General features: G+C 69.3%; 51 protein-coding genes and 1 riboswitch (1 of these 52 cut by a window edge). Of the genes, 13 read left to right on the top strand and 38 right to left on the bottom strand.

Annotation, left to right across the window (positions count from 1 at the left end):
- The 5 genes from AB0E69_RS17395 to AB0E69_RS17375 form a co-directional block, all read right to left on the bottom strand.
- Positions 1–481, bottom strand: the 5' portion of a protein-coding gene (locus tag AB0E69_RS17395) for a RodZ domain-containing protein (RefSeq protein WP_360146126.1). It extends 293 nt beyond the left edge of the window; only the first 481 of its 774 coding nucleotides appear in the window; the start codon lies at positions 479–481; its stop codon lies off the left edge, out of view.
- Positions 482–611: 130 nt separating this feature from the next.
- On the bottom strand, positions 612–1,178 hold the full coding sequence (locus AB0E69_RS17390; RefSeq protein ID WP_360146123.1) for a hypothetical protein: 567 nt from the start codon (positions 1,176–1,178) through the stop codon (positions 612–614).
- Between the two features lie 2 nt (positions 1,179–1,180).
- On the bottom strand, positions 1,181–3,811 hold the full coding sequence (locus AB0E69_RS17385; RefSeq protein ID WP_360146120.1) for a DNA translocase FtsK 4TM domain-containing protein: 2,631 nt from the start codon (positions 3,809–3,811) through the stop codon (positions 1,181–1,183).
- A 73-nt stretch (positions 3,812–3,884) separates the two neighbouring features.
- On the bottom strand, positions 3,885–4,820 hold the full coding sequence (locus AB0E69_RS17380; RefSeq protein ID WP_360146117.1) for a DUF4184 family protein: 936 nt from the start codon (positions 4,818–4,820) through the stop codon (positions 3,885–3,887).
- 10 nt (positions 4,821–4,830) lie between these two features.
- Entirely contained in the window at positions 4,831–5,346 is a 516-nt protein-coding gene (locus AB0E69_RS17375) for a DinB family protein (RefSeq protein ID WP_360146114.1), read from the bottom strand.
- A gap of 94 nt (positions 5,347–5,440) precedes the next feature.
- Positions 5,441–5,554: riboswitch (SAM riboswitch) on the top strand.
- Between the two features lie 16 nt (positions 5,555–5,570).
- Between AB0E69_RS17375 and AB0E69_RS17370 the strand changes: the two genes are divergently transcribed.
- The gene (locus AB0E69_RS17370) at positions 5,571–6,935 is read left to right on the top strand and encodes an aminotransferase class V-fold PLP-dependent enzyme (protein WP_360146111.1); all 1,365 of its coding nucleotides are present in this window, start codon (positions 5,571–5,573) and stop codon (positions 6,933–6,935) included.
- A 289-nt stretch (positions 6,936–7,224) separates the two neighbouring features.
- Here AB0E69_RS17370 and AB0E69_RS17365 read toward each other — a convergent pair whose 3' ends face one another.
- Positions 7,225–9,267, bottom strand: coding sequence for a prolyl oligopeptidase family serine peptidase (locus AB0E69_RS17365; RefSeq protein WP_360146108.1), 2,043 nt, complete (start codon positions 9,265–9,267; stop codon positions 7,225–7,227).
- Between the two features lie 10 nt (positions 9,268–9,277).
- Positions 9,278–9,823, bottom strand: a complete 546-nt coding sequence (locus AB0E69_RS17360) for a TetR family transcriptional regulator (protein WP_360146105.1) — start codon at positions 9,821–9,823, stop codon at positions 9,278–9,280.
- A gap of 52 nt (positions 9,824–9,875) precedes the next feature.
- Here AB0E69_RS17360 and AB0E69_RS17355 point away from each other — a divergent pair, with 52 nt between their 5' ends.
- Positions 9,876–10,670 carry an alpha/beta hydrolase gene (locus AB0E69_RS17355; RefSeq protein ID WP_360146102.1) on the top strand — a complete coding sequence of 265 codons (795 nt, stop codon included), beginning with the start codon at positions 9,876–9,878 and terminating at the stop codon, positions 10,668–10,670.
- 76 nt (positions 10,671–10,746) lie between these two features.
- On the opposite strand, the gene AB0E69_RS17350 is transcribed toward AB0E69_RS17355, so the two are convergent.
- Positions 10,747–12,273, bottom strand: a complete 1,527-nt coding sequence (locus tag AB0E69_RS17350; RefSeq protein ID WP_360146099.1) for an alkaline phosphatase D family protein — start codon at positions 12,271–12,273, stop codon at positions 10,747–10,749.
- A 112-nt stretch (positions 12,274–12,385) separates the two neighbouring features.
- Here AB0E69_RS17350 and AB0E69_RS17345 point away from each other — a divergent pair, with 112 nt between their 5' ends.
- Both AB0E69_RS17345 and AB0E69_RS17340 read left to right on the top strand, forming a co-directional pair.
- Complete coding sequence (locus AB0E69_RS17345; protein WP_360146096.1) at positions 12,386–13,432, top strand: acyl-CoA desaturase; 1,047 nt, start codon at positions 12,386–12,388, stop codon at positions 13,430–13,432.
- Positions 13,433–13,459: 27 nt separating this feature from the next.
- Complete coding sequence (locus tag AB0E69_RS17340; RefSeq protein WP_360146093.1) at positions 13,460–14,317, top strand: hypothetical protein; 858 nt, start codon at positions 13,460–13,462, stop codon at positions 14,315–14,317.
- Here AB0E69_RS17340 and AB0E69_RS17335 read toward each other — a convergent pair.
- The 4 genes from AB0E69_RS17335 to AB0E69_RS17320 form a co-directional block, all read right to left on the bottom strand.
- Positions 14,271–15,302 carry a LacI family DNA-binding transcriptional regulator gene (locus tag AB0E69_RS17335; RefSeq protein ID WP_360146090.1) on the bottom strand — a complete coding sequence of 344 codons (1,032 nt, stop codon included), beginning with the start codon at positions 15,300–15,302 and terminating at the stop codon, positions 14,271–14,273. The genes AB0E69_RS17340 and AB0E69_RS17335 overlap by 47 nt on opposite strands.
- A gap of 28 nt (positions 15,303–15,330) precedes the next feature.
- Positions 15,331–17,025 (bottom strand): ribonuclease J, encoded by a 1,695-nt coding sequence (locus AB0E69_RS17330; protein ID WP_360146087.1) that lies wholly within the window; start codon positions 17,023–17,025, stop codon positions 15,331–15,333.
- Positions 17,022–17,936 carry a 4-hydroxy-tetrahydrodipicolinate synthase gene (gene dapA, locus AB0E69_RS17325; RefSeq protein WP_360146084.1) on the bottom strand — a complete coding sequence of 305 codons (915 nt, stop codon included), beginning with the start codon at positions 17,934–17,936 and terminating at the stop codon, positions 17,022–17,024. The genes AB0E69_RS17330 and dapA overlap by 4 nt, the downstream gene beginning before the upstream one ends.
- A 1,015-nt stretch (positions 17,937–18,951) precedes the next feature.
- Positions 18,952–19,758: a metal-dependent hydrolase gene (locus tag AB0E69_RS17320; protein ID WP_360146081.1), complete on the bottom strand. Its 807-nt coding sequence runs from the start codon at positions 19,756–19,758 to the stop codon at positions 18,952–18,954.
- 107 nt (positions 19,759–19,865) lie between these two features.
- Between AB0E69_RS17320 and argG the strand changes: the two genes are divergently transcribed.
- A complete protein-coding gene (gene argG / locus AB0E69_RS17315) occupies positions 19,866–21,299 on the top strand; it encodes an argininosuccinate synthase (protein WP_360146078.1) in 1,434 nt (477 codons plus the stop codon).
- A 520-nt stretch (positions 21,300–21,819) separates the two neighbouring features.
- Here argG and paaE read toward each other — a convergent pair.
- The 5 genes from paaE to paaA are packed head-to-tail and all read right to left on the bottom strand — an operon-like array spanning position 21,820 to position 25,314.
- Entirely contained in the window at positions 21,820–22,905 is a 1,086-nt protein-coding gene (gene paaE / locus AB0E69_RS17310) for a 1,2-phenylacetyl-CoA epoxidase subunit PaaE (protein WP_360146075.1), read from the bottom strand.
- Positions 22,906–23,388 (bottom strand): 1,2-phenylacetyl-CoA epoxidase subunit PaaD, encoded by a 483-nt coding sequence (gene paaD, locus AB0E69_RS17305; protein WP_360146072.1) that lies wholly within the window; start codon positions 23,386–23,388, stop codon positions 22,906–22,908.
- Positions 23,382–24,116, bottom strand: a complete 735-nt coding sequence (gene paaC / locus AB0E69_RS17300; RefSeq protein WP_360146069.1) for a 1,2-phenylacetyl-CoA epoxidase subunit PaaC — start codon at positions 24,114–24,116, stop codon at positions 23,382–23,384. Before paaC ends, paaD begins: the two co-directional genes overlap by 7 nt.
- Complete coding sequence (gene paaB, locus AB0E69_RS17295; RefSeq protein WP_360146066.1) at positions 24,113–24,394, bottom strand: 1,2-phenylacetyl-CoA epoxidase subunit PaaB; 282 nt, start codon at positions 24,392–24,394, stop codon at positions 24,113–24,115. Before paaB ends, paaC begins: the two co-directional genes overlap by 4 nt.
- Positions 24,391–25,314 carry a 1,2-phenylacetyl-CoA epoxidase subunit PaaA gene (paaA, locus tag AB0E69_RS17290; protein ID WP_360146063.1) on the bottom strand — a complete coding sequence of 308 codons (924 nt, stop codon included), beginning with the start codon at positions 25,312–25,314 and terminating at the stop codon, positions 24,391–24,393. Before paaA ends, paaB begins: the two co-directional genes overlap by 4 nt.
- 160 nt (positions 25,315–25,474) lie before the next feature.
- On the opposite strand from paaA, the gene AB0E69_RS17285 reads away from it, so the two are divergent.
- Positions 25,475–26,662 (top strand): DUF418 domain-containing protein, encoded by a 1,188-nt coding sequence (locus tag AB0E69_RS17285; RefSeq protein ID WP_360146060.1) that lies wholly within the window; start codon positions 25,475–25,477, stop codon positions 26,660–26,662.
- Between the two features lie 18 nt (positions 26,663–26,680).
- The gene (locus AB0E69_RS17280; protein ID WP_360146057.1) at positions 26,681–27,295 is read left to right on the top strand and encodes a GNAT family N-acetyltransferase; all 615 of its coding nucleotides are present in this window, start codon (positions 26,681–26,683) and stop codon (positions 27,293–27,295) included.
- Here the strand turns inward: AB0E69_RS17280 and AB0E69_RS17275 are convergent.
- A complete protein-coding gene (locus AB0E69_RS17275) occupies positions 27,269–27,823 on the bottom strand; it encodes a DinB family protein (protein ID WP_360146054.1) in 555 nt (184 codons plus the stop codon). The genes AB0E69_RS17280 and AB0E69_RS17275 overlap by 27 nt on opposite strands.
- Positions 27,824–27,879: 56 nt before the next feature.
- On the opposite strand from AB0E69_RS17275, the gene AB0E69_RS17270 reads away from it, so the two are divergent.
- Both AB0E69_RS17270 and AB0E69_RS17265 read left to right on the top strand, forming a co-directional pair.
- Positions 27,880–28,428 carry a helix-turn-helix domain-containing protein gene (locus tag AB0E69_RS17270; RefSeq protein WP_360146051.1) on the top strand — a complete coding sequence of 183 codons (549 nt, stop codon included), beginning with the start codon at positions 27,880–27,882 and terminating at the stop codon, positions 28,426–28,428.
- A gap of 91 nt (positions 28,429–28,519) precedes the next feature.
- The gene (locus AB0E69_RS17265) at positions 28,520–30,241 is read left to right on the top strand and encodes an alpha/beta hydrolase (protein ID WP_360146048.1); all 1,722 of its coding nucleotides are present in this window, start codon (positions 28,520–28,522) and stop codon (positions 30,239–30,241) included.
- Between the two features lie 442 nt (positions 30,242–30,683).
- Here AB0E69_RS17265 and AB0E69_RS17260 read toward each other — a convergent pair whose 3' ends face one another.
- The 10 genes from AB0E69_RS17260 to AB0E69_RS17215 all read right to left on the bottom strand — a co-directional run bounded on the left by AB0E69_RS17260 (position 30,684) and on the right by AB0E69_RS17215 (position 43,497).
- Positions 30,684–33,182, bottom strand: a complete 2,499-nt coding sequence (locus AB0E69_RS17260) for a tetratricopeptide repeat protein (RefSeq protein WP_360146045.1) — start codon at positions 33,180–33,182, stop codon at positions 30,684–30,686.
- Positions 33,183–33,301: 119 nt separating this feature from the next.
- Entirely contained in the window at positions 33,302–33,745 is a 444-nt protein-coding gene (locus tag AB0E69_RS17255; protein ID WP_360146042.1) for a hypothetical protein, read from the bottom strand.
- A gap of 1 nt (position 33,746) precedes the next feature.
- Positions 33,747–34,493, bottom strand: a complete 747-nt coding sequence (gene dapB, locus AB0E69_RS17250) for a 4-hydroxy-tetrahydrodipicolinate reductase (protein ID WP_360146039.1) — start codon at positions 34,491–34,493, stop codon at positions 33,747–33,749.
- 42 nt (positions 34,494–34,535) lie between these two features.
- On the bottom strand, positions 34,536–36,338 hold the full coding sequence (locus AB0E69_RS17245; RefSeq protein ID WP_360146036.1) for a hypothetical protein: 1,803 nt from the start codon (positions 36,336–36,338) through the stop codon (positions 34,536–34,538).
- A gap of 34 nt (positions 36,339–36,372) precedes the next feature.
- Positions 36,373–37,365 carry a dipeptide ABC transporter ATP-binding protein gene (locus AB0E69_RS17240; protein WP_360146033.1) on the bottom strand — a complete coding sequence of 331 codons (993 nt, stop codon included), beginning with the start codon at positions 37,363–37,365 and terminating at the stop codon, positions 36,373–36,375.
- A complete protein-coding gene (locus AB0E69_RS17235) occupies positions 37,365–38,360 on the bottom strand; it encodes an ABC transporter ATP-binding protein (protein ID WP_360146030.1) in 996 nt (331 codons plus the stop codon). The genes AB0E69_RS17240 and AB0E69_RS17235 overlap by 1 nt, the downstream gene beginning before the upstream one ends.
- Positions 38,361–38,475: 115 nt before the next feature.
- Complete coding sequence (locus AB0E69_RS17230; RefSeq protein WP_360146027.1) at positions 38,476–39,369, bottom strand: ABC transporter permease; 894 nt, start codon at positions 39,367–39,369, stop codon at positions 38,476–38,478.
- Positions 39,362–40,288, bottom strand: coding sequence for an ABC transporter permease (locus AB0E69_RS17225; protein ID WP_360146024.1), 927 nt, complete (start codon positions 40,286–40,288; stop codon positions 39,362–39,364). The genes AB0E69_RS17230 and AB0E69_RS17225 overlap by 8 nt, the downstream gene beginning before the upstream one ends.
- Positions 40,289–40,300: 12 nt before the next feature.
- Positions 40,301–41,914: an ABC transporter substrate-binding protein gene (locus AB0E69_RS17220; RefSeq protein WP_360148486.1), complete on the bottom strand. Its 1,614-nt coding sequence runs from the start codon at positions 41,912–41,914 to the stop codon at positions 40,301–40,303.
- A 239-nt stretch (positions 41,915–42,153) separates the two neighbouring features.
- Positions 42,154–43,497: a PLP-dependent aminotransferase family protein gene (locus tag AB0E69_RS17215; protein WP_360146021.1), complete on the bottom strand. Its 1,344-nt coding sequence runs from the start codon at positions 43,495–43,497 to the stop codon at positions 42,154–42,156.
- A 66-nt stretch (positions 43,498–43,563) separates the two neighbouring features.
- Between AB0E69_RS17215 and AB0E69_RS17210 the strand changes: the two genes are divergently transcribed.
- Positions 43,564–44,757, top strand: coding sequence for an MFS transporter (locus AB0E69_RS17210; RefSeq protein ID WP_360146018.1), 1,194 nt, complete (start codon positions 43,564–43,566; stop codon positions 44,755–44,757).
- On the opposite strand, the gene AB0E69_RS17205 is transcribed toward AB0E69_RS17210, so the two are convergent.
- Positions 44,717–45,547: an LLM class F420-dependent oxidoreductase gene (locus AB0E69_RS17205; RefSeq protein WP_360146015.1), complete on the bottom strand. Its 831-nt coding sequence runs from the start codon at positions 45,545–45,547 to the stop codon at positions 44,717–44,719. The two genes, AB0E69_RS17210 and AB0E69_RS17205, sit on opposite strands and share 41 nt — an antisense overlap.
- A gap of 83 nt (positions 45,548–45,630) precedes the next feature.
- Here AB0E69_RS17205 and AB0E69_RS17200 point away from each other — a divergent pair, with 83 nt between their 5' ends.
- Positions 45,631–46,530: a LysR substrate-binding domain-containing protein gene (locus AB0E69_RS17200; protein ID WP_360146012.1), complete on the top strand. Its 900-nt coding sequence runs from the start codon at positions 45,631–45,633 to the stop codon at positions 46,528–46,530.
- Here AB0E69_RS17200 and AB0E69_RS17195 read toward each other — a convergent pair.
- The 4 genes from AB0E69_RS17195 to AB0E69_RS17180 form a co-directional block, all read right to left on the bottom strand.
- Positions 46,520–47,833: a pitrilysin family protein gene (locus tag AB0E69_RS17195; RefSeq protein WP_360146009.1), complete on the bottom strand. Its 1,314-nt coding sequence runs from the start codon at positions 47,831–47,833 to the stop codon at positions 46,520–46,522. The two genes, AB0E69_RS17200 and AB0E69_RS17195, sit on opposite strands and share 11 nt — an antisense overlap.
- Positions 47,830–50,040, bottom strand: coding sequence for a polyribonucleotide nucleotidyltransferase (locus AB0E69_RS17190; protein WP_360146006.1), 2,211 nt, complete (start codon positions 50,038–50,040; stop codon positions 47,830–47,832). The genes AB0E69_RS17195 and AB0E69_RS17190 overlap by 4 nt, the downstream gene beginning before the upstream one ends.
- A 288-nt stretch (positions 50,041–50,328) precedes the next feature.
- On the bottom strand, positions 50,329–50,601 hold the full coding sequence (gene rpsO, locus AB0E69_RS17185; protein ID WP_360146003.1) for a 30S ribosomal protein S15: 273 nt from the start codon (positions 50,599–50,601) through the stop codon (positions 50,329–50,331).
- Between the two features lie 115 nt (positions 50,602–50,716).
- Positions 50,717–51,679 (bottom strand): bifunctional riboflavin kinase/FAD synthetase, encoded by a 963-nt coding sequence (locus AB0E69_RS17180; protein ID WP_360146000.1) that lies wholly within the window; start codon positions 51,677–51,679, stop codon positions 50,717–50,719.
- A 119-nt stretch (positions 51,680–51,798) separates the two neighbouring features.
- Here AB0E69_RS17180 and AB0E69_RS17175 point away from each other — a divergent pair, with 119 nt between their 5' ends.
- A complete protein-coding gene (locus tag AB0E69_RS17175; RefSeq protein WP_360145997.1) occupies positions 51,799–52,794 on the top strand; it encodes an SGNH/GDSL hydrolase family protein in 996 nt (331 codons plus the stop codon).
- A 40-nt stretch (positions 52,795–52,834) separates the two neighbouring features.
- Here the strand turns inward: AB0E69_RS17175 and AB0E69_RS17170 are convergent, their stop codons facing one another.
- The 3 genes from AB0E69_RS17170 to AB0E69_RS17160 are packed head-to-tail and all read right to left on the bottom strand — an operon-like array spanning position 52,835 to position 54,736.
- Positions 52,835–53,731: an NAD-dependent protein deacetylase gene (locus tag AB0E69_RS17170; protein ID WP_360145994.1), complete on the bottom strand. Its 897-nt coding sequence runs from the start codon at positions 53,729–53,731 to the stop codon at positions 52,835–52,837.
- A gap of 22 nt (positions 53,732–53,753) precedes the next feature.
- Positions 53,754–54,371 (bottom strand): transcriptional regulator, encoded by a 618-nt coding sequence (locus tag AB0E69_RS17165; protein WP_360145991.1) that lies wholly within the window; start codon positions 54,369–54,371, stop codon positions 53,754–53,756.
- Complete coding sequence (locus tag AB0E69_RS17160; protein WP_360145988.1) at positions 54,368–54,736, bottom strand: hypothetical protein; 369 nt, start codon at positions 54,734–54,736, stop codon at positions 54,368–54,370. Before AB0E69_RS17160 ends, AB0E69_RS17165 begins: the two co-directional genes overlap by 4 nt.
- Before the next feature lie 55 nt (positions 54,737–54,791).
- Here AB0E69_RS17160 and AB0E69_RS17155 point away from each other — a divergent pair, with 55 nt between their 5' ends.
- Positions 54,792–55,925 carry a PEP/pyruvate-binding domain-containing protein gene (locus AB0E69_RS17155; protein ID WP_360145985.1) on the top strand — a complete coding sequence of 378 codons (1,134 nt, stop codon included), beginning with the start codon at positions 54,792–54,794 and terminating at the stop codon, positions 55,923–55,925.
- On the opposite strand, the gene AB0E69_RS17150 is transcribed toward AB0E69_RS17155, so the two are convergent.
- Together AB0E69_RS17150 and AB0E69_RS17145 are read right to left on the bottom strand one after the other, a co-directional pair.
- Complete coding sequence (locus AB0E69_RS17150; protein ID WP_360145982.1) at positions 55,918–56,775, bottom strand: LLM class flavin-dependent oxidoreductase; 858 nt, start codon at positions 56,773–56,775, stop codon at positions 55,918–55,920. The two genes, AB0E69_RS17155 and AB0E69_RS17150, sit on opposite strands and share 8 nt — an antisense overlap.
- A gap of 43 nt (positions 56,776–56,818) precedes the next feature.
- A partial coding sequence (locus AB0E69_RS17145; RefSeq protein ID WP_360145980.1) for a hypothetical protein occupies positions 56,819–57,235 on the bottom strand: 417 nt, incomplete at its 5' end.

Here is a 57,235-nt window from a genome sequence, read left to right as displayed (position 1 = left end):
GCTTGCGGGTCGGCTGGGCCGAGGGCTGCGGGGTCGGCTTGGGGGCCTGGGTGGTGACGGTCGCCGTCGTGGCGGCGGTTTTCGACGCGTTCGCCTCGATGTCGCGGGGCAGCGTGAAGAGGCGGATCATCCCCCAGCCCATCAGGCTGACCAGGATCGCGCCGACCACCAAGGCCCAGCGCGGGCGCGCGGGGTGGAGGGTCGGGCCCTTGACCTTGGCGCGTTCCTCGCGGCGGGACTTCTCGTCCTCGACCGCGTGCTCGGCATCGAAGCTGGCGATAAGTGGCGCCGGATCGGCCTTCACCACACGCGCGATCGCCCGGATGTGCCCACGGGCGTAGAAGTTCCCGCCGCAACGGGAGAAATCGTCGGCCTCCATGGCGATCAGCAGCCCGGTTCTGATCCGGGTGGCCGCACTCAGCTGCTCGATCGTCATGTCGGCCCGTTCGCGCGCCGCCGTGAGCTCGCTGCCGATGCTCACGTCCCCACCATCCTCTCCATCGTCCGACGTCCGTTCCCGGACCATCGGCCTCGCCACGTCATCAGCTGGGCCGACAGCCGGACCGCCGACACCAAGTCAACGGCCTTTGTCCGACGGGGTCACGGAAGAGTCAGAGTTGTTCCCTGACCGGACACCTGGCATCCGCGAGCATGTGCAGTGCCTGTACCACTTCCCCGTTCGACGGCCGTGCCGTCAACCCGAACGGTATCGCGAGCGAGGATCCCGTCAGTCGCCGGTTCGCGTCGGTCGTCTTCCGGCTCGAACTCGGCATCGCGCCGAGAATCGGCCCAGGATCGTTCAAATGCACGGCAATCCGGCCGTCGTCGAGCAGGTGGCGGCGCTGCAGCACCGTCACCTCCTCGATGTCTTCCCACCTGGTCCCGATCCATTCGTTGCCGATTCGCAACCGGATGCCGACGTCGTCGGCCACCAGCATGTCGCCGACGGTCAGCGCCCGCGCGCAGATCACCGCGAGTACGGCGAAGGCCGCGGCCGCGAGCCAGCGCAGGATGCCGGTCGGACTGGCCGACGCGGACGCGGCGAACCCGATCGCGACCAGGGCCGCGCCGATCGCCAGCCCGCCGTGCACCCGCTGGGAGGCCCGGACGGTGAACGGGGTGGGTTCGGGGTCGAGATGGAAACGTTCCTGCCTCGGCAGTGCGCTCGCGGCGGTCACAGTCACTCTCCTCGGAGGGTGGTGATGAAGTCCTCTAGGTCGTCGGGCTTGACCAGGACGTCCCTGGCCTTGGAGCCTTCGCTCGGACCGACGACACCGCGGCTCTCCAGGATGTCCATCAGCCGGCCGGCCTTGGCGAACCCGACCCGGAGCTTGCGCTGCAGCATCGACGTCGAGCCGAACTGCGTGGAGACGATGAGCTCCGCGGCCTGGACCACGAGGTCCATGTCGTCGCCGATCTCGTCGTCCAGGTCCTTGCTCGGACCGGCCGCCACCGTGACGTCCTCGCGGTACGTCGGCTCGAGCTGGGTCTTGCAGTGCTCGACCACGCCACGGATCTCGCTCTCCGTGACCCAGGCGCCCTGGATACGCATCGGTTTGCTCGCGCCCATCGGCAGGAACAGACCGTCGCCCTGGCCGACCAGCTTCTCCGCACCCGGCTGGTCGAGGATGACCCGGCTGTCCGCCAGCGACGAGGTCGCGAACGCGAGCCGCGACGGTACGTTGGCCTTGATCAGACCGGTCACGACGTCCACCGACGGCCGCTGCGTGGCCAGCACGAGGTGGATACCGGCCGCTCGCGCCAGCTGGGTGATGCGGACGATCGAGTCCTCGACGTCGCGCGGCGCGACCATCATCAGGTCGGCGAGCTCGTCCACGATGACCAGCAGATAGGGGTACGGCGTGAGCACGCGTTCGGACCCTGGCGGCGGCTTCACCTTGCCGCCGCGGACGGCCTTGTTGAAGTCGTCGACGTGCCGGAAGCCGAACGCCGCGAGGTCGTCGTACCGCATGTCCATCTCGCGGACGACCCACTGCAGCGCCTCGGCCGCCTTCTTGGCGTTGGTGATGATCGGCGTGATCAGGTGCGGGATGCCCTCGTAGTTGTTCAGCTCGACCCGTTTCGGGTCGACCAGGATCATCCGCACCTCGTCGGGGGTGGCCCGCATCAGGATCGACGTGATCAGCGAGTTCACGAACGAGGACTTGCCGGAGCCGGTCGCACCCGCGACCAGCAGGTGCGGCATCTTCGCCATGTTTGCGACCACGAAGCCGCCCTCGACGTCCTTGCCCAGGCCGGCCACCATCGGGTGGTGGTCGTTGCGCGCGGTCGCGGACCGGATCACGTCGCCGAGGCTGACGATCTCCTTGTCGGTGTTCGGGATCTCGATCCCGATCGCGGACTTGCCCGGGATCGGCGACAGGATCCGTACGTCGGCCGATGCCACCGCGTAGGCGATGTTCTTCGACAGCGCGGTGACCTTCTCGACCTTGACCGCGGAGCCGAGCTCGACCTCGTACCGCGTGACGGTCGGGCCGCGGGTGTAGCCGGTGACCTGGGCGTCGATGCCGAACTGCTCGAACACCTCGGTCAGCCGGTCGACGACCTGGTCGGACGCCTTGGTCCGGGCCTTGTGCACCGAACCGGGCTTGAGCATCTGCCCGTCCGGCAGCGTGTACGTGATGTCGCCGGAGAGGCTCAACTGCTCCACCCGCTGCGGCAGCGGGGTGTGCGGCGGCGGCTCGATCGGCGGCGAATCGGCGGCCTTGGAAGGAGACGCGCCAGCACCAGCACCCCCAGCAGCACCCGCGGCGGCCTCGGCGTCGACGTCGTACGCGTCCTCGTCCGGCACCGGCGTGGCCTTCGCCTTGCGGCCGCGCTTGGAGATCTCACGGCCCTCGAGCACCGGCGAGTCGTACGGCTTGACCGTCGGGTCACCGTCGTCATCCAGCTCGGCCGCAGCCTTCGCGCGCCGCTCCTTGCGAGTCAGCCGAACCGTGTCGTCGGTCGGCGCAGCGATCACGGACGGTGCGTCCTCGGGCAGCGCAGTCCGGCCCATCAGTACGTCGAACGCCGCGCGGAACCGCAACGGGATCGCGTAGACCGGCGTGCCGGTGATGACCAGCAAGCCGAAGATCGAGAGCAGCACCAGCAGCGGCGCAGCGACGTACTCCGTCAGCAGGTCGGAGAGCAGCGAGGAGACGACGTACCCGATCGCGCCGCCGGCGCCCCGCAGCGGGCCGTCGGCCGGGTTGCTGGGCCGCGGCAGACCGTTGGCGATGTGCACCAGGCCGAGGACGCCGAGCAGGACGGCGGTCCAGCCGATCACCTGTCGTCCGGCCGGGCCGTTGCGGTCCGGGTGACGCAGCGTGCGGACAGCGGCGACCATGAGGAGCAGCGGCACGGCCCAGCCGATCACGCCGACGCTGCCGCCGACGACGGTTCGTACGCCGTTGCCCACGGCCCCCGGCAGGTCCCACCAGATCGAGGCGGCGACCACCACCGAGAGGCCGATCAGGAACAGGCCGGCGCCGTCGCGGCGGTGCTCGGGATCGAGGTCACGGGCACCGTGGCCGATCCCCCGCACCATGCTGCCGAGCAGGTGCGCGATACCGATCCAGATCTTCACGACGCCGCGACCGAGAGCGATCATGGCGGCCGCAAACGGGCCCGGTCCGCTGTTCTTGGGCGTGCTCGTTCGCGCAGCGGATGCTCCACCGCGCTTCGTGCTCTGCCCACGCTTCTGGGCGCCGGACGGACGGGAGCGTCCACCAGCGGCCGAACGGGCCGTGCTCGGCCGCTTGGCTGCTGACTTCTGCGCCCGCGCCGGGGAAGACGTGCGGGTCGCCATATCGATCAGGCTACCCCGATTACCTCTTGAGTCCCACGTGTCACACGCCGATCACACTGCCCCATCCGTAGCGTCACAGCGTGGCCACTCCCCTCCGTAACCGGGCCAGGTGCCAGATCACGACGTACCAGCCGAGCGCGGCCAGACCGCCGGAGACGAGGCCGGAGAGGGCGAGGCGTACGACGGTTTCGCCGCCGAGATCGCCGTCGGCGCGGGCCAGCTCGATCGCCGCGCCGGCTGCTGCGAGGAGGGCGCCAGCCGCTGCTACGACCCACCGAGCCCAGGAGGGTAGGTGGTCACTGAGGGTGACTGGGGCGGGGGTTGTGCGGCGGTACCAGCGGTAGAGCCAGATGGCGAGGACGAGGCAGCCGGCGATGGTGCTGACGTATTGGAGGACGCGGTTCACGTCCCAGCCGGTGAGGACCTGTGCTCGGAAGAAGGCCGGGAAGTGCTGGACGAAGTAGCCGTCTCCGTGGGTGAACGAATCCCAGAACACATGAGTGAGCGCGCCGATGATCCCTGACACCAGGGTCCACAGCAGAATGCTCGGGGCAGGCCACCGGGGTGAGAGCGGGTGGGCCGGCGGGGCGAACCGGGCCGAAGGGGGTGCGGTTAGCCGGGCCGACGAGGGTGCTGCGGGCAGGCGACCTGGCGAGGGTGCTGCGGGGAGGCGGCCTGGCGAGGGGGCTGCGGGGAGGCGGCCTGGCGAAGGGGCTGCGGGGAGGCGGGCCGCCAGGCGTGCTGGGGCCAGGGCGGTCAGGGGGCGTTTGAGGAGGAGGTTGTAGATCAGGAGGACGACGGCGATCAGTGGGTCGAGCCACAGGGCCGAGGTGAACCTGTGGGTGTAGGTGATGGTGAAGTTGCCGTTGATCGTCTGCGTCGCGAAGCGGTAGATCGGGCCGACGTACAGCAGGTCCGGCGCCACCGCCCCGGCGACCAGTGCCGAGGCGACGAACGGTCGCCGGACCAGCGGGAGCACAGCCGCCGGATGGGCGAGGGTGAACGGCACGACGCGCAGCCTATGCGCCGGTGGTGCCGTCGAGTTGCTCACGTACCAGGTCGGCGTGGCCGCAGTGGCGGGCGTACTCGCCGATCAGGTGGATGTAGATCATCCGGAGCGTCGACTCCGTGCCGCTGAAGGTGAAGCGGTCGTCGAGCGAGTGCCCGGCGGCCGCGCCGTCGGACAGCTTCCACTCCGCGATCAGCGCGTGGTACGCCGTCTCGGCCTCGGCGGCGTCGATCAGCTCGAAGTCGGCGTCCTTGCCCAGCGCCAGCGGAAAGACCGGCTCGGCCGGCTCCGCCGCGAAGTGGATCCGGAACCAGATCCGCTCGACCTTCGTGAGGTGCCGGATCAAGCCGAGCAGCGAGAGGTTCGACGGCGGCGACGGCCGCTCCGCCAGCTGCTCGGCGGTCAACCCCGCGCACTTGACCAGCAACGTCGTGCGGTAGAAATCCAGGTACCCCTGCAGCAGGGAGCGCTCCGGCGCAGTCAGCGAGCCGTCCGGCCGCTCGACGTCGGGTGCTTTCCAGGTCATGCCAACTCCTCAGGTGTCCACGATGCGTCGGGACATCTCATCACATGAGATAGCCACTGGCGTCCTCGTGGCCCGTTCGTTACCTTCTACATCAGGTCATGAGAGCCAGCGACAAGCCCCGGCTAGCTGGACGGCAACCCTCCTCCGCGGTGGGGTGCCCCGGGTGAGGACCAGGCCGTTCGGATACCCCGATCGGCAAGTGCGGACCTTCCTGGAGCGACAGCATGTCGATCTTGTCCATTCTCGAGCCTGCCAGTACGACGACCCCGCGGCCGACCGTGGCGCGGCTGAAGACCGGCAGCATCCCCGCGACCGTCGGAGCGGACCTGCTGGTCCCGCTGGCCGACGGGCGCGTCACGGACTATGCCAACTTCGACCACGGCGCCAGCGCGCCGTGTCTGGAGTCAGTCCGAGCCAGCGTGGAGGCGGCGCTGCCGTCGTACGCGTCGGTGCACCGCGGCAACGGCTACGCGTCGCGCATAACCACCCAGTGGTACGAGCGGGCCCGCGCGGAGGTGCATGCCTTCGTCGGAGCGCGCGCGGACGACCAGGTGGTCTTCACCCGGCAGACGACGGACGCGCTCAACCTGCTCGCCCATGCCGTACCGGCTGACGCCACCGTCATCGTGTTCGAGTCCGAGCACCACGCCGCCCTCCTCCCCTGGCCGGCCGAGCAGACCGTCCGTCTCAAGGCACCGACCAGTCAGACGGAGGCCGTGGCCAACGTCGCCGACGCCCTGCGCGAGGCGCCTGAGGGCCCGCGGCTGGTCGTCATCACCGGCGCCTCCAACGTCACCGGCGAGATCTTCCCGATCGCCGACATCGCCAAGGTCGCGAAGGCCCACGGCGCCCGCGTCTGCCTCGACGCCGCTCAGCTCGCACCGCACCGCCCGGTCGACATCGCCGCTCTGGACGTCGACTGGGTCGCGCTCTCCGGCCACAAGCTCTACGCCCCGTACGGCGCCGGCGCCCTGATCGGCCGCTCCGACTGGCTCGACGCCGCCGACCCGTACCTGTACGGCGGTGGCGCGACCCACGCGGTCACCAGCGACACCGTGGTCTGGGCGACCGGCCCGGCGCGTCACGAGGGTGGCTCTCCCAACGTCATCGGGGCCATTGCCCTGGCGAGCGCCTGCGCCGCGATCGCACAGCACCGCGACGCGATCGAGCAGCACGAGCGCAGCCTGCTCGCCCGCCTCCGGACCGGCCTCGCCCAGCTCGACGGCGTCACGACGTACTCGATCTTCGGCGAGGACGCGGACCGCGTCGGCACCATCTGCTTCACGATCGCCGGTCTGACCTCGACGCTCGTGTCGGCCGCGCTGAGCGCCGAGTACGGCATCGGCGTCCGCGACGGCAAGTTCTGTGCCCACCTCCTGGTCGGCCACCTCCTCACCAGCGCACCCGAGCACGGTACGGCGGTCCGCGCCAGCCTCGGCCTGGGCACGACGCGGGAGCACGTCGACCGGCTCGTCAACGCCGTACGCACGCTGGCCGCCAGCGGCCCGCGCACCGAGTACGCGGAGACCGCGCACGGCTGTCAGCCGTCCGACGACCCCCGGGACCTGCACGCGCCACGCATCTGGTGACGCCAGCCTCCTACTGCTCGGGAGTACGCCTACGAAGGTGAGCAGCCAATGCCTGTAGGCCGTCCTCACTTCCGAGCCGGACATGCAGCGCCGGCGCGGGAATGACGACCGATTCATCGCTGAGCGATCCAGGTCGCGATCTGACTGCGGGTACTGAACCCCAGCTTGTCCAGGATGTGCACGACGTGCGACTCGGTCATCAGACTGCCTCCTGCTCGCGGGGGGGGTGGTGAGACCTCGAGTCCACCAGCGGCCGCCGCGAGCAGGCATCCGGCAAAATACCGATCGGCTACGGCACCTGCAGTCCGGTGTGATGGGCCGCGAACGCCAGGAGGTCCGCCCACTCCGACGCGACCATCGCGGCGGGCTTGCCGAAGCCGTGGCCGGTGTTGACCTCGACCCGGGTCAGGATCGGCGCATCCGCGGACTGGGCGTGCTGCAACGCAGCGATGTACTTGTGGCTGTGCAACGGCACCACGCGGTCGTCGTGGTCACCAGTGACGGCCAGCGTCGCCGGGTACGCCGTCCCGTCCACTACGCGATGCAGTGGCGAGTACGCGAGCAGGTCCTCGAACTGGTCGGGGTCGTCCGGCGTCCCGTAGTCGGAGGCCCACGCAGCGCCCACGGTGAACTTGTGGAAGCGCAGCATGTCCAGCACACCGACGCCGGGCAGTGCGACCTTGAAGAGGTCCGGCCGCTGGGTCATGACCGCTCCGATGAGCAGTCCGCCGTTACTGCGGCCGTGGATGGCCAGCTGGTCCGCGGTGGTGACTCCGGTCTCCTGCAGATGCGAAGCGACCGCGATGAAGTCGTCGAACACGTTCTGCTTGTTCTTGAGCCGGCCCGCGTCGTGCCACTCGCTGCCGTACTCACCGCCGCCGCGCAGGTTGGTGATGACCAGCACTCCCCCGGCTGCGAGCCACGCGGGCCAGCCGGGGCGGTAGTCGGCCTGCACCGGGATGCGGAAGCCGCCGTACCCCCACATGAGGGTCGGACGCGGCGTGTTGAAGTCCAGGTCGGACCGGGTGATCAGGAAGTAGGGCACCGCCCCAGCGACTCGTCGCTCCACCGACACCACAGGCGGGGTGTAGGCAGCCGAGCCACGGACCAGCTCGGGCAGCGCACGAGCCTCGCCTGATGCGGAGACGACGTACGACGCCGTGGGGTCAGTGACTGTGGACAGGCCCACGAAGAAGTCCGCGTGCTTCGCAGAAGCGTTCAGGCCGACCACTGCACCACCAGACACGTCTACGACCCGTGCATCGGACCCGTCGAGCGCGTAGACCGTCAGCACCGACTCTGCGTCCACCAGCGTCAGCGTGACGAACCCCTGCTCGGTCGCCTGGGTCGACTGCAGTGTCGACGAGCCCTCCGGGACCAGGTCGGTGAACGTGCCGTCCAGGGTGGACAGGACGACGCGACCGCGCGACGCGTCGCGGTCCGTCTGCAGCACGAGCTGGTCTCCGGACATGCGCACGAAGAAGATCTCGTCGACGAACTCGTCCACGACCTTGACCGGCTCACCGAGACCGTCCGACGTGATCGGGAACAGCCAGAGCTTCGTGGCCGGGTCCGTGCCCTGGGTGATGGCGGCAACGACGTACCGGTCGTCTTCGGTGACCGTCGGGGCGATGAAGATGTTGTTGTCCGGGAAGGCTAGCACCAGCACGTCCTCGGACTGCGGCGTCCCGACCTTGTGCAGCGTCAACCGGCCGCTGGCCAGCCCGCTCGTCTCAGTGCCTTCGCTGCTGCCGTCGGCGACCGGGTAATGCAGGTACAGGTAGCCGGAGCTGTCCGGCAGCCACGTCGCCTCGCTGAACTTCGACTGCGTGACCACGTCGTCCACCGGCTCGCCACTGGCGATGTCGAGCAGCCGGAACGTGGTCCAGTCGCTACCGCTCTCGTTGATGCCGTATGCGAAGTACTTGCCGTCCGGACTGACCGTGTAGCTGCCGAGCGAGTCTGTACCCGCTTCGGACAGCTTGTTCGGGTCCAGCAGCACCCGGCCGCCGGCGAGCAGCTCGTCGAGCGACTCGGCGACGAAGACGACTTCCTGCGCCTGCGTGCCGTCGTTGCGGCCGACGAAGTACCAGCCGGCCTTCTGAGCCGGTACGCCGGCGCGCGGCCGGGCCAGGATCGTGGACATGGTGGTCTGGAACCACGCTCGCTCGGCATAGCCGGACAACTCGGCCTGCGTGAACGCGTTCTGCCGCTCGACCCAGTCCTTGGTGTCGGGTGCGTCAGGATCTTCCAGCCAGCGGTACGGATCGGCGATCTGGTGCCCGTGCAACGTCTCGACCACATCGTCGCGGCGGCTCTCCGGATAGGTCATGCGGACCAACCTAACCGTCCAGCGCAACCTTCAGCAGGAGCTCGTACGTCGGTCGCGGATCGACGTCGTCGTGCCGCGCGATCCGGTGCAGGATCAGCCCTTCGGACGCGGCCGCCACCGCCCGCGCCGCCGCCCGGGGATCACTGGCGCCGAGCCGGGCCAGCACCTCGGTGGCGATGTTCTCGAGCGCCTCGCGGCCACGCGACAGCGCCGCCCGGATCTCCGCGTCGTGACTGCCCTCGAGGAACAGGATCAGCCGGGCGGTGGTCCGCACCCGGTTGACCCGGGTCAGGTAGTCGAACGCGCCGCACATGATGTCGACGAACTCCGCGGCGGTGGCCGGCGCGAACGACATACTCAGCGCCTCGGCCTCGAGCGAGGCGATCCGGTCGACGACGCCGGACAGCAGCGCGGCCCGGGTCCGGAAGTAGTTGGAGGTGGAGCCCGGAGGCAGCCCGGCGGCGGCGTCGACCCGGGCGTGGGTGAGGGCCCGCAACCCCTGGGTGCCGAGCAGTTCGACAGCCGCATCCAGGGCGCGTAGCCGCGTCGAGGTCATACCGCACTATAAACGTAGTGACAGACTACTAGGTTCGTAGTACCTTCGGGAGATGGATCGTTTCGTCGAGCTGCCAGGCCTCCGGATGCGGGTCACGGAGGCGGGCCGTGGTGAGCCCGTGCTGATGCTGCACGGATTTCCTCAGGACTCCCGGGAGTGGCGCGACGTCGTCCCCGAGATCGCTGAGCACTACCGGGTGATCTGCCCGGACCTGCGGGGCGCCGGCGAAACCGACGCGCCGGCCGACGGCTACACGAGCAGCCAACTGCAGGCGGACCTGGCAGCGCTGCTCGACGCACTCGAGCTCGACCAGGTGCACCTGGTGACGCACGACTGGTCGTCGATGCTCGGGTTCCTGTTCGCCGTGAACCATCCGGACCGGGTCGTCGACCACCTGGCGATGTCTGTCCCGCCGCCGGGCGCGAAGCTCGATCGGGGATTCCCGTTCCGGGCATTGCGGTACGGCTGGTTCAACCTGATGCTGCCGTGGCCGGGACTTGGGGCCTGGGCACTTCGCAAGACCGGTCTGGCGCGACACATGCTGCGCGCACACTCGACGTCGATCTCGGCCGACGAGGCGGAAACCTTTGCCGCGCAGTTCAAGGACCCGGCGCGAGCCCGCGCGGGCTCGGCGCTGTACCGGACGTTCATCCAGCCCGAGGGGCTGCGCCTCATGCGCGCGAAGGACCAGAGCCAGGTGGTGACGCGAGTGCTGGTCGGTACCGAGGACCACATGGTGAAGCCGAACTTCGAGGGTGCGGTCGCGATCGACGGCGCCGGGCACTTCCTCGTCGACGACCGTCCGACGGTGGTCGCCGACCAGATCCTGCAGTTCCTCAAGCGGTAGATCTCGCCGTACTCCCCCGGCCCCGGCGGGCGGCATCCCGCACAGGCACCGGGAGCCGGGCAAGTACGACGGGCCCTCAGTGGTGGGCCGGGGTGAGGTCCTTGGTCCAGAGCACCTTGCCGAACAGGTTGCGCAGCGAGACCGTGAAGACGCCGGTGCGCGGGTCGATCCGGGTGTGGCCGAAGAACTGGTTCCCGCTGGCCGGCGACTGGCTCGGGAAGTCGGCGGCCTTCACGAACACCGCTTCGGGGCCGAAGGTGGGGTCGAGCTTGTTCGGGCCGAAGACACCCGCGTTGATCGGCCCGGCGACGATCTCCCAGAACGGGTCGAAGTCGGTGAACGTCGCCCGCGACGGGTCGTAGTGGTGCGCGGCCGCGTAGTGCACGTCCGCGGTCAGCCAGACCGCGTTGCGGACCTTGTGCTGCTTGAACTGGCTGAGCACCCAGGCAATCTCGTGCTCGCGGCCGCCCGGCGCGCCCGGCAGGCCGTTCGCGACCGCCTCGATCAGGTCGCCGTCCGGTACCAGCAGACCGAGCGGCATGTCGCTGGCGATCACCTTCCAGGTCGCCCGCGACGACGCGACCTCGCGGACCAGCCAGGCGGCCTGCTCGGCGCCGAGCATCGCGACCGGGCCGGCCGTCGACGGCACCGGGTTCGCGCCGCGGTACGTACGCATGTCCAGGCAGAACACGTCGAGCAGCGGGCCGTAGCTCACCTTGCGGTAGATCCGGTCCCGGCCGGAGACGTGCTCCATCGGCAGGTACTCCAGGAACGCCTTCTTCGACCGGGTCGCGAGGACGTCGACGCGCTTCTCCGTGTACCGGTCGTCGGTGAGGATCTCGCCCGGGTACCAGTTGTTCAGCGTCTCGTGGTCGTCCCACTGCGCGACCAGCGGTACTTCGGCGTACAGACCGCGCACGTTGTGGTCCATCAGGTTGTACTTGTACCGGCCGCGGAACTCGGCCAGTGTCTCGGCGACCTTCGAGACCTCCTCGGTCACCAGGTTCTTCCAGACCATGCCGTCGGCAACCTTCAGCTCGGCCGCGATCGGGCCGTCGGCGTAGATGTTGTCGCCCGAGTGCAGGAAGAAGTCCGGCCGGGTCTCGTGCATCGCCTGGTACGCGACCATGCCACCGAGGTCCGGGTTGATGCCGTACCCCTGGCCGGCGGTGTCGCCGGTGAACACGAACGACACCGGCCGGTTCCGGCCCGGCGTCGTGAACGAGCCGTCGAGGGTCTGGCCGATCCGGCCGTACGCGTCCTCGAAACCGATCCGGTAGTCGTACTGCTGGCCAGGGCGCAGACCGCGCAGCGGCAGCCGGGCGGTGAAGTCGTCGTCGGCGTCCGTCTTCGGCCCGCGCAGGCAGATCGCCTTGTCGAACCGGCCGTGGCTGGTCAGCTGGACGACCATCCGCCCGGGGCGGTCGGCACGCGCCCAGACGACGGCCGAGCTCGGCGTCACGTCGGCGCTGGCGATACCGGACGGCAGCGCGGCCCGGTCGCGGCTGACGAGGTTCGGAGCGGCGGAAGCGATGCCTGGTACGGCGAGAGTGGCGCCCGCGACGCTGGATGCGGCCAAGAGCTGGCGGCGGCTCAGTTTCATGACCCGAAGGTGCGCTCCGCTGATGACCGCGAGGTGACAGGCCGGATAACTCGGCGGCAAATCACCCCGGTCCGCTGTATCGGTACGGCGCGTGACCAGCCATGATGAGCGCGTGCGTGCACAGCAGCAGTACGTCAGTCTGTACACCGACCTCCAGCACACCGTTCGCGACCTCGGCCTGCTTCGGCGGCGGCAGGGGTACTACTTCACCCGGATGGGCGTCATCCTCGGCGTCCTGCTGGCCATCGCCGGCGGCATGGTGCTGCTGGGCGACTCCTGGTTCCAGCTGATGCTGGCCGCCGCGTTGGCGCTCGCCCTGGTTCAGGTCGCCTTCCTCAGCCACGACAGCGCGCATCGCCAGATCTTCCACTCGGCCGCGCGCAACGACTGGACCGCCCGCATCCTGGCCGGCTGCGTGCTCGGCATGAGCGTGAGTTGGTGGCGCAGCAAGCACAACCGGCACCATGGCGCGCCCAACCAGACCGACAAGGACCCGGACGTCCAGCTCAAGGCGCTGGCATTCACTCCAGACGCGGTCACGAACCGCGGACCGATCGGCCGCTGGCTGGCCGCACGGCAGGGCTGGTTCTTCTTCCCGCTCCTGACGCTCGAAGGCGTCGGTCTGCACGCATCCAGCCTGAGGCACCTGCTACGCCGCGATGCGAGCCGGCTCGACCGGATCGAGTCGGGCGTGGTCGCCGCGCGGATCTCGGTGTACGTCGCCGCGCTCTACCTGCTGCTGCCGCCCGGGAAGGCGAGCGCGTTCCTCGGTCTGCAGCTGGCGATCTTCGGCGTCTGCCTGGGCGCCGCCTTCGCGCCGAACCACAAGGGCATGCCGCTGGTCCCGGCCGGGATGAAACTCGACTTCCTCCGCCGCCAGGTGCTGACGTCGCGCAACATCCGCGGCGGCATCTTCACCGATCTCGCGATGGGCGGCCTCAACTACCAGATCGAGCACCACCTGTTCCCGAGCATGCCCCGGCCGACGCTGCGCCAGGTCCGGCCGATCGTGCGCGAGTACTGCGAGCTCCACGGCATCGCGTACGCCGAGGTCGGCCTGTTCACGTCGTACCGGATCGTCGTCGACTACCTCAACAACGTCGGCCTCCGCGCCCGCGACCCGTTCGACTGCCCGTTCGCCGCCCAGCACGGCCGTTGACTCTGACCTCGATCTAGGGTGGCCCCCATGTGGTGGGGGCTGACGTGTGCGCTGGCGGCGGCGGTCGCCTACGGCCTGGCCTCGGTGCTGCAGGCCGCGGCGGCCGCTTCGGACACGTCGTCCGACGTCAGCGCGCAGAAGGTCGTCATCCGGCCCCGGTTCCTGCTCGGCATCGGGCTGGACGTCGTCGGCTTCGCCTTGCAGATGGTTGCCTTGCAGGTGCTGCCGCTGTTTGTGGTCCAGTCCGCACTGGCGGCCAGCCTGGCGGTGACCGCGGTGGCGGCGCTGACACTGGGCGTCAGGCTGGGCCAGCGGGAGTGGCTGGCGGTCGGGGCGGTCTGTCTCGGGCTGGGTCTGCTCGGCGTCTCGGCCAGCAGCGAGGGCAGCACCACGGTCGGGCACCGCTTCCACCTGATGCTGATCGCTGCGGTGGCGCTGCTCGCCATCGCGACGGCCTCGCTGCGCATCGTGCCCCGGCGGCTGCACACGCCGCTCCTCGGGCTGATCGCCGGGCTCGGGTTCGGGGTCGTCGCCATCTCGGGGCGGACCATTCCCAGCCTCAAGCCGGCGGAGCTCATCACCCAGCCGGCCACCTACACGGCCATCGTCGGCGGCGCACTGGCGATGCTCTGCTACGCCGCGGCGCTCCAGCGCGGTGGCGTCACGACAGCGACCGCGATGCTGGTCGTCGGCGAGACCGTCTTCCCCGCGCTCGTGGGACTCGTGGCCCTCGGCGATCGGCCGCGGGCCGGCTACAGCGTTGTGGCTGTCATCGGATTCGCGCTCGCGGTCGCGGCTGCGTTGCTGCTGGCCCGCTTTGGCGAGCCCGCCCGAACGGTCAGCTCGGCGGCGGGATCTCCCCCGAGCCACGAATCGTCAGCTTGACCGGGACCCGGACGGTTCGGCCCGGCCGGTGCGGCTCGGGAAGCCGCTCGGTCATCAGCTGGATCGCGGTCCGCGCCATCACGTCGGCGGACTGCGCGACCGCGGTCAGGCCGGGGCTGAGCAGGTCGCCGAGGGCCAGGTCGTCGAACGACACCAGCGCCACCTGATCTCGCCGGCCGGCGAGCCCACGCAGTACCTCTGCCGTCGTCATGTTGTTTGCCGAGAGCAACGCGGTGGCCGGCTCGGGCCGGTCGAGGACGGCCGAGAGCGTGATGCCGATGCCTTCGGTGGTCGGCTCGGACAGGTGCACCAGGTCCTCGTCGACCTCGATCCGATGCCGGGCCATCGCCGCCCGATAGGCGACCACGCGCTCCCGGGCGGTGAAGATCCGCTCGTCGTCACCGAGGTACGCGATCCGGCGGTGGCCCTGGCGGACCAGGTGGTCGATCGCCTGGTCGATGCCGCCGGCGTTGTCCGCGAGTACGGCGTCCGCCTCGATGCCGTGCGCGGGACGGTCGATCGTGACGACCGCCATCCCGGCGTCGACGTGCGGCGCGAGGTACTCCTGGGTCTCACCGATCGGCGCCATGATCAGCGCGTCCGGCCGGCGGGCGACGAACTCCAGGCAGACGTCCCGCTCGCGCTCCGGGTCCTCGTCGGTCAGCCCGATCATCACGACCGAACCGGACGTCCGGGCCCACAGCTCGACCGCCCGGCCGAGCGAGGCGAAGAACGGGTCGCCGATGTCGCGGATCACCACGGCGATGGTCCCGGTCTTGCCGCGGCGCAACATCCGGGCGCTCTCGTTCGGCGTGTAGTTGAGGTCCTTGATCGCGGCCTGGACCTTCGCGGTCAGCTCCGGGCTGACGTTCGGCTCCTCGTTGACCACCCGGGAGACGGTCTTCAGTGCGACCCCCGCCCGGGCGGCAACCTCTTTCATGGTGGGCCGGCGCTGCCCAACGCCATTCGTCCCGTTGATCGTCATCGCCGGCCTCTCTCCCCTGTAGCTCAGCTCAGCTTTCCACGACGACCGGGATGATCATCGGGCGGCGGCGGTGGGTGTCACTGACCCACTTGCCCACCACCCGGCGGATCACCTGCTGCAGCTGGTACATGTCGTCCACGCCGCCGCCGATCGCCTTCTCGATCTCCGCCTCGATCTTCGGCTTCAGGTCGTCGAAGACAGTGTCGTCCTCGGCGAACCCGCGCGCCTGGATCTCCGGACCGGCGGTCAACTTGCCGGTGACAGAGTCCATCACGGCGATCACCGAGATGAAACCCTCGTCGCCGAGAATCCGCCGGTCCTTCAGCGAGGTCTCGGTGATGTCGCCCACAGTCGAGCCGTCCACGAAGACGTACCCGCAGTCGACCTTGCCGGCCACGACCGCCTTGCCCTCGATCAGGTCGACCACCACGCCGTCCTCGACGACGACCACGTTCTCCGCCGGTACGCCGGTCTGGATCGCGAGGTCCGCGTTCGCGTGCAGGTGCCGTACTTCGCCGTGCACGGGCATCACGTTGCGCGGTTTGACGATGTTGTAGCAGTACAGCAGCTCGCCGGCACTGGCGTGACCGGACACGTGGACGAGGGCGTTGCCCTTGTGGATGACGTTCGCCCCGTGCCGGATCAGGCCGTTGATCACCCGGTACACCGAGTTCTCGTTGCCGGGGATCAGGGAGGACGCCAGTACGACGGTGTCGCCGCGCTGGAGGTGGACGACGTTGTGGTCGTTCGCCGCGATCCGGGACAGCGCCGACATCGGCTCGCCCTGCGAACCGGTGGAGACGAGGACCACGCGCTCCGGCGGGTAGTCGTCCAGCTCACGCATGTCGATCAGCGTGTCGCCGGGGACAGTCAGGAAGCCGAGGTCGCGGGCCACGCCCATGTTGCGGACCATCGAGCGGCCGACGTACGCCACCTTGCGGTTGTGCTTCACCGCCGCGTCCATGACCTGCTGGACGCGGTGCACGTGCGAGGCGAAGCAGGCCACGATGATGCGCTGGTTCCTCGCCTTGGTGAAGACCCGGTCCAGCACCGGGGCGATGTCGCGCTCGTGGGTGGTGAACCCCGGGACCTCGGAGTTCGTCGAGTCGACGCAGAACAGGTCCACGCCCTCCTCGCCGAGCCGGGCGAACGCGCGCAGGTCGGTGATCCGGTTGTCCAGCGGCAACTGGTCCATCTTGAAGTCACCGGTGTGCAGGACCAGGCCGGCCGGGGTCCGGATCGCGACCGCGAGCGCGTCCGGGATCGAGTGGTTCACCGCGACGAACTCGCAGACGAACGGGCCGATCTGGAGCTTCTCGCCCTCGACCACGGTCTGCTGCGGCACGTTGCGGTGCCGGTGCTCCTTCAGCTTGCCCTCGAGCAGCGCGAGCGTGAGCTGCGACCCGACGATCGGGATGTCGCCCCGCTCACGCAGCAGGTAGGGCAACCCGCCGATGTGGTCCTCGTGGCCGTGCGTCAGGACGACCGCCACGACGTCGTCCAGCCGGTGCCGGATCGGTTCGAAGTCCGGCAGGATCAGATCCACGCCGGGCTGGTTCTCGTCCGGGAAGAGTACGCCGCAGTCCACGATCAGCAGCTTGCCGTCGTACTCGAACACGGTCATGTTCCGGCCGACCTCGCCGAGGCCGCCGAGCGGGATGACCCGCAAAGCGCCCGGAGCGAGGGGTCCGGGCGCGGAGAGATCTGGATGGGGATGGCTCATGCAATCAGTCCTGCCGTCTTGAGGTCGGTGGTGAGCCAGTCCACTTGCTCGGCGGTCGCCTCAACCAACGGCGACCGGAGCGTCGCGTGCTCGATGACGCCGGCCAGCTTGAGCGCGGCCTTCACCATGATGGCGCCCTGGGTCCTGGTCATGATCGTCTCGACGGCGGGCACCAGCCGTCGATCGATCTCCTGCGCGGTGGCGAGGTCGCCGGCCACCACGGCGTCGATCAGTTGCCGGTACTCCGGGCTCGCGACGTGCGCCACGACACTCGCAATACCGACGGCGCCGACCGCAAGCGAGGCGAGGTTCAGCTCGTCGGCACCGCAGTAGTAGAACAGATCGGTGTTCGCCAGCACCTTGGTGGTCCCGGCCAGGTCGCCCTTGGCGTCCTTCACCGCGACGATCCGGGCGTGCTCGGCGAGCGCGATCAGCGTGTCGGTCTTGATCTCGACCCCCGACCTGCTCGGGATGTCGTACAGCATGTTCGGCAGGCCGGTGGCGTCCGCGACCGCGGTGAAGTGCGCGCGGAGGCCCTCCTGCGGGGGCTTGTTGTAGTACGGCGTGACGACCAGCAGGCCGTCCGCACCGGCCGTCTCGGCCTGCTTCGCGCACTCGATCGTGTGCGCGGTGTCGTTGGTGCCGACGCCGGCGACCAGCTTGGCGCGGTCGCCCACCGCCTCCTTGACAGCCGCGATCAGCTGGACCTTCTCCTGGTCGGAGGTGGTCGGGGCCTCGCCGGTCGTCCCGTTCAGCACGAGCGCGTCGTTGCCGCGATCGACCAGGTAACCGGCGAGCTTCTGGGCGGCGTCGAGATCGAGCGAACCATCAGGCCGGAACGGCGTGACCATCGCGGTCGTCAGACGACCGAAGGGCAGCGCCCGTGCGGGGCTGGAAGCTGGCGAAGACATGAGGCTCAGAATATCGCTCTCACGCCTCGGAGATATGAGTAGGCCTGGTGGCTGTCCGCTCGGGGGTCCGGGCAGCCACCAGGCTCACTCGTCCTATCGGGCCGACCCAGGAGATCGTTACACCTTCCGCCAAAAAAATCCGGAAAAACTTCTGCGACCACGGACTGTTGATCAGCGGTGACTCTTGGTAGAGAAATCCGACTGACCCTGCCCGTTTCTACGCTTGCGCAACCGAGCGAAGGACAGCCTATGTCGTATCCGCCGGCAGGCGCCCCGAACCGGTCCGGCGTGCATTCCGTACTGCGGGCGATCGCCGAACACGCCGGGGATCCAGGACTTGCGGATCGGCCGGTACGGGTCGGGCGTAGGACCGGCGTCGCGCCAGATGGCTCCTACCGCATCTTCCGGCGCCACGCGCGACCGATCCAGGCCCTGGCCGCGGCGGCCGGGCGGCGGCCGGGTGGGCTGACCCGCCTCCGGGGCCGTCTCGCGCTGCGTGCCGTTGGCCGTGCGGTCGCGCAGCACGCCATGGCCGCTACCCAGCTGGGCGACAACGACCCAGCGCGACAGGCCACGGAGGCCACCATCGCCCGGGGTCTCCCGAAGGCCTGGACCGACGCCAACATCAATGAGGCCGTCAGCACACTGCCCTGGGCCCAGGCGGCCGGACGGATCAAGTCGTCCACCTGGGAGCCGGCCGTCGACCGCAGCATTCACGATCAGCTCGCGGTCGACGCGCTGGCCGACAAGCTCGGCGAGACCTCAGGACTGAGTAGGGCCGAGGCGCTCCAACGACTGTTGCGTAGCGGGGAGCGGACACAGGAGGCGGTGTCAATCGCGACGGGTCAGCCCAGCTCGGTAGGACCTGAGCAGGATCCCCTGCGGCGTCAGGCCGGCCTCGAACTCGCCAGGAACTTCCAGCGTACGGCGAACCCAGCAACCGGCCGACTGTCTACGGGCCGGGTCGGAACGGACAGGAGAACGGCCGTTGACATCACCTGGCATCTGTCCGGGCTCAGTGACCCGCTAGCCAGATCGAGGTGTTGTCGAAGACCTGCTGGACGGTCTGGAGGCCGCCTGGAAGCAGGAGCACGCCGGCGACCACCAGGGTGGGCACGACCAGAAAATGCTCGACCCAACTTCCGGTGCGGAAGCGGAGCAGTCTGGGGAGGCGGAGCTCGTACCAGGTCTCGCCGCGGATCGGCAGCGGCCAGAGCCAGGGGCAGCCGGAGCGGGTGAGGCTGTCGCCGAGACAGTGCACGAACATGCCGAGCGCTACCGCTACACCGATCCAGCCACCGATCTGGCTGAGGCCGTGCTGTACGGCGTCTGCTGGGCCTGGCAGGGCCGTCGAGGGACCGAACACGGACCAGCCGGCGGCAGCTAACACGGCTAGGACGATCCAGTCGCCCAGGACGTCGGCTGCCAGCACCAGACCGGTCACCGCGACCGCCAGCACCGCCCACTTGCCCCGGTCGCCCAGGCTGGCCGCCAGCATCCCCAGCAGGATCGCCGCCACCAGCGTGTGCGTCGCATGCCGATGCTTCCCAGCGGTGTCCTCGTCTCGCGGCCCCTTGGTCAGCCGGTAAAGCACCCCGCTGAACGCCCGCACCACCGCGGACACAGCCTCGGTCAACGGCCCCAGCAACCGCGAGGCACTGGCTCCCGGGTGATCCAGATCCGGCACCAACGCATAGCCGGCAGTAGCAGCCGCAAACGGCACCACCTCGGTCCACGAGGTCAGCCCGACGAGCGGTGCCACCACCAACCCGGCGCACCACCCCGACAGCGCATGCGACCGCCCCATCATCCGACGCCTCACCCCTCCTGATGAGCTTCCATCCTCTCCCACCACTCACACCGGTCACACCAGCCACGCTGGTTGAGCACGACTTTGCATAATCATTCAGGGTGGTGCATACTTTTCCTGTGTCCAAGGTGCTTACTTCTTTGCCGGTTGGTGAGCGGGTCGGGATTGCCTTCTCCGGGGGTCTCGACACGTCGGTCGCGGTTGCGTGGATGCGGGACAAGGGGGCGGTGCCGTGCACGTACACGGCTGACATCGGGCAGTACGACGAGCCCGACATCGCCTCGGTGCCCGCGCGTGCGACGGCGTACGGCGCGGAGATCACCCGCCTCGTCGACTGCCGCGCGGCGCTGGTCGAGGAAGGGCTGGCCGCGCTCGCGTGCGGGGCGTTCCACATCCGGTCGGCGGGGCGGACGTACTTCAACACCACCCCGATCGGTCGCGCGGTGACCGGCACGCTGCTGGTCCGGGCGATGCTCGACGACGACGTACAGATCTGGGGTGACGGGTCGACGTTCAAAGGCAACGACATCGAGCGCTTCTACCGGTACGGCCTGCTCGCGAACCCGCAGCTGCGGGTCTACAAGCCGTGGCTGGACGCGCAGTTCGTGCACGAGCTCGGCGGCCGCAAGGAGATGTCGGAGTGGCTGGTCGCGCACGGGCTGCCGTACCGCGACTCCACCGAGAAGGCGTACTCGACCGACGCGAACATCTGGGGCGCCACCCACGAGGCGAAGACGCTCGAGCACCTCGACACCGGGGTCGAGACGGTCGACCCGATCATGGGCGTCGCGCACTGGGACCCGGCGGTCGTCATCGAGGCCGAGGACGTGACGATCGGGTTCGAGCAGGGCCGGCCGGTGACGATCAACGGCAAGGAGTTCGGCTCGGCGGTCGACCTGGTGCTGGAGGCGAACGCGATCGGCGGCCGGCACGGTCTCGGCATGTCGGACCAGATCGAGAACCGGGTGATCGAGGCGAAGTCGCGGGGCATTTACGAGGCGCCCGGGATGGCGTTGCTGCATGCGGCGTACGAGCGTCTGGTGAACGCGATCCACAACGAGGACACGCTGGCGAGCTACCACACCGAGGGGCGGAAGCTAGGGCGGCTGATGTACGAAGGTCGTTGGCTCGACCCACAGTCGCTGATGATCAGGGAGTCGCTGCAGCGGTGGGTCGGTACGGCGGTCACCGGGTCGGTGACGTTGCGGCTGCGGCGCGGCGAGGACTACTCGATCCTCGACACCACGGGGCCGGCGCTGAGCTACCACCCCGACAAGCTGTCGATGGAGCGGATCGAGGACTCAGCCTTCGGCCCGGTGGACCGGATCGGTCAGCTGACCATGCGGAACCTGGACATCGCGGATTCGCGGGCCAAGCTGGAGCAGTACGCCGGGCTCGGCATGTTCGGCTCGTCCAACCCGGCGCTGGCCTCCTCAACCAACCTCATCGGCGAACTCCCCACCGGCGGCGCCGAAGCCATCGCCTCCCGCGGCGCAGCCACCGAAGAAGACGTCCTACTGGACCGCGCCGCCATGGAATCCGGCACCGACTAACCCACAGCCCGGTCTCCTCGAGATGGGAGACCGGGCTGCTGTCTTTTGCTGGCGGTACGGCTTGAAAGCAGCCGAACCTGAGCGCCGATCCTGCACCCCTGGCCAACCGTTTGCCTGCGCGGCCGGGCGGCTTTGCCTTGACCACCTACGCTGCGGCCGAAACCGAAGTCCCCACGAGCCCGGCTACCGGTGGTCGGGTTCGGCGGGGGTTCGGCGGCGGCTTGTCGGTGCGGCCGGGCGGCTTTGCTTTCACCACCTAGGCTGCGGCCGAAAACGAAGGACCACAGGAGCCCGCCTGCTGAGGGTTGGGTTGGGTCGGCGCCCAGGCGGCCGTTGGTCCGTGCGGCCGGGTGACTTCGTTTGCACCAGCTACGCTGCGGCCGAAAGCCGAAGTACCAGAGGAGGCTGCCTACTGGGGTTGGGTCCGGCGGCCGCCAGCCGATTCCCTGCCCTGGCTTTTCTGCCCGCACTGTCTTTCCTGCCTGCACTGCCTTCCGTGCACTGGCTGGGCTGGGTTGGGTTAGGCGTCGTAGTCGAGGGTTACTTGGGGGGTGGTGGGGTGGGATTGGCAGGTTAGGACGTAGCCGGCTCGGAGTTCGTCGGGTTCTAGGGCCCAGTTGGTGTCCATGCGGACCTTGCCTTCGAGGACCTTGGCTCGGCAGGTGCCGCAGACGCCGCCTTTGCAGGCGAAGGGGGCGTCGGAGCGGACGGCCAGCGTGGCGTCCAGGACTGCTTTCGAGTGTTCGGCGAGGGGGAAGGTTGAGCGGCGGCCGTCGAGGATGACGGTGACCTGGGCGGCGTTTTCGTCGGTGGCGACCTCTTCGACGAGGGGCTTCGGGGCCTCGTCGCCTACGTGGAAGAGTTCGGCGTGAACGTGTTCGCGATGCACGCCCTCCGCGAGGAGGAGTTCCTGGGCGCCGATCACCATCGCGTACGGACCGCACAGGAACCACTCGTCGACCGAGTCCAGCGGGAGGATCGTCGAGAACATCCGCTGCAGCCGGTCCGCGTCGATGCGGCCGCTGAAGAGCTCGACCTCGGTGGTTTCGCGGGACAGGACGTGGACGAGGTGGAAGCGTTCGGCGTACCGGTCCTTCAGGTCGGCGAGCTCGTCGGCGAACATGACCGAGCCGGCGGTGCGGTTGCCGTAGAGCAGGGTGACGCGGCTCGCGGGCTCGACCGAGAGGATCGTGGCGACCAGCGAGAGGACCGGGGCGATGCCGCTGCCCGCCGCGACGAACGCGTAGTGGTTGGCGTTGGCCGGGTCGAAGGTGGTGCCGAAGCGGCCGAGCGGGGTCATCACCTCGAGCTCGTCGCCGATCTTGAGTTCGTTGGCGGCGTACGCCGAGAACTCGCCGCCGGGGATGCGCTTCACGCCGATCCGCAGGATGCCGGAGCCGGCCGGGGAGCAGATCGAGTAGCTGCGGCGGACCTCCTCGCCGGCACGGCGGATGGTGAGGTGCTGGCCTGCGGTGAACTCGTACTCCCCCGCCAGGTCGGCCGGCACCTCGAAGGTGATCGCGACCGAGTCGTCGGTGATCGCGTCGATCGCCCGCACCTTGAGGGGGTGGAAGGTGGCGCGTCGTCTGGGGGGCGCGGTCGTCATCTAGATCGCCTTGAAGTGGTCGAAGGGCTCTTTGCAGGCGTTGCAGCGCCAGAGGGACTTGCAGGAGGTGGAGCCGAAGTGGCTGAGCTCTGTCGTGTCCGGGGAACCGCAGAGGGGGCAGCGAATGCTCAACTTGAGCAGGATCGGACCGCCGGCCGGGCTGCCTGTGCTGGGGGGTGGGGCTATGCCGTACTCGAGGAGCTTGGTTTTGCCGGAGTCTGTCATCCAGTCGGTGGTCCAGGGGGGTGAGAGGACCGTTTCCACCCGGCCGTCTACGTGCAGGGACTGGAGCGTCAGTTCTACCTCGTGGCGGATGAGGTCCATGGCGGGGCAGCCGGAGTACGTCGGGGTGATGGTGACGACTACCTGGTCCGCCTCGTGGTGGAGGCCGCGGAGGACGCCCAGGTCGGCGATGGTGAGGACGGGGACCTCAGGGTCGGGGACCTCGCCGACGGCTTCGAGGATCTCGGCGTCGGTCACCATGTCGCACCTGGGTGGGAGCGGGCTACATGCTGGAGCTCAGCGAGCAGGTACCCCATGTGCTCGGTATGGCGACCGCTGCGACCACCTGTGTGCTGGTACGTCGACGACGGTCGCCCACACGTGGACTGGTCGATGACGTCGAGGACCCGATCGGTCCAAGCACCCCGAAGCGAAGAAGGATCGACGGCGACGGACAGGCGTTGCACCAGCTCGTCGGACTCGAAGAGCTCCGCCGTGTAGGGCCACAGCGCATCCAGCCCCGCCTGCATGCGCGCATGGCTCTCGTCGGTCCCGTCGCCCAGCCGCAGGACCCACTGAGTCGCGTGGTCGACGTGGTACGCGACCTCCTTCACCGCCTTCCCCGCCACCCCCGCCAGCGTCTCGTCGGCGCAGGTCCGCAGCTCGTCGTACAGCAGGTGCTGGTACGTCGCGAAGTACAGCAGCCGCGCCATCGCGTGGCCGAAGTCGCCGTTCGGCAGCTCGCACAGCTGCACGTTCACGAACTCCCGCTCGTCCCGGAAGTACGCCAGCGCGTCCTCGGTCCGCCCGGACAGCGACCCGGCGTACTGCAGCAGCGACCGCGCCTGCCCGAGCTGATCCAGGCCGATGTTGCCGAGGGCAACGTCCTCCTCGAGCTGCGGCGCGGCGGCGATCCACTCGGCGGTCCGCTGCGCCGCGATCAGCGCGTCGTCACCGAGCCGGAGGGCGTACGCAACGAGGTCGTTCACAGGTGCTCGACACCTTCCGGGACCTGGTAGAACGTCGGGTGCCGGTAGACCTTGTCGCCGGCCGGGTCGAAGAACTCGTCTTTCTCGTCGGGCGAGGACGCGGTGATGTCGGCCGCCCGCACGACCCAGATCGACACGCCTTCCTGCCGTCGCGTGTACACGTCCCGCGCGTTCCGCAACGCCATGGTCGCGTCCGGAGCGTGCAGACTCCCCACATGCGTGTGCGACAGGCCGCGCCGCGACCGCACGAACACCTCCCACAGCGGCTCGACACTCATGCGACAGCCTCCGTCGAGCGAGGAGCCTGCTTGGCCGCGTACGCCGCAGCCGCCTCGCGCACCCAGGCCCCGTCCTCGTGCGCCTTCACCCGATGCGCCAGCCGCTGCGCGTTACACGGCCCGTTGCCCTTCACCACGTCGTACAGCTCCGTGTAGTCAGGCTCGGTGAACCGGTAGTGCCCGTCCTCGTACACCAGTCCGTCGTCAGGGACACGCAACCCCAGTACGTCGGCCTGCGGCACGGTCATGTCGACGAACCGCTGCCGCAGCTCGTCGTTGCTGTGCCGCTTGATCCCCCACGCCATCGACTGCTCGGAGTGCGTCGACGCCGCGTCCGGCGGACCGAACATCATCAGCGACGGCCACCACCAGCGGTCCAGCGCGTCCTGCGCCATCGCCTTCTGCGCCTCGGTGCCGTTGCACAGCGTGTAGAGGATCTCGAACCCCTGCCGCTGGTGGAACGACTCCTCCTTGCACACCCGGACCATGGCCCGCGCGTACGGCCCGTACGAGCACCGGCACAGCGGAACCTGGTTGACGATCGCGGCGCCGTCCACCAGCCAGCCGATCGCGCCGATGTCGGCCCAGGTCAGCGTCGGGTAGTTGAAGATACTGGAGTACTTCTGCCGCCCGCTGTGCAGCAGGTCGAGCAGGTCGGCGCGGTCCACGCCGAGCGTCTCGGCCGCGGCGTACAGGTACAGCCCGTGGCCGGCCTCGTCCTGCACCTTGGCCATCAGGATCGCCTTCCGGCGCAGCGACGGCGCCCGGCTGATCCAGTTGCCCTCCGGCTGCATGCCGATGATCTCGGAGTGCGCGTGCTGCGCGATCTGCCGGACGAGGGTCTTGCGGTACCCCTCCGGCATCGCGTCCCGCGGCTCGATCCGGCCGTCGGCGTCGATGGTCGCCTGGAAGCTGTCCATGCCGTCAGCATATGTGACACTTTTTCTCAGAATCAACGTCAGGTGTCACAAAGGTGGTGATGGACCCACCGCCGGAGTGGGTTCAGCCCACTGGGTGGGGCGGCTGCGGCAGGCGAGGATCGAGTTAACAGTTCAAGGCCTGCACAGTTTTGGAGATCTCGTGACCAGCACCCAGACCCTCCCGGCCGTCGACCACCGCGGCCCGGTCACCGGCAAGGAACGCGCGCTCGCCCCGGACCTGATCCGCGGCGCGATGCTGCTGCTGATCGGCCTCGCGAACAGCGCGAACTTCGCGTTCGCCGGCCAGCCCGGCGTGGCGACCTCCCCGCACGGCTTCGAACGCGTGCTCAACCTCCTCAAACTTACCTTCGTCGACGCCCGTGCCTACCCGGTCTTTGCGGTGATGTTCGGCTACGGCCTGGTCCAGCTCGCCCGGCGGCAGCGCGCCTCCGGTGCGACGCCAGGTGCGGTCCGCCGGATCCTGCTCAAGCGCAACGCCTGGCTGATCGCCTTCGGCGTGGCCCACGCGACCTTGCTGTACTTCGGCGACTTCCTCGGGGCCTACGGCATCGTCGGCATCATCTGCACGCTGTTCCTGCTGAACCGTGGCGACAAGTTCCACCGGATCATCGTCCGCATCTGGGTGTTCGAGATCTGCTACGTCCTCTTCACTGCCGCCCAGGCCGTGGTCGCCGTACTCACCAGCGACGGTCCGGCGCACCAGCTCACCAACGAGCCCAACCCCTCGCTGGCTGCCACGTCGTACGGCGCCAGCGTGGTCGCCCGGCTGCACGAGTACCCGCTGCACACCGCCACCGTGGTCGGCTTCATCATGGTCGTCTGGCTCGGCATCTGGGCCGCCCGCAAGCAGATCCTCGAGCACCCGGCCGCGCACAAGACCCTGCTGACCCGGGTAGCGGTCGTCGCACTCGGCATCACCTTCCTGGGCGGGCTGCCGCTCGCACTGGTCGGCGCCGACGTGCTCCACGTCGACCAGGACGCCGTCAACGCGCTCAGCACCCTCTCGCACATCAGCGGCATGTTCGGTGGCCCCGGGTACGTCGCCCTGTTCGGTCTGCTCGTCGCTCGTATCAGCAAGCTCTCCCTGCCGGTCCGTGCGATCTCCGCCCTCGGCCAGCGCTCGCTCTCGGGGTACCTGTTCCAGTCGGTCAGCTGGATGGTCCTGCTCGCGCCCTTCACGCTGGACCTCCGGCTCGGCAGTACGGCGTACACCGCGGCGCTGATCGCGATCGGCGTCTGGGTCACCTCGGTGCTCGGGGCGTACGCGATGAGCAAGCGGTCGTACCGCGGTCCGGCCGAGACCCTGCTGCGGCGTCTCGTCTACTGACTTGGGAGGATGACGTCCATGAGCGACTTCGGCGTACCGGAACCCGCCAACCTGTCCGATCTGTCGGGTCCGTCCGACGGCGCGACCCCGGTGGCGGAGACGAGCGTCCGGCTCGCGCTCCCCGCCGAGGCGAACGCCATCGGCGAGATCCAGGTCGCGGCGTGGCGGGTTGCGTACGCGGGCCTGCTGCCGGCCGAGGTCCTTGCCGATCTGAACCCGGCGCAGTTCGCGGCTCAGTGGCGGGCCGCCCTGCTCGCGCCGGGTGAGGCACGCAACCGGGTGCTGGTGGCCCTGGCCGGACGGACCCTGGTCGGCTTCGCGGCCATCACCCCCTCGGACGACCCGGACGCCGACCCGCAGCGCGACGCCCTGGTCGCCGAGCTCGCGGTCAAGCCCGAGGCCACCCGGAACGGGCACGGCTCGCGGCTCCTCAACGCGGTCGTCGACACGGTCCGCGCCGACGGGTTCGGCCGGGTGACCGTGTGGGTGAACTCGACCGACGACGTACTCCGCGCCTTCTACACCGAAGCCGGCTGGGCCCCGGACAGCGCGCACCGCGAGCTCGACCTGTACGGCGACGAGTCCGTCCGGATCAAGCAGATCCGGCTACACGCCGACCCCAGCCCGATGTAGGTCCCGCAGTACGCCGATCTCCCCGCCGTGATGCATGACCTCCCGGTTGATGTGGGTGATCAGACCGAGCATCGGGTCGTCGGCGAAGTACGCACCTCGCGGTCCGAGCGGCTGCCACAGCTGGTCCTTGTCGAGCGCCCGGATCGCGTCGTGCCACCGGGTGTACCAGTGCTGCAGGAACTCCAGCCCTTCGTCCGCGGTCCGTGGTAACTCGGCCGGGACGTGCCGCGGGTCGAACATGTCCGCGTTGTCCGGGTTGTCGGCGAAGAAGGTGTTCACCCGGATCGCGAAGCAGCCCACGCCGATGTGCACCATCCGCCAGGCGATCGTGGTCATCGGCTCCGGGTCCGGCACCGGATCCGCGAGCTCGTAGACCATCTGTCCGCTGCCGTCCGGGCGGACCGACCACATGCCCGCGGCCGGCTCCCAGAAGAACTCCTCGTCGGTCAGCCCCTGCAGCCGCGGCCACAGGTGCATGTCCCAGTAGAACTCGAGCTGCCCGATCAGCAAGTCGCCACAGTGCGCCATACCGAGGACCTTACGACCGGGCTCGGACAAACCCCGGGCATGCGATTCTGACCCGCATGACACAGGTCGAGGTGAACGACGTCGGGGACATGGTCCTCACCGAGGCGGCCGCGATGCGCGCGCTCGCCGACCCGGCGCGGCTCGCGCTGGTGGACCGGCTGACCCGCGGCGGTACGGCGACAGCCGCCGAGCTCGGCGAGCAGATCGACGACGTGCAAAGCCATCTCGACGCCCTCGCCGCCGTCGGCCTCGTCGTCCCGGACGGCGACGGGTGGAAGACCCCCGGACGCGGGCTGTACTTCGAGATCCCGGACTCGGGACCGGAGGACGTCCAGCGAGCCGCCCGTGAGCTCAGCAACGCGATGCTGCTGAACTACGAGCAGGTGCCGCGCGACTGGGTCGAGGGGACCGAGCCGGGGCTGGACCTGGGCTGGGCCCGGGCGGCCGGTCTGTTCAACGCCGGTATGTCCGTGACGGCCGACGAACTGCGCCTGATCCAGGAGGACCTGGAGACGCTCCTCAAGCCGTACCTGAACCGCACCGAGCCACCGGCCGGCAGCCGCCGGGTCCGGATGCTCGCGTACTTCCTTCCACCGGGCGCATAACCAGGCTCGCCGGGGGTGGTGCTCGACCACTCGCGGTAGGCATGACAGATTGTCACGGTCCGATTACGTGTGGCGATCCGCTGGAGTCTGCATGAAGTACCTCACCCTGGCCGTCGGCCTAGGGCTGTCCGCTGTTGCCGTTCTCGTCGTACCGGGGTCTGGTGCGACCGCCTCGATGCAACAGGCCACCGTGGTCGACAGACCGCATCCGGTGGCCAACAGGTACCTCCAGCAGATACCGAAGTGGACGCAGTGCGGTGACGAGGAGATGCGGACGTACTGTGCCAAGATCACCGTCCCGCGGGACTGGGCGAACCAGTACGCCGGCAACGACCTCCAGATCGCCGTCAGCAAGGTCGCCCCGGCCAAGGGCAAGCCGAGCCGGGTCGTCTTCGGCAACCCGGGTGGACCCGGTGCGGCGGGTCTCGGCATGGCGCCGTACCTCGCCGGCCAGGCACCGCTGGCCAAGGACCACCTCGCGGTCGGCTTCGACCCGCGCGGTACCGGCGACAGCACCCAGATCAGCTGCGACGGCGCACCGACGTACTCGATGGACGCCCGCGACCGCACCCCGGGCAACCAGGAGCTGACCGCGGCGGCGTCCCGGATGGTGCAGCCGTACTGCGAGAGCCAGTCCCGCGACCTGCTCCCGTACATCACCACCGCTCAGACCGTGCAGGACATGGACCTGATCCGGCAGCTGCTCGGCTTCGACCGGATCGACTACGTCGGGTACTCCGGCGGCACCTGGCTCGGCGCGTACTACCAGACCTACTTCCCCAGCCACGTCGGCCGCTTCGTGCTGGACTCGAACACCGACTTCACCGGCAGCTGGCTGAACACGTTCGTCAGCCAGCCGCAGGCCTTCGAGCGCCGCTTCCGGGAGGACTTCGCACCCTGGGCGGCGAAGTACGACAGCCAGCTGCACCTCGGCACGTCGCCCGGCCAGGTCGTCCGGGTCTACGAACGGCTACGCAGAGCGCTCAAGGAGCAGCCGGCGGTCGAGGAGTTCATGGACGCCGGGGTGAAGGTCAGCTACGACCAGAACACCCTCGACGAGATGGTCGCCGGGGATTTGTATACAAAACTCGACTTTCATTCGCTGGCCGCCGACCTGGCATTTCTGCGCGACCTTTCCGCGGCCCAGGCAAAAGGCGGTCCGCAGGCCGCGCAACGGCACGTGAACGCACTGTCGGCGGACCGTCAGCGCCAGCTCGTGCAGCGCGCGAACCGGGTCCCCGTCGGGATGCGCCCCTTCGGCCACGTGGTCGGTGAGGACGACTCCGAGGACGCGACCTTCACCGCGATCACGTGCAACGACACGACCTGGCCGCAGGGCCGCGAGTACGGCGAGCAGCTCGCCGCGCGGCTCGGTCCGCACTTCCCGCTGGTCGGCTGGACGATGACGCAGAACCCGTGCTTCTACTGGAACCGCCCGAACCTGACGATGCCGACACCGACCGGCAAGGGCCTGCCGACAACGCTGATGGTGCAGTCGGTCCACGACCCGGCCACCAGCTACTCGCTCGCCGTCGCCGCCCACCAGCGGTACGCCGGCTCGCGGCTGCTGACCGTCACCCGCGAAGGCGACCACGGCATCTACGGCGGCGTGAACAAGTGCGCGGACCGGATCGTCAACACGTTCCTCACCACCGGCAAGGCACCGGCCAAGGACGCCAGGTGCGTCGGCGAAGGGATCCCCGCACCGGACGCGGCCGAGCCGGGGCTCGAGGAAGCCACCGGATACCACCACGGTGCGCCGTTGCGCCGGATAGCGGGATTCACGAAAGCCGTCTCCGGATATCTGCACTGAGCGATCGTTTGCCCTGCCCCGGACGGACAGCAATTTCGCCGGAATTTCCCCTACGCACGGACAGATTGTGGTCACGGTCGGCGAAATTCCCGCCGGACTTTCGTTGTCAGGACATATTTGTCAGGGCGATGTCAGGGTTCCGTCCCTGTGCGACGCTCTGTGATTTCGACAACCTTGAGTCAGCGCGGAGGAGCCGGGGCGTCGACCGGGAGGGCTCGACGGACGGGTGACCATCGCCGACGTGGCTTCGGCCGGCTGTGAGGTGGGGGGACTGCCTGGGGGGTCAGACAGAGGCACAGCCGGCCGGGCCACGTAGTCAGGTCATGGAGACCCGGCCCGCGCCCACAAGTCCCTCGCGGGGCACCGTCGATCCCCCAGGTCGTGGTGCCTCGCGAGGCACCATCCGATCAGCACACCTGGTGGAGTGCTGATCGGCTTTCGTTCACAAGAGATCGGTAGCGCGGGCTGCCGGTCCGGGCGGTGGGTAGCCGTCGGCGACCGCGGCGAGGGGCGCGGCCTTTCCGGCGGACCAAGCCGCCCGGAAGGCTCTTCGGTCCAGCGACTCCTCGATCGCCGCCCGGGTGGCGTCGCGGTCCGCCTTCTCCACCTGCGGCACGGGTGCACGAATCACTTCCCGTACGCCGTCCGCAGCGCCCAGCAGGAACGCGGCGTACTCGCTGCGGCCGCGCTGCTGGGCCACCGCCGCGAGCTCCTCGAGCACACTGGCCGACCGCCACCTATCGCCGAGGTCGCGATGCTCGGCCAGGCTCTCGTCCAGCAGGTGTACGGCGCGCTCTGTGAGGCCACGCCGCCGCTCGACCACGCCGAGCTGGTTCAGCGACCAGGCGACGCCCTCGCGGTACCCGAGCCGCTGCGACAAAGCCAAGCTCTCCTGCAGCAGGTCCTCCGCCTCGACCAGCTCACCGCTGTACTGCGCGATGCTTCCGAGACTGATCAGCGACCAGGCCAAGCCCTCGCCGTCCCCGACTATCCGGAAGCTGTCCCGTGCTCGCTTGCAGCGCCGGGCACCGAGCTCCAGGTCGCCTCGCAGCCACGCCACGAACCCCAGGTGGTTGTGGGCCCACGCCATACCGGCGCGGTCGCCCAGGCTCTCGTACAGGTCGAAGCTGAGGCAGTGCAGGTCCTCCGCAGCCACGTAGTCGCCGCGCTCGCGCGCCACTCCCCCAAGCCGCTGCAGGGTCAGCGCCCGGCCCGCTACGTCGTTCAGCTCCTCGTACTGCTGCAAGGCCGTCTGCAGTCGCTCGGTGGCGGTGTCGTACTCGCACTGCAGGAACGCCAGCGTCCCCGCGCCCAGGTTGGCCTTCGCACAGGCCGGCGCCATCCCGTCGACCGGCTCAGTGTTGGCCAGTGCCAGCGAGCGCTCCAGCCACTGCCCGCCCTCGGCGTAGTGGCCACGGAGGTAGCAGAACAGCCAGAGCCCGCCGGCCAGCCGCAAAGCTGTCTTGACAGACCGAGTCCGCAGAGCCCACGCCATGGCCGCCCGCAGGTTGTTCAGCTCGGCGTCCAGTCGCTCCAACCACTCTGCCTGCTCCGGACCGCGCAGGTGGCTCTCGGCCTCCTCGACCATGGTCAGGTAGAACTCCGCGTGCCGCTCGGCTGCCTCTTCGGTCCGGCCGGCTGCTGCCAAGCGATCAGCAGCGAACTCCCGGATCACCCCGAGCATGTAGTACCGCGCCACACCGCCCCGCCGGATCACGCGGATCAGCGACTTGTCCACCAGCCGCCCAGTGAGGTCCAGCGCCTCTGCTCGCGCCAGCGGTCCAGGCTTGGCCTCTCCGGACATGACCGTCGCCGCCGCACTCAACGGCCAGCCGCCGACGAAGACGGACAGCTGGGCGAACACCTCCCGCTCGCCGGGGGTTAGCAGGTCGTGGCTCCACTCGATCGCGCCGGACATCGACTGCTGACGTGGCGACGCGGTCCGCGAGCCACCGGCGAGGATGCCGAAGGACGTCTCCAGCTCGTTCGCCAGCTCCTCGATCGTCATCACGTTCGTCCGGGCCGCGGCCAGCTCGATCGCGAGCGGCATGCCTTCGAGGCGCCGTACCACTCGGGCGACCTGGTCGAGCTCGCCGCTCGGGTCGTAGCCGCGCGCGGTCGCCCGCTCGACGAACAGCCGCACGGCGGCCGACGACTCCGCCTGCGCCTCGTCGTGCGGCAGCGCCAGCGCGGGTACGACGTACACGCTCTCGCCCTGCACGCGCAGCAGCTCCCGGCTGGACGCCAGGATCGACAGGTTGGGGCAGTACTCCAGCAGCGCCGCGGCGAGCTGGCCGACCGTCGCGACCACATGCGAGCAGTTGTCGAAGACGAGCAGCATCGTGCTGCGGCCGATCTGCTCGGCGATCTCCTCGACCAGCCGCGTGCTCTCCATCGGATGCAGCCCGATCGACGCGGCCAGCGCGGGTACGACGGCCGCCGGGTCGCTCAGCGAGGCCAGTGGCACCCAGCAGACGCCGTCCGGGAAGCTGTCCACGACCTCAGCGGCCAGTGCGAGGGTCAACCGCGTCTTGCCCACGCCGCCCGGACCGGTCAGAGTCAGCAGCCGGGTGATGCGCTGACCGAGCAGGCGCGTGGTCGCTGTCAGCTCAGTGGTGCGGCCGATCAGCTCGTTGGCCGCCGCCGGTGGCTGCCGCACCGGCGGCCTGGAAGTGTCGGTCTCCTTGCGCGCGGCCGCGGTGAGCTGGGTGCGATCGGGATCGCCCAGCCGGAGGGCGTCGGCGAGCAAACGCAACGTGTGCGCACGCGGCGCACGCCGGCGTCCCCGCTCCAAGGCCGCGATCGCGTCGACGCTCAGACCGGCGAGCTCGGCGAGTCCCTCCTGCGAAAGCCCCGCGTCCCGGCGGTGCTGCCGCAGCAGGCCACCGAACGCAGCCCCCTGCACGTCGTCCGAGCCGCGGCGAGACCCGTCTGATGGCACAGGACGGCTCCACCCAGTCTCCGACCTCACGTGGCGGTTGCCACGTTCCCTGAAAATAGCCCGTTCCACACCCTGTTGTCAGTTATCGCGGTGTCGTTCCCAGCGAACTCCCAGGTAACTCACGGGGTCCGGGCGTGCTGCGCGATCGCCGTTCGCATGCTCGCGCGGGCCCGTTTCCGGTCCCCGGCCGCGTCGTACGCCGTCGACAAACGGAACCACACGCGCCAATCCTCGGGCGCCGCCTCAGCCTCCGCCTTGTACTTTGTGAACGACTCGTCCGCGGCGGCCCGGTCGATCCGGCCGGACGGTCGCCGGGGCAGGTCGTCGACCGGCAACCCGCCGGCCGCCTCCAGTTCGCGCGCCAGCGTCTCCGTCTGCCGACCGAACTGCAGCTCCCGCCACACCAGGTAGGCACCCAGCAACGGGATCGCCAGTACGGCGATGCCCAGCACGATCGCGACCGGATCGCCGGTCCCGATCAGCAGCGCCCCGCGCCATCCCAGCAGTACGGCGTACGCGACGAACACCACCGCGACGACGATCGCCGTACGTTTGGCCGTCATCTCAGCCGAGATCCATGAAGTGCTCGAGACCGACCGTGAGACCGGGGGTGGCGCCGATCCGGCGGACGCCGAGCAGGACGCCGGCCATGAACGAGACCCGCGCCATCGAGTCGTGGCGGATCGTCAGCGTCTCGCCCTCGTCACCGAACAGCACCTCCTGGTGCGCGATCAGCCCGCGCAGCCGGACGCCGTGCACCCGGATCCCGTCCACCTCCGCACCGCGCGCACCGTCCAGCGCCGTCGTGGTCGCGTCCGGGATCGGTCCGGAGCCGGCCTCGTGGCGCGCGGCCGCGATCAGCTCCGCCGTCCGCCGGGCCGTGCCGGACGGAGCGTCCACCTTGTCCGGGTGGTGCAGCTCGATGATCTCCACCGACTCGTAGTACCGCGCGGCCTTCGTGGCGAACTGCATCATCAGCACGGCGCCGATGGAGAAGTTCGGCGCGATCAGCACGCCGGTACCGGGGCTCTTGTCCAGCAGACCGCGCAGCGTGGCCAGGCGGGACTCGTCGAAGCCGGTGGTGCCGACGACCGCGTGGATCCCGTGCGCGATACACCAGGCCAGGTTGTCCATCACGACCTCGGGCCGGGTGAAGTCGACCACGACCTCGGCACCGGCCTTCGCCAGCTCCTCGAGGTCGTCACCCTGGTCCAGCCGGGCGACCAGCTCGCAGTCGGCGGCCTCCTCGACCGCGAGGCACGTCTGAGCGCCCATCCTGCCCTTGGCCCCCAGCACACCGACCTTGATCATCCGCAGCCTTCCTGTCCCAACCGGATCGTGGGGAACAGGATCTCATCCGCCCTTCGGCACCCACACCTGGAGGCCGATGGTCTGCGGCGGCGGGGCGAGCAGCTCGTAGTCGGCGCGGAAGTCCAGCAGGCAGGCGTGCAGTGCGTCGATCTCGACGTCGGAGATCTTCCGGTTGAGGATGATGATCGGCGGCCGGTTCGGGTTCCAGGGCTGGCCCTTCTTGCAGACCTCCTCGATCCCGGCGGCGGACCGCTGCCGCTCCTTCGGCGCGACCCACGCCTCGCCGACCGGCCGGCCCTGCAGCATCAGCACCAGACCGGCCATCTTGTCGTAGGCCAGCATCGGCCGCCCGGCCGGCTGGGTGTAAGGACGCAATCGAGTCGCTAGGGCCGCGAACCGCTGCGCGGCTCGCGGCTCGAGGTACAGGCCCTTCAAGGCCGGCAGTCGTGACTTCGCGGTCAGCTTGGAGTGGCCGACCGAGCGGTACGGGTAGTCGAACAGCCCGGTGTACGCGATCGAGGCGGTCGCGATCAGCGAACCCACCAGCACAAGGCCGACCGTCGCCCGGGCCGCGATCGGCGTGGCCCAGATGCCGGTCAGGACCGCGATCGTCAGCGCGGCCCAGGCCGCGAAGGCGTTGAAGCCGATCGTGTAGAGCGGCGTGTTCGTCCCGAACGCCTGGACGAGCGGGAGCAGCACGAGCAGGCCGAGGATCACCCAGGTCCGCGTGTTCTCCTGGCTGAGCCGCGAGCATTCGGCGACTCCGGCCCGATGCGCAACGACCGCACCGACGGCCGCCACCACAGCCACCAGGACGACGGCCAGCAGAGTCACGGGGTACGTCGGCGTGTGCAACGAGCCGCCCAGCGCGCCGTCGCCGACCACCACCTGCCGCACCGACAGCGCCAGGGCGACCACAGCCAGTACGGCGGCGACCAGCCGGAGCCAGCGCCAGCGGCCGATCACCGCGACCGCTGTCGCGAGCAGGAGCAGGCCATGCGTCCGGAGCGTGCGGCCGAGCAGCTTCAGGCCGCTCGTCCAGTAGAACTGGAGCAGGTCGGCCGGCGAGTACGACGTACCGGCGATGAACCTGTTCACGGTCAGGATCCCCGGCACCGCGACGTTCAGCCGGACGACGAACAGGTGCACGACCAGCGCCGCCAGGGCCAGACCGCCCAACGCCCAGAGGATGCCCCGAGCAACGGATCGCCAGCCCTGCGCCGCCAGGACGACCACCGCGGTGGCAACGATCAGGCCGATCACCACGACCGAGGTCCACTTCGCCAGCACCATCGCGCCGATCACCAGACCGGCCACGACAAAGACCCAGAAAGGCACCGTGCGGGCACGATCGTCCGCCGTCGCCATCCACAGCACGCACGCCACCAGCGTGAGCGCGCCGAGCAGCACCACATCGTTGTAGCCGGGCGACTGCGGCAGCCAGCTGTAACACATCCCGCCCGCGGCGAGGATGACCGCCATCCCTGCCGGCTCCCACAGCTTGGTCGACGGCATGCCCGGCCTGCGGCCGCGCAGCCAGCGCATGAAGCTGTAGCCGAACAGCAAGTGCACGACGACGACCGTGAACAACCGGAACAGCCGCAGCCGGACGATGTCGTACCCGAGCCACTCGAACACCGGCCCGTACAGGTACTGCACGCCGGTCAGCGCCAGCGGGTTGCTGCTCCACCACCGGTAGGACAGCAGGTAGTAGCCCTCATCGGTGATGTCGAAGCCCTCGTTCGCGGCCCGGGCCGCGGTCAGGATCCACCACCCGGCCAGGGCGGCCGCCACCACGAAGACCCCGAGCAGCAGGACCTGCCGGGAGATTCGGGGCGCACGCACGGCGCAACCCTAGGCCATCAGCGCGCCACCCCCGTCAGGCCGTGTAGGCCCGCTGGGACTCCTCGGCGAAGTGACAGGCAACGGTCTGCCCGGAGGAAAGCTCCCGCAGCTCCGGTGTGTCGGTGCTACACCGGGCCTCCGCCCGCAGGCACCGGGTGTGGAACCGGCAACCCGACGGCGGCAGCACCGGCGACGGCGGATCACCGGCGAGAACGATCCGTTTCCGGCCCTGCCGGGCCAGCCCTGGTTCGGCCGAGAGCAGCGCCTGGGTGTACGGGTGCGCGGGGATGTCATACACCTGCTGGTGCTCGCCCAGCTCGGCGACCTTCCCGAGGTACATCACCGCCACCCGGTCCGAGACGTGCCGGACCACGGACAGGTCGTGGGCGACGAAGATGATGCTCAGCCCGAGCTCGCGCTGCAGCCGCATCAGCAGGTTCACCACCTGCGCCTGGACCGACAGGTCGAGCGCCGACACCGGCTCGTCGCAGAGCAGTACGTCGGGGTTGAGTGCGATCGCCCGCGCGATGCCGATCCGTTGCCGCTGGCCACCGGAGAACTGGTGCGGGAACTTCGTCTCGTCCTCGCGCCGCAGCCCGACCAGCTCCAGCAGCTCCCGGACCCGCTTGGGAATGTCGACGGTCTTGCCGACGTCCGGGTGGACCTCGAGCGGCTCGGCGACGATCTCGCCCACGCGCATCCGCGGGTTGAGGCTGGAGTACGGGTCCTGGAAGACGACCTGCACGTTCTGCCGCCAGCGCCGCAGTTCGCGGCCCTTGAGCTTGCTGACGTCCACGCCGTTGTACTCGATCTGCCCGGCCGTCGGCTTCTCCAGCGCCGCGAGCAGCCGCACCAGCGTGGACTTCCCGCAGCCGGACTCTCCCACGATGCCGAGCGACTCGCCCTTGCGCAGCGTCAGGTCGACGCCGTCGACCGCCCGGACCAGCACCTTCGCGCCGAAGTTCAGCGCGGGGCTGATGTCGTAGTGCTTGACCACGCCGGTCGCGACCAGCAGTTCGTCGGCCATCACACCGCCTCCTTCTCGGCGAGCGTCGTACGCCGGATGCAGGCAGCGTCACGTCCGGGGGCGACCGTGAGCAGCGGCGGTACTTCGTCGGCGCACTCCTCGATCGCGATCGGGCACCGGGTCCGGAACGCGCACCCGGACGGGATCGCGCGCAGCGACGGCGGCGTACCCGCGATCGTCGGCAGCTCGCGGCCCTTCAGTTCGGCCGACGGCATCGAGCCCAGCAGCCCTTCCGTGTAAGGGTGAACGGGATGGTCGAGAGCCGCGGCGGTCGCGGCCCGCTCGACCACGTGGCCGGCGTACATCACCACCACGTTGTCCGCGACGTCGGAGACCACGCCGAGGTCGTGGGTGATCAGCACGACGCCCATCTCCCGCTCCGCCTGCAGCTCCGCGATCAGCTCCAGGATCTGCGCCTGCACGGTGACGTCGAGCGCGGTCGTCGGCTCGTCGGCGATCAGTACGTCGGGATCGAGCGCGAGCGCCATCGCCAGCATCACCCGCTGCCGCATTCCGCCGGAGAACTCGTGCGGGTAGTCCCGCACCCGCTTCGCCGCGGCCGGGATCCGGACCTGGTCGAGCATCTCGGCGGCCCGCTTCATCGCGTCCTTCCTGGACAGCCCGCGGTGCACCCGAAAGCACTCGGCGATCTGCGTCCCGACCGACTGCACCGGGTTCAGCGCGGACAGCGAGTCCTGGAACACCATCGTGATCCGGTCCCCGACGATCCGCCGCCGCTCCTTCATGGTCATGCCGATCAGGTCCGCACCGCGGTACTCCGCCGTCCCCGAGACGATCCGCCCGGGCGGCATCTCCAGGATCCCGGTCAGCGCCTGCGTCGACACACTCTTCCCCGACCCGGACTCGCCCAGGATCGCGAGCATCTCGCCCGCCCGCACCTGCCAGGACACCCCGTCCACAGCCCGCACCGGCCCCCGCGGAGTGTCGAACTCGACGGTGAGGTCATCCACCTTGAGCAGTACTTCGCCAGTCATCGGGCCTCCCGGTCTGGACTGAGGAGCGGAGGGAGCGAAGCGACCGGAGCGACGAGGGAAGACCGGGAGGCGAAGCCCGATGACTCACCGAGCCGGAGGCGAGGAATGTGCACAGTCATCGCAGCAACTTCGGGTCCAGGGCGTCTCGGATGGAGTCGCCGATGATCATGAACGAGATCGTCATTGTGGAGATGAACAGGGCCGGCCAGATGAACAGGTGCGGGGCGTCGCGGTACGACGCGGCCACGCCGAACTGGGAGCCCCACGAGATGGACGGGGGTTGCAGGCCGACGCCGAGGAAGGTCAGGGCGGCCTCGAGACCGATCAGGCCGCCGATGCCCAGCGTCGTCATCGCGAGCAGCGGTGCCATCGCGTTGGGGAACACGTGTTTGCGCAGGATGCGCAGTGGCGGTACGCCGATCGAGCGCGCCGCCAGCACGTACTCGCGGTTGCGGACCGAGAACACCGTGGACCGCATGATCCGCATCCCCTGCGGCCAGCCGGTGACCAGGATGATCGCGACGATGATCCAGATGCTCCGGTCCGGCACCGAGTTCAGGATCACGATCAGCGCGATCAGCCCGGGCAGCGCGAACAGGACGTCGGCGACCCGCGAGATCACCGTGTCCACCAGGCCCGGGAAGTACCCGGCCAGCAGCCCCAGGAGGCCGGCGACGATGAACCCGCCGAAGCCCGCGACCAGACTGACCAGCACCGACGGGCGAGCGCCGTACACCACGTTCGCCAGGTAGTCGCAGCCCTGGATGTCGAAGCCGAACGGGTGTCCGGGCTCGCGGCTGTGCGCGCTCTTGGCGAGCTCGCAGTACCGCGGGTCCGCAGAGGTGAACAGCCGCGGTACCGCGGCCATCGCGAAGAACACGAGCACCAGGAGGAGGCAGATGTCGAACTGCGGCTTGCGCAGCAGCGCGACCAGCAGCTCGCGGTTGGACAGGGTCCGGCCTTCGAGGTCCTGCGTCTCGGCCCCGAAGACCGACTGGGTTTCAGACATTGCGCACCCTCGGATCGATCGCACCGTAGACGACGTCGACGACCAGGTTGATCAGGATGAACATCAGGAACGCCAGCGTGGACAGCAGCACCACCACGCCACCCTCCTTCAGCTTGATCGCCTGAAACATGAACTGGCCGAGCCCCGGCAGGTTGAAGATGCTCTCCGCGAGCACCGCGCCCGCGAAGATGCCGGCCAGATCGACACCCATCAGCGTGACCACCGGCAGCAACGCGTTCGGCAGCATGTGCCGCCAGAGGATCCGTTGCTCGCCGAGGCCCTTGGCCCGCGCGGTCTTCACGAAGTCCGCGGTGGCGGTGTCGACGATCGACGTCCGGGTCAGCCGGGCCAGCCCGGCGAACCCCGAGATACCGATGCAGAGCGCCGGTAGCAGGTAGGCCAGCGGCCAGCCGTCGCGGATACCGGACACCGGCAGCCACTTCAGCTCGACGCCGAACAGGTACTGCCCGGTGAAGTAGAGCACCAGGCCCGGCACGGCCAGCACGACCAGGGTTGCCAGCAGCAACAACCTGTCCACCATCCCGTTGCGCCGGAAACCGGCGTACAGGCCGAACAGGAGGCCGAAGATCCACTGGAACACCAGGCTCATCGAAGCCAGCTTGAGCGTCACCGGGATCCGCAGCCGGAGCTGGTCGGCGATGTCCGCGCCGGCGAACGTGGTCCCGAAGTGGCCGGTGAAGATGTCCTTCATGCTCAGCAGGTACTGGACGATGAAGGGATCGTCGAGGTGGAACTGGGCGCGCTTGGCGGCCAGCACCGCGGCCGGGATCGGTTTGTCACCGGCCAGCTCGCGCAGGGGGTCCCCGGGCATCGCGAACACGAGCGCGAAGACCCCCAGCGTGACGATCAGGCCGATCGGGATCGCCGCCAGCACGCGGCGAAGGATGAACCTCAGCACTGAGACAGCGCCTTACTTGAAGGTGGCCCAGAGCGCTGACACACCGACGTACTTCGACACCCGCGGCTCGATCTTCGCCGAGTGCAGGTACGCGTTCGACTTGGTGTAGAGCGGCACCAGCGGCATGTCCTCGAGCGCGATGTCCTCGGCCTGCTGGTAGATGGCGATCGCCTTCTCCTGGTCCGGCTCGGCGTCACCCTTGGCCAGCAGCGCGTCCAGCGCCGGGTTGCTGTACCCGGAGAAGTTCGCGTCACCGTTGGTCTTGAACATCGGCGTCAGGTAGTCCTCGATCGACGGGTAGTCGTGACCCCAACCGCTGAACCGCAGCCCGTCCAGCTTCCGGCTGCCGGCCAGCTCGGTGATCTCCGAGCTCTGCTTGCCGGTGTACTTCACCTGCAGGCCCAGGTTCTGCCGGAGCATGTTGCCGATCGCCTCGGCGAAGATCTGGCCGGTCGCGGAGCTGGTGCTGTAGTTGATGTTGACCGGACCGGAGAAGCCGCCGGCCTCCTGCAGCAGCGCCTTGGCCTTGGCCGGGTCGAAGTCGCAGTACTTGCAGGCGTCCGCGCGGTACCCGTTGATGTCCGGCGCGATCAGGCCCTTGGCCGGCTCGGACAGGCCGACCAGGTCGGCGAAGGCCTTTCGGTCGATCGCCTCCGAGAACGCGTGCCGCAGCTTCGGGTTCTTGAACCGGGCGTCCCAGGCCGGCATCACCAGGTAGTTCGCGCCCGAGCTGACGCTGGTCACCCAGCCGTCCGGGGCGTCGCTCTTGAAGCTCTTCACTTTGGTCGGCGGGACGTCCACGAAGTCCACGTTGCCGGCCAGGAACTCGTTGTAGGCGGTGTCGGCGTTCGGGATGAACCGGTACGTGATCTGGTCGGCCTCGGGCGGGTTCGGCCCCTTGTAGCCGTCCCACTTGGCCAGTTTGATGTCGTCGCCGGCATTCCAGGCGGCGGCCATCTTGTACGGGCCGTTCCCGATCGGCTTGCGCTTGTACGCGTCCGGGTTCTTCCGCACCTCCTCCGGCAGCGGCGCCAGGCCGAGGTACTGCAAGGTCAGGCCGAACTGCGAGAACGGCACCTTGAGCTTGACCGTGAAGGTCAGGTTGTCGACCTGCTTCAGCCCGCTCATCGCCTTCACCGAGGTCGGCTTCGGGGTGGCGCCGTCGGCGGTCGGCGGGTTCAGCGCGTCGTACCCCTCGACCTTGGAGAAGAAGCCGTTGTTCTTCCAGGCGTTCGAGCCCTCGGCGGCCAGGTTCCAGCTGTCCACGTAGTCCTTCGCAGTCAGCGGCTGGCCGTTCTGGAAGGTGTTGCCGGGCTTCAGCTTGATCGTCCAGGTCTGGCTGGTCTTGTCCGGCGTGACCGAGTCGGCCATCACGTTCTGCAGCTTGCCGCTGTTCGGGTCCGTGGTCACCAGCGGGGCGATCACCGCCATCGCGACCTGGATGCCCGGACTGCCGTTCTCGTTCAGCGGGTTGATGTACTCCAGCGGGTCGGCGGCGATCGCGATCACTTCGCTCTTGCTGCCGCCGGAGCCACTGCCACCGCTGCTGCTCTTGCCGTCCCCACAGGAGGCGAGCACCAGCGCGAGGCCGAGTGCCACCCCCACTACCCCAGTCAGACGTCGCACGGTCAAACCAACTTCCTCGGCGGGAGGGCCGCTAGGCGGGCGAACATGCGTCATGTTCGCTGGTCGAAACTGCGCATGTCAACGTTGTCAGGCACAAAGCGGCGGCGCGTAACGCAGGCGTTACTTAACCCGAGACCTCAGATGATTAGCCGGATAGCACCCGGGCAAGCTGGCTTCGACGGAGCAGGGTGGCCGAGTCATCAGATGACACGTCACCTGGGAGCGGCGCGCCCATGTGCTCACAAATGCGCAGATCGCAGCCCGGCGGCGAGTGCGGAGAGTGCCGGAGCCCATGCATGCTGTGGTTGCGCGCCGTATCCGAGGACCAGCGCGGGTGGCAGTCCGGCGCCGAAGTGGGACAGGCCGAAGGTCTCCACGCCGTGCTCGGCGAGTGTCCGCAGTACGGCGTGCTCGTCCTGCTCCGGGGGCAGGTCCACCACCGTCTGCAGGCCGGCCGCGGTCCCGTTGACCCGGTAGTTGCCGAGGGCGCGGATCAGGTCGTCGCGGCGGCGCCGGTACCGCAACCGGGACGACCTGACGTACCGGTCGTACGCACCTGAGGCGATCAGCGCGGCCAGTGTCAACTGGCTGAGCGAGTCGCTGTGCCGGTCGCTCCAGGTCTTCTCGTCGATCACCGCGTCGACCAGCGGCAGCGGTACGACGAGCCAGCCGAGGCGCAGGCCCGGTGCGAGCGTCTTGCTCGCCGAGCCGGCGTACGCGACCACGTCCGGCGCCAGCCCCTGGAGCGAGCCGATCGGCTGCCGGTCGTACCGGAACTCGCCGTCGTAGTCGTCCTCCAGCACGAACGCACCGGTAGACCGCGCCCAGTGCAGCACCTCGGTACGGCGGGCCGGCGCGAGCGGCACGCCCATCGGGAACTGGCTGGCCGGGTAGAGCAGCACTCCCCCGGCGTCGCCGAGCGCCTCGACCACAGCGCCGTGCTTGTCCACCGGGATCGGACGGGCCTCGAGCCCGGCGCGCTTGACCTGTTCGGGGATCGCCGCCTGGCCGGGACGCTCGTACGCGAACGATCGCACCCCGAGGCGCCCGAGCGTCTGGGTGAACAGACCGATGGCCTGCCGGACGCCGGTGCACAGGATGATCTGATCCGGTGCCGCCTGCACGCCACGGACCCGGCGGAGGTAGCTGGCGAGGACCGCCCGCGCGTACGCCGGGCCACGCGCGTCGTCGTACTGCAGAGCCTCGTGCGGCCGGGTGTTGAGGACCTGTCGGGTCGCAGCGTGCCAGGCGGCGACCGGGAAGGTGGAGACGTCCGGCCGGCCGGGCCGGAAGTCGTAGCGGACCCGCGGTTCGCGGACAAGAGCCACGTGCTGCGCCGGAGCCTGCGTAGCCCCGGCGGTCTGCGTGCCGGCGCCGCTGTTGCCGGTCAGGTAGCCCTCCTGCACGAGCTGGCTGTAAGCCTCAGCGACGGTGTTGCGGGCGACGCCGAGCTCGGCCGCCAGGGCCCTGCTGGACGGCAGGCGAGTCGCCGGAGGGAGCGCCCGGATCGCTTCGCGGAGCGCGTGCTCGAGACCGGCGCGGACGCCGCGCGAGCGGTCGACGTCCAGGTGCAGATCCGGCATGGCCCAGGATTCTAGACCGTGCTTGGCCCAAGATCGTGGGACAAGACGGCCGTAGCGTCGACGCACGTGAGACCTCTGACCCTGCTGCTGATCGGCGTCGTGAGCCGCCTCGGCGCCGGGATTGCCGCCACCGTTTCCGCCCTCTACGTCACCCAGGTCGTCGGGCTGAGCCTGCGATCCGTCGGCCTCGCGCTGACCGCGACCACGGCAGTCGCGGTGGCCGGGAGCATCTGGTTGGGCCATCTCTCCGACCGGCTCGGAGCGCGCGAGGTGTTCGCGGCGATGTTCACGATGCAGGCGGTGGCGACGGCCGGACTGGTGTTCGTCTCCAACGTGCCGACGTACGTCGTCGCCGTCCTGGGGCTGGCGATCGCGGATCTCGGCTACCGGAGCTCGCAGGGTGCGGTGATTCATGGCGTGGTGCCGCCGGAGGAGCGGTTGGCCGTGCGGGCGAAGTTCCGGGTTGCCGCCAACATCGGCGTCGCCGGCGGCGCGGGCCTTGGCGGCGTGGCTCTCGCGATCGGTTCGCCGACTGCCTATCGAGCGGCTCTGCTGACGACCGCCGGGTTTCTGCTGCTCACCGGCGCGCTGGTGTTTCGGCTTCCGCGGGTGCCTCGGGTCGTGACCAGCGAGAAACAGTCGTGGGCCGTACTGCGGGACCGCCCGTTCGTGCTGTTCGTGGGGCTGAACGGCATCCTGAACATCCACAACTCGATGCTCACGCTGGCGATCCCGTTGTGGATCGCCACGCGCACCGACGTACCGCACTGGATGGTGTCGGTCCTGCTGATCGTCAACACGTCGGCGGTCGTCCTGTGCCAGATCCGGCTCACCCGCGGGACCGACTCCCTCCGCGGCGCCGCCCGCGCGGGTCGTCGCGCCGGCGTCCTGCTCTGCCTAGCCTGTGTGGTGCTTTCGCTCACCACACTGGGTTCTACCGCGGTCACGATCACGCTCCTGGTGATCGCCGCCCTGGCCCACGTCACTGGCGAGATCCTGGAATCCGCCAGCGGCTGGGGCGCCAGCTACGCCGTCGCTCCGCCTGGCCTGGTCGGGCAGTACCAAGGCGCCCACGCCATGGGTCGCGGTCTCGGTGACCTCCTCGGCCCCACCCTCCTGACCGCGGTCGCCCTTCCCCTCGGCCCGATCGGTTGGTTGCTAGTGGCAATCATCTTCGCAACGGCCGGCTCGCTGACCCCCGTCGTACTGCGGCCGGAGGCTACAGCTTGCCGATCAGGTCGCGCTCGGCTGAGCGGATGACCTCCTCGAGGTCGGAGCCGTCCGGCGTGGTCGGCTGGAGGACCAGCCGGTCGACGCCGAGCGCGGCGTACTCCTTGGCGGTCTGCGCGTGGACCGGGCCGGGTGGGGTGATGGTGATCTCCAGCGGACCGAGACCGGCCGGGCGAGCGGCTTCGAGGGTGCGGAGCCTGGCGAGGAGCTCGGCCGTCTCGGGGACTCCGAGGTAGACGCCGTACCAGCCTTGTGCGGTCGCCACGGCGCGGCGCAGGGCGGCGTCGGAGTGGCCGCCGATGACGAGCGGTGGGTGCGGGCGCTGTACCGGCAGCGGGAGTTGGGACACACGGTCGAAGGTGACGTAGCGGCCGCTGAAGGACGCAACGGGTTCGGTCCAGAGGGTTCGCATAGCAGCGAGGTACTCGTCGGTGCGGGCGCCACGGTCGGCGAGAGTCGCACCCAGGGCTGCGAGCTCGCCTTCGACGTAGCCGACCCCAAGGCCGACGGTCAGACGGCCGTTGGAGAGGACGTCGAGTGAGCTCAACTGCTTGGCGAGGAGGACGGGCTGACGCTGCGGCAGGACGATCACACCGAGCCCGAGCCGGATGCGTTTCGTCGCGGCAGCCAAGTAGCTCAGGCCGACAACGACCTCGAGACGGGGCTGATCACCGCCTTCGTCTGCCGGCAGGGCGATATGGTCACCGACCCACAGCGACTCGAACCCGGCCGACTCGGCGAGGCGCGCTCGCCGGACCAGCGTTTCCGGTACGACGCCCTGGTCGCGGAAGAGACCGTACAAACCGAAGGAGAGAGGCACCTGGCCAACCATAGGTCTGGCGACGACATACGACTAATGAAAAGATCGGTGCTCTGCCATACGGATTACGCATAGGAGCTCGAGTGAACCTGGAGTGGCTGGAGGTCTTCCGCGAGGTCGCGGTGCGCGGGTCGCTGACCGCGGCGGCCGAGACGCTCGGGTACACCCAGCCGACGCTCTCGCGACAGCTCACCGCGCTGGAGAAGGAGATGGGTGCACGGCTGTTCGACCGGCTGCCGCGTGGGGTCCGGCTGACGGACGCGGGCCAGAGCCTGCTGGCGCATGCGGAGGCCGTACTGGACCGGGTCGAGCTGGCCCGGCAGTCACTCGACGCGCTGCGGACGCTCGATGCCGGGCGGCTCCGGATCGGCGCATTCGAGAGCGCCGACGCCACCCTCGTCCCGCAGGCACTCGCCGACTTCCGGACCACCCATCCGCAGGTCGAGCTGTCGCTCGTCGAGGCCAACACCAGCGCACTCGTCGACCGGCTGCGCGCCGGCGAGGTCGATCTCGCGGTGCTGAGCGCCTATCCGCAGCAAGGGCTCGACACCAGCCGGCTCGAGCTGCATTACCTGATGAAGGACGCCCTGCTCGTCGCCCTGCCGGACGGTCACCGGCTCGCGCACCGCCGGACGTTGCGGCTGGCCGAGCTGGCCGAGGAGAGCTGGGTCGAGGGGTTCCCGGACAGCGCCGCGACGTTGCACGAGACGGCATCGCGGGCCGGCTTCCGGCCGCGGATCGACTTCGCGGTCCGGGAGTGGACCGCGAAGCTCGGTTTCGTCGCGGCCGGTCTGGGCATCGCGCTCGTGCCACGGCTCGCCGCGACGGCAACCCGGCCGGGCATCACGCTGGTCCCGCTGCGGGCTACGGACACGCCGGTGCGAACTGTATATGCCGCTACCTCGCGAGGCGTGACGGACACACCGGCGGTGACGGCGTTCCGGTCGTGCCTCGACCAGGTCGCCAAGACGCTCAGACCGTGAAAGCGGTGGTGTCCTCGTCGAACGGGCCCATGACTGTGAGGGCCGGGGTGTTGGCGTAGAGCTCGGTCGCCAGTTGGGTGACGTCGTCGAGGGTGACGGCGTCGATGCGGTGCAGGATCTCGTCGACGGTGGGCAGCTCGCCGTACACGAGCTCTGCCTTGGCGATGCGGGTCATCTTGGCGCCGGTGTCCTCGAGGCCCATCACGACCGAACCGCGCATCTGGCCCTTGCCGCGGAGCAGCTCGTCGGGGGTGATGTTGCCGCTGGCAATCAGTTCGAGCTCGCGGCGGATCACGTCCAGGACCTGGGGGGCCTTCTTCGGCAGGCAGCCGGCGTAGACGCCGACCATGCCGGCATCGGCGTACGCGGAGCCGAAGGTGAAGACGGAGTACGCCAGGCCGCGCTTCTCGCGGACCTCCTGGAACAGCCGTGACGACATCCCGCCGCCGACGATGCCGTGCAGGACGCCAGCGATGTACCGGCGGTCGTCGTTGCGGGTCAGCCCGGGCATACCCATCACGAGATGCGCCTGCTCGACGTCCCGATGGTGTACCTGGACCCCGCCGTACGTCGGAACGGGTTTGCCGGACCAACCACGTACCGGAGCGGGCTCGGCCTCGGCCGTCACCCAGTGCCGCTCGAAGGCCTTGCGGACCAGGCGAACGACGTCCGTGTGGTCGACGTTGCCGGCCACGGAGACGACGATGTTCGACGGCTTGTAGCGGCGGCGGTACCAGCCGACCACCTGCTGGCGGGACAGGCCGGCGACGGACTCCGGCGTACCGGTGATGGAGCGGCCGAGCGGGGACTTGCCCCAGAGCTGCTCGGCGAAGAGGTCATGGATGTGGTCCGACGTCTCGTCGGCGTGCATCGCGATCTCTTCGTCGATGACGTCCCGCTCGCTCTCCACGTCGGCGCTGGTGAGCGTCGCGGAGGTGATCATGTCGCAGATGACGTCGACCGCGAGCGGCAGGTCGGAGTCGAGCACCCGCGCGTAGTAGCAGGTGTACTCCTTGCCGGTGAACGCGTTCATCTCGCCGCCGACCGCATCGATCGCGGCGGAGATCTCCAGCGCGTCGCGGCGCTCGGTGCCCTTGAACAGCAGGTGCTCGAGGAAGTGCGTCGCCCCGGCCAGCTGGTCCGGCTCGTCCCGCGAGCCGACGCCGACCCAGACGCCGAAGGTGACCGAGCGGAAGCCCGGCACAGACTGGGAGAGCACGCGGAGCCCGGAGGGCAGGACGGTCCGTTTCACCGGACCGCCCGCCTCCGGGCTCAGCAACGTGCTGGTGATGGCTCGGGTCACTCGGCGGACTCGGCCTCGGCCTTCTTCTCTTCGCCCTCGATGACCGGGATCAGCGAGAGCTTGCCGCGGTCGTCGATCTCGGCGATCTCGACCTGCAGCTTCTGGCCGACCGAGAGCACGTCCTCGACCGCCTCGACCCGCTTGCCACCGGCGAGCGGACGCAGCTTCGAGATGTGCAGCAGGCCGTCCTTGCCCGGCAGCAGGCTGATGAACGCACCGAAGTTGGTCGTCTTCACGACCGTGCCCAGGTAGCGCTCGCCCTTCTCCGGCATCGTCGGGTTCGCGATCGCGTTGATCGCGGCCCGGGCGGCCTCGGCCGACGGGCCGTCGGTCGCGCCGATGTACACCGTGCCGTCGTCCTCGATCGAGATGTCGGCGCCGGTGTCCTCGGTGATCTGGTTGATCATCTTGCCCTTCGGGCCGATGACCTCGCCGATCTTGTCGACCGGGACCTTGACCGAGATGACCCGCGGGGCGAACTCGCTCATCTCACCCGGCGCGTCGATGGCCTTGGCCATCACGTCCAGGATCGTCAGGCGGGCGTCCTTGGCCTGCTTCAGCGCGCCACCCAGGATGCTGGCCGGAATGCCGTCCAGCTTGGTGTCCAGCTGCAGCGCGGTGACGAAGTCCTTCGTGCCGGCGACCTTGAAGTCCATGTCGCCGAACGCGTCCTCGGCACCGAGGATGTCGGTCAGCGCGACGTACGTCGTCTGGCCGTCGACCTCACCGGAGATCAGGCCCATCGCGATCCCGGCGACCGGGGCCTTCAGCGGGACACCCGCGTTCAGCAGCGACAGCGTCGAGGCGCAGACCGAACCCATCGAGGTCGAGCCGTTCGAGCCGAGCGCCTCGGACACCTGACGCAACGCGTACGGGAAGTCCTCGCGCGACGGCAGCACCGGCACCAGGGCCCGCTCGGCCAGCGCGCCGTGACCGATCTCGCGGCGCTTCGGCGAACCGACCCGGCCGGTCTCACCGGTCGAGTACGGCGGGAAGTTGTAGTTGTGCATGTAGCGCTTGCGCGTCTCCGGGGAGAGCGTGTCGAGCTGCTGCTCCATCCGCAGCATGTTCAGCGTGGTGACACCCATGATCTGGGTCTCGCCGCGCTCGAACAGCGCCGAGCCGTGCACCCGCGGGAGCACGCCGACCTGCGCCTTGAGCGGCCGGATGTCGGTCAGGCCACGGCCGTCGATGCGGATCTTGTCCTTGAGCACGCGCTGCCGGACCAGCTTCTTGGTCAGCGAGCGGAAGGCTGCGGACAGCTCCTTCTCGCGGCCCTCGAAGTCGGCGGCCAGCTTGTCCACAGTGGCGGCCTTGACCGCGTCGGTGGCGTCGTCGCGCTCGTGCTTGCCGGCGATGGTCAGCGCCTGGGCGAGCTCCTCGCTCGCGGCGGCCTCGACCGCGGCGAACGCGTCCTCCTGGAAGTCCGGGAAGACCGGGAACTCGCCGGTCGGCTTCGCGGCCCGCGCGGCCAGGTCGGCCTGCGCCTCGACCAGGGTCTTGATGAACGCCTTGGAGGCCTCGAGGCCCTCGGCCACGACCTCCTCGGTCGGCGCCTGGACGCCGCTCGCGACCTTCTCGAAGGTGCCCGGGGTGGACTCGGCCTCGACCATCATGATCGCGACGTCACCGGTCTCGGTCACCCGGCCCGCGACCACCATGTCGAAGACCGCGTCCTCGAGGTCGGTGTGGGTCGGGAACGCCACCCACTGGCCGTTGATCAGCGCGACGCGGACGCCGCCGATCGGGCCGGAGAACGGCAGGCCGGCCAGCTGGGTCGACATCGAGGCCGCGTTGATCGCGAGCACGTCGTACAGCTTGTCCGGGTTCAGCGCCAGGACCGTGATGACGACCTGGATCTCGTTGCGCAGGCCGGACACGAACGACGGCCGCAGCGGGCGGTCGATCAGCCGGCAGGTCAGGATGGCCTCTTCCGAGGGCCGCCCCTCGCGGCGGAAGAACGAGCCGGGGATCCGGCCCGCGGCGTACATCCGCTCCTCGACGTCGACCGTCAACGGGAAGAAGTCGAACTGGTCCTTGGGCTTCTTGCTGGCCGTGGTGGCCGAGAGCACCATCGTGTCGCCGTCGAGGTAGGCGGCGGCGGAGCCGGCGGCCTGCTGGGCCAGACGGCCCGTCTCGAAGCGGATGGTGCGGGTGCCGAAGCTGCCGTTGTCCAGCACGGCTTCAGCGAACTCTGCGCCCTCCATGGGCGCGTTTGTGGATCCCGACACGGGATACCCCTCTCTCACAGTGTGACGACTGCGAGGCGCGAGCTTCCGGGGTGCCGGTCTTCGATCGAGGCCCGCGGGTCCAGCTGCCTGAAAATCCAGTACCGCTGGGACCCGAAAGCCACTACCGAGGACCGGTCGTCCTCCCGCCACGCGCTTCGCGTCGCCTCGTACGTCTTACCTTGTCTTCAGTTGTAGTTCCCACGCTAACGGGCGTGGATACGCGAGGAGCGGCCACCCGTCGTCCGGGGGCCGCTCCTCACGACGTCATCGGCGAAGGCCGAGCCGCTCGATCAGGGACCGGTAGCGGTTGATGTCCTTCTTCGCCAGGTAGTTCAGCAACCGGCGGCGCTGGCCGACCAGCAGCAGGAGGCCGCGACGACTGTGGTGGTCGTGCTTGTGCTCCTTCAGGTGCTCGGTCAGGTGGCTGATCCGGTGGGTCAGCAGCGCGACCTGGACCTCGGGGGACCCGGTGTCACCCTCGGTCAGGGCGTACTCGCCCATGATCTTCTTCTTCGTTGCAGCATCAACAGATGGCACGGAGTTCCTCTCGATTCCCGTTGCGCGGCGCACCGGGGCTTCGTCACCCGAGCACTCTCGATCCGCGGCCGTTCAGACGGCAGCGCCCACGGTACCAGTCCGTGGACGCGTCACCCTAATTCCCGGTAAGGATCGTGCGCGCGCCGTCGACATCGGCCTTCATCTGGACCAGCAGGTCGTCGATGGTCTCGAAGCGGATCTGGGTGCCGCGCAGCCGCCGGACGAAGTCGACGGCGATCCTGGCGCCGTACAGCTCCAGGTCGTCGCGGTCCAGCACGTACGACTCCACCCGGCGGTCGACGCCGTCGAACGTGGGGTTGCTGCCGACGCTGATCGCAGCCGGCAGCGGGTCCGGGTACGCCGGGGCGCCCGGGGCCGGGGTGAGCACGGTCAGCCAGCCCGCGTACACGCCGTCCTGCGGTACGGCGGCGGCCGGGTCGGCGGGGATGTTCGCCGTCGGGTAGCCGAGCTCGCGGCCGCGCTTGTCGCCCTCGATCACCACGCCGGTCACGCGCAGCGGGCGACCGAGCGCCTCGGCGGCACCTTCGACATCGCCGTCGGCGAGCCGCTCACGCACGTACGTCGAGGACCAGGGCTGCTCGTCGCCGGCCAGGCTCAGGCCCTCCACCTCGAAGCCGTACCGCTGACCGGCGTCGACCAGCGTGTCGACGTGTCCGGCGGCCTTGTGGCCGAAGCGGAAGTTCTCCCCCACGACGACCGCCTTGGCGTGCAGCGTGGTGACCAGGACCCGCTCGATGAACACCTCCGGCGACCAGCCCGACACCTCCTTGGTGAACGGGAGGATCAGCACCGCGTCGGCGCCGTACCGGCCGAGCAGCTCGGCGCGCTGTTCGGGCTCGCTGAGCATCAGCGGCGCGTGGTCGGGCCGCAGCACCCGCATCGGGTGCGGGTCGAACGTGAGCGCGACGACCGGCAGACCGCCCAGGCCGGCCGCCCGCGCCTTGGCGTGCGCGAGCACCTCCTGGTGCCCCCGGTGCACGCCGTCGAAGTTGCCGATGGTGACGACCGTGGGCCCGAACTCCGGGCCCACCTCGTCCAAACCGTGCCAGACACGCATAGGAGCAGGATTCCATGTCCGGGAGGCAGTCCGTGCAGCAGGTCTACGATCACCCCTTGTAATCGCCCAGTGACCCAACTTAAGGTGGGCCGCGCACTGGTGAGCCCTGGGGAGGTCCCGTGAAGGTACGACGGCTGGCTGCGGCCTGCGCAGCCCTGGCACTGCTCATCCCGATGGGTACGGCGAACGCCGCGCCACGCTTCACGAACTACGTCGCGCTCGGCGACTCCTACACCTCCGCGCCGTTCGTGCCGCTGCCGGACCTGCTGTCGCTCGGGTGCGCCCGCTCGTACAGCAACTACCCGAAGCAGGTCGCCGCGATGCTGCACGTGCAGCGCTTCACCGACGTGAGCTGCGGCGGCGCGGACACCACGAACATGACCCAGCCGCAGAGCACGATCATCGGGACGGCGGCGCCGCAGTTCGACGCGCTGACGCCGGACACCGACCTGGTCACGCTCGGGATCGGCGGGAACGACTTCGGCGTGTTCGGCGACATTGTCGGCACCTGCCCGGACCTGCGGGCGTCCGACCCGACCGGCGTGCCCTGCAAGGCGCACTTCACGGTCAACGGCGTGGACACGCTGCGGGAGAAGATCAAGCAGACCCAGATCCGGATCGCGATCGTTGTCCAGGGCATCAGGGCCCGGTCGCCAAAGGCAACGGTCGTGCTGGTCGGGTACCCGAAGATCGCGCCCGAGCACGGGACCTGCCCGTCGATCCTGCCGTTCGCGGACGGCGACTACAGCTACCTCTACTCGATCGAGCAGGAGCTGAACGCGGCCGTCGCCGGGGCGGCTGCCGCGGGCGGAGCGACGTACGTCGACACCTTCACGCCGTCGACCGGGCACGACGCCTGCGCACCGGACGGGCAGGCGTGGATCCAGGGCAAGGACATCAACCTGCTGCGGGCGCTCAACTACCACCCGCGGTTCGAAGGTCAGGCGGGCGTTGCCTCGCTGACCTTCAAGACACTGACGGGCGCACCTGCGGTCGTGACCGCTGCCGAGCAGTCGGCCTGGGCTTCCCAGGCGCGGAAGCTGTCCCGCCAGGCCGCCACCTCGAAGGCCGTTCAGGCCTCCCTGAACCGGGTACGGACCAGCGCGCAACGCTGACCCTTTCCAATCCGTACGCCGGACCCCGGGCCGAGCCACCTCACGCGTGGCTCGGCCCGGTGGTGTTCCGGAGTACCTCCGTCAGGGCTTCGCCGAGTGGGCGGTGCACGCGGTAGGCGGCGTACGGGTCGCCGCGGGTCAGGCCCTGATTGATGATCAGGACCGGCGTGCCGGACTTGGCGGCGTACCGGACGAAGCGGAAGCCGGACATGACGGTCAGGGACGAGCCGAGCACGAGGACGGCGTTGGCTTCGTCGACGAGGCGGTAGCAGCGCTCGACGCGGGGCTTGGGGACGTTCTCGCCGAAGAAGACGACGTCCGGCTTGAGCACGCCGCCGCAGTTGGTGCACGGGACGACGCTGAAGGTTCGGACGACGTCTTCGGGGAGCTCCACATCGCCGTCCGGGTTGATCCTCGTGGCCTCGGCGGCGAAGGCCGTGTTGGCTTCGCGGAGCCGTCGGTCGAGTACCTCGCGCGCCGAGGTGGTGCCGCAGCGGAGGCAGATGACGCGGTCGAGATTGCCGTGCAGCTCGATCACGTCGCGAGCGCCCGCGGCCTGGTGGAGGCCGTCGACGTTCTGGGTGATGATGCCGCTGAGGCAGCCGCGGGCCTGGAGGGCCGCGACGGCGCGGTGGCCGTTGTTGGGTTCGGCGCGGGCGATGGTGCGCCAGCCGAGGTGGCTGCGCGCCCAGTAGCGCTGACGGGCGGCCTCGCTGCCGGCGAAGTCGCCGTACGTCATCGGGGTGTGGGTGCGCAGGCTGCCGGTCTCGCCGCGGTAGTCGGGGATGCCGGACTCGGTCGAGATGCCGGCCCCGCTGAGTACGACGACTCCCCCGGCGGTCAGGGCTTCGGTGATGGGGCGGACATCGGTTGCACCCGGCTCCAACGCCAGCACCTCGGGGCTCGGAGCCCACTCCAACGTCGGACGAGAACGCACGTCTCCAGCGTACCGACCTGCTTCACGCGCCTCGGGTGATGCCGAGCGTGGCGACCAGGTCCTCGTGCAGCTCGAACCAGACGCGGTGGCAGGAGTCGACCGAGGTGCTGTCGATCCAGGCGGTTTCGCCGGCATGGGCTCGGTCCAGCGCGTTAGCGAACCGCCGGTCGTAGCCGTCGAAGCGCACCGCGGCCTCCGTCAGTCTCCAGGCCAGGCCTTTGAGTGCTTGGCCGATCTCTGTGAGCTCCTCGAGGACCTCGGCGTCCCAGGCTGGATCTGTGTGGTCGTTGAAGGCGAGCGGGTCGGCCTGGGTGGGCCGGAGCTGCCAACGGGTGCAGGCGGCCTGGAGACGCGCGTTGAACGGCAGGAAGTCCTCATGCACTGCGTGAACCGTGGCGTCAGTCAGCTCGGCTGCCAGCAAGCGTTCATTCTGGGCTTTGCCTGCGGCGGTGAGGGACCAGCCGCCGATACCGGCGAACTCGCTCCAGGTGATCCAGCCGAAGGCCTGGTTGTCGAGCAGGAGCTCTTTCGTGATCGCGAGGTCGAGTGCGAAGCGGTTGGCGACCGCCTGGTCGTCGGCAACGCCGAGGAGGCGTACGGCGTGCAGCACGAGCAGCTCGGGGTCCGACGTACGACTCATGGCTGGTCTCCTTGCCGGGCCGCCAGCCGGTCCCAGCGCTGGCGGCAGGCCTGCGGCGAGTTGAGGCCGAGGGCGCGGGCCATCTCCGCCCAGGTCAGCCCCAGGCTGCGGGCGGTGAAGAGCAGGCCGGCCTCCAGCTCGTCGATCTCGGCCCGCGCGGCCGGCATCAGCTCCAAGGCGGCCACCACAGCCTCGCGGTCGTCGCCTGCCTTCCAGACGGCGAACTGGACGAGATCAACGGCCGACGGCGGCACCGGCGCGGGCCGCCACGGCCGTCGCTCGAGCTGGTCGGCGCCGCGCTCGAGCAGCAGCCACCGCGCGGCCGCCTCGAGCTCCGCCTGCTCCTGATCGTGGTTGCGTCGCATCCCTGAACAGTGGATCATCAACAAAAAGTTGTCAACGAAAAGTTGAAGGATGTGCATGATCCGCCCGTTGGTCGCTGCCGGTCCCGACACCGGTCCCAAGGCCGAGACCCTGGGTCGCCTGCTCAACGCCGGCCTCCCGGTCCCACCGGGCATCGTCATCCCGTTCGGCCTGTACGGCGAAGACCTCGGCACGGCTGGCGGCGCCGGCGCGGCGCTCGCGGCGGCGCTGGTCGAGGTCGGCGACGGACCGTACGCCGTCCGCTCGTCCGCCTCGGGCGAGGACACCGCGGGTGCGTCGGGCGCCGGGCAGTACGCGTCGTACCTCGCCGTACCCCAGTGGGAGCTGGCTCGCCGGATCGTGGACTGCTGGGCGTCGCTCTCGTCCCCGCGAGCTGTCGCCTACCGCCGCGGCGCCGACGCGCAGATGGCAGTCATCGTCCAGCAACACGTCGACGCCGACGTCGCGGGAGTCCTCTTCACCGGCGACCCGACCGTCGTCGAGGCTTCCTGGGGGCTGGGCGAGAGCGTTGTCAGCGGCCTGGTCACGCCCGACGCCTTCACCATCGCCCGGTCCGGCATCACCCGCCGGCTGGGCACCAAACAGACCCGCCGAGACCGCACCCGAACCACCCAGGTCCCACCCGAGTCCCGCGACCGGTTCTGCCTGACCGACACCCAGCTCCGCACACTCCACGACCTGGCCCGCGCAGTCGTCGGGTTGCTCGGCACTCCCCAAGACATCGAATTCGCCTTCGCGAACAACCACCTGTGGCTGCTCCAGTCCCGCCCGATCACCACACCGCTGAACGCCGAGAGGCCGGGTAGGCCCGAGGCCGCCGCGATCCTGCGAGGTACACCGGGTGGGCCGGAAGCCGGCGCGATCCTGCGAGGCACGCCAGGCAGTCCCGGCGTTGCTACCGGGCCCGCTCGGTGTGTGCGTGGGCCGGACGACTTCTCACGGGTCAGGGCGGGCGACATCCTCGTCTGCCGGTTTACCGATCCGGCCTGGACGCCGCTCTTCGGGGTGATCGGCGGCATCGTCACCGAGACCGGCGGACGGCTATCGCATGCCGCGATCGTGGCGCGCGAGCACCGGATCCCGGCGGTGCTCGGCGTACCCGACGCGCTGGCTGTCCTCGCCGACGACACGATCACCACCATCGACGGGAGCGCCGGGACGATCAGTTGACGCGGGGTGGGCCTGCCTTGAGGCGACGCTCGGCGTTGGCGCGGGCCTCGGTGGGATCGACGGCGGACCAATCGGCGTCGATCCACCACGTGGCGCCGGCTTCGGCCCAGGGGCGGACTGTGTCGGCGGCCTTGGGGTCGTCGGCGGAGGTGACGCCTTCCGCGACCACGTCGTAGTCGTCCATGGTCAGGCCGTGGGAGTCGCGTTCCTTGCGGATCCAGGCGACGCCGTCCGCAAGCAACGCCGGCGTCAGCTCGCCGGGCTGTTGGCCTGCGGGGACGATGTAGTTCGGGAGCCAGCCGTCCTGGAGCGCGGCCCGACGCATCGACTTCGGGCGTGGCCAGGCGCCGACCACCCAGGTGCGGATCCGGGGCTGCTGCACCGGCGGCGGTGGTGCAGGCGGGTTGAGCTCACCGACCTTCTTCGACTGGTAGTGCACGCCGTTGAAGTCGAATGACTCGTCCCGCCACAAGTACGGAAGCATCTCGAGCGACTCGTCCAGCAGCTCGGCGCGCACCTTCCGCCCCGGGTCCTCCTCGAACAACCAGAACCGCTCCTCCCCCGCCACCCCCAGCCCGACGGCCAGAATCACCCGGCCGTTGCTCAGGTTGTCCACCGTCGACGTCTGCCCCGCCACGTCCCAAGGCTTTCGGCGCGGCAACGGCGTCAGCATCGTCCCCAGCCGAATCCGGGACGTCGTCATCGCCGCCGCCCCCAGCATCACCCAGGCATCGATCCCCCAGATCGACTCCCAGACGAAGAACCCGTCCCATCCGTGCTCCTCGGCCAGCGGCGCCAACTCAGCCGCCGCCCGAGCATCCCCGGCCGCCATCACGAATCCGTATTTCATACCCAGCACGCTACGCAGGCCCACCGACAACTTTCAGCTGACGCTAGGCCAGCTCTTGGCTCGCTGAGGGTGCATACAGCCGGTGCAGGCGCTTTACCTGGCCGAGCCAGAATTCCATCCTCTGGTCCGCGGTCGCCTTCCTCGGCAACAGACCCTTGTCGGCTGCCAACGCATAGAACCCCGGCCCGGCGTCGTTGGCGTCGAGATACTGCACGAGTGCCGAGAGCATCAATCCCGTCTCCGCGAACGACCTTTCAACAATGAGGAACAGCAGATACCCCATCGCTGCCCGCTCGTCCGGCCGGTCGAAGTCGAACGGACGCTCCGCCGTGCGATTCGCAATGGCAACGTTCAGCTCGGTGTAGCTAGTGGCGCGCGTCGTTAGTTGATTTACGGTTGGTGGTTGGGATGATGAGGCATGGCGAATCGTCCTGCTGCTGCGTTGGTGTTGCGTGAGGGT

The organism is Kribbella sp. NPDC026611 (assembly GCF_040638345.1).
Classification (GTDB): domain Bacteria; phylum Actinomycetota; class Actinomycetes; order Propionibacteriales; family Kribbellaceae; genus Kribbella.
Note: the sequence above shows the minus strand (reverse complement) of the source record. Positions and strands in the feature narration are given on the sequence as shown.

Excerpts from the sequence above, each read along its gene's own strand:
- AB0E69_RS17280 (WP_360146057.1), top strand. The coding sequence starts at position 26,681 with ATGAGCGACTTCGGCGTACCGGAACCCGCCAACCTGTCCGATCTGTCG.
- AB0E69_RS17190 (WP_360146006.1), bottom strand. The coding sequence starts at position 50,040 with ATGGAGGGCGCAGAGTTCGCTGAAGCCGTGCTGGACAACGGCAGCTTC.
- AB0E69_RS17255 (WP_360146042.1), bottom strand. The coding sequence starts at position 33,745 with ATGACGGCCAAACGTACGGCGATCGTCGTCGCGGTGGTGTTCGTCGCG.
- AB0E69_RS17340 (WP_360146093.1), top strand. The coding sequence starts at position 13,460 with ATGTGGTGGGGGCTGACGTGTGCGCTGGCGGCGGCGGTCGCCTACGGC.
- AB0E69_RS17235 (WP_360146030.1), bottom strand. The coding sequence starts at position 38,360 with ATGACTGGCGAAGTACTGCTCAAGGTGGATGACCTCACCGTCGAGTTC.
- AB0E69_RS17335 (WP_360146090.1), bottom strand. The coding sequence starts at position 15,302 with ATGACGATCAACGGGACGAATGGCGTTGGGCAGCGCCGGCCCACCATG.
- AB0E69_RS17385 (WP_360146120.1), bottom strand. The coding sequence starts at position 3,811 with ATGGCGACCCGCACGTCTTCCCCGGCGCGGGCGCAGAAGTCAGCAGCC.
- AB0E69_RS17265 (WP_360146048.1), top strand. The coding sequence starts at position 28,520 with ATGAAGTACCTCACCCTGGCCGTCGGCCTAGGGCTGTCCGCTGTTGCC.
- AB0E69_RS17370 (WP_360146111.1), top strand. The coding sequence starts at position 5,571 with ATGTCGATCTTGTCCATTCTCGAGCCTGCCAGTACGACGACCCCGCGG.
- AB0E69_RS17230 (WP_360146027.1), bottom strand. The coding sequence starts at position 39,369 with ATGTCTGAAACCCAGTCGGTCTTCGGGGCCGAGACGCAGGACCTCGAA.
- paaB (WP_360146066.1), bottom strand. The coding sequence starts at position 24,394 with ATGAGTGTCGAGCCGCTGTGGGAGGTGTTCGTGCGGTCGCGGCGCGGC.
- AB0E69_RS17365 (WP_360146108.1), bottom strand. The coding sequence starts at position 9,267 with ATGACCTATCCGGAGAGCCGCCGCGACGATGTGGTCGAGACGTTGCAC.
- dapA (WP_360146084.1), bottom strand. The coding sequence starts at position 17,936 with ATGTCTTCGCCAGCTTCCAGCCCCGCACGGGCGCTGCCCTTCGGTCGT.
- AB0E69_RS17180 (WP_360146000.1), bottom strand. The coding sequence starts at position 51,679 with ATGCGTGTCTGGCACGGTTTGGACGAGGTGGGCCCGGAGTTCGGGCCC.
- AB0E69_RS17240 (WP_360146033.1), bottom strand. The coding sequence starts at position 37,365 with ATGGCCGACGAACTGCTGGTCGCGACCGGCGTGGTCAAGCACTACGAC.
- AB0E69_RS17330 (WP_360146087.1), bottom strand. The coding sequence starts at position 17,025 with ATGAGCCATCCCCATCCAGATCTCTCCGCGCCCGGACCCCTCGCTCCG.
- AB0E69_RS17275 (WP_360146054.1), bottom strand. The coding sequence starts at position 27,823 with ATGGCGCACTGTGGCGACTTGCTGATCGGGCAGCTCGAGTTCTACTGG.
- AB0E69_RS17150 (WP_360145982.1), bottom strand. The coding sequence starts at position 56,775 with ATGAAATACGGATTCGTGATGGCGGCCGGGGATGCTCGGGCGGCGGCT.
- AB0E69_RS17155 (WP_360145985.1), top strand. The coding sequence starts at position 54,792 with ATGATCCGCCCGTTGGTCGCTGCCGGTCCCGACACCGGTCCCAAGGCC.
- paaD (WP_360146072.1), bottom strand. The coding sequence starts at position 23,388 with ATGGTGACCGACGCCGAGATCCTCGAAGCCGTCGGCGAGGTCCCCGAC.
- AB0E69_RS17270 (WP_360146051.1), top strand. The coding sequence starts at position 27,880 with ATGACACAGGTCGAGGTGAACGACGTCGGGGACATGGTCCTCACCGAG.
- AB0E69_RS17160 (WP_360145988.1), bottom strand. The coding sequence starts at position 54,736 with ATGCGACGCAACCACGATCAGGAGCAGGCGGAGCTCGAGGCGGCCGCG.
- AB0E69_RS17165 (WP_360145991.1), bottom strand. The coding sequence starts at position 54,371 with ATGAGTCGTACGTCGGACCCCGAGCTGCTCGTGCTGCACGCCGTACGC.
- dapB (WP_360146039.1), bottom strand. The coding sequence starts at position 34,493 with ATGATCAAGGTCGGTGTGCTGGGGGCCAAGGGCAGGATGGGCGCTCAG.
- paaE (WP_360146075.1), bottom strand. The coding sequence starts at position 22,905 with ATGACGACCGCGCCCCCCAGACGACGCGCCACCTTCCACCCCCTCAAG.
- AB0E69_RS17355 (WP_360146102.1), top strand. The coding sequence starts at position 9,876 with ATGGATCGTTTCGTCGAGCTGCCAGGCCTCCGGATGCGGGTCACGGAG.
- AB0E69_RS17360 (WP_360146105.1), bottom strand. The coding sequence starts at position 9,823 with ATGACCTCGACGCGGCTACGCGCCCTGGATGCGGCTGTCGAACTGCTC.
- AB0E69_RS17375 (WP_360146114.1), bottom strand. The coding sequence starts at position 5,346 with ATGACCTGGAAAGCACCCGACGTCGAGCGGCCGGACGGCTCGCTGACT.
- AB0E69_RS17215 (WP_360146021.1), bottom strand. The coding sequence starts at position 43,497 with ATGCCGGATCTGCACCTGGACGTCGACCGCTCGCGCGGCGTCCGCGCC.
- paaA (WP_360146063.1), bottom strand. The coding sequence starts at position 25,314 with ATGGACAGCTTCCAGGCGACCATCGACGCCGACGGCCGGATCGAGCCG.
- AB0E69_RS17350 (WP_360146099.1), bottom strand. The coding sequence starts at position 12,273 with ATGAAACTGAGCCGCCGCCAGCTCTTGGCCGCATCCAGCGTCGCGGGC.